Origin of the sequence: Acidicapsa acidisoli (assembly GCF_025685625.1) — a bacterium.
GTDB classification, from domain to species: domain Bacteria; phylum Acidobacteriota; class Terriglobia; order Terriglobales; family Acidobacteriaceae; genus Acidicapsa; species Acidicapsa acidisoli.
The window spans coordinates 1,730,146-1,787,816 of record NZ_JAGSYI010000002.1; the positions used below are offsets into that span (position 1 = coordinate 1,730,146).

At 57.0% G+C, this 57,671-nt stretch carries 45 protein-coding genes, 1 other RNA gene and 2 pseudogenes (1 of these 48 running past the window's edge); 24 read left to right on the forward strand and 24 right to left on the reverse strand.

Annotated features, from left to right (window positions below):
* Positions 1-710 precede the first annotated feature (710 nt).
* The 4 genes from OHL23_RS16925 to mtnB form a co-directional block, all read right to left on the reverse strand.
* Positions 711-1,403 (reverse strand): MarC family protein, encoded by a 693-nt coding sequence (locus tag OHL23_RS16925; RefSeq protein ID WP_263353089.1) that lies wholly within the window; start codon positions 1,401-1,403, stop codon positions 711-713.
* A gap of 210 nt (positions 1,404-1,613) precedes the next feature.
* Positions 1,614-2,333: an acireductone synthase gene (gene mtnC, locus OHL23_RS16930; protein ID WP_263353090.1), complete on the reverse strand. Its 720-nt coding sequence runs from the start codon at positions 2,331-2,333 to the stop codon at positions 1,614-1,616.
* On the reverse strand, positions 2,330-2,899 hold the full coding sequence (locus OHL23_RS16935) for a cupin domain-containing protein (RefSeq protein WP_263353091.1): 570 nt from the start codon (positions 2,897-2,899) through the stop codon (positions 2,330-2,332). Before OHL23_RS16935 ends, mtnC begins: the two co-directional genes overlap by 4 nt.
* 47 nt (positions 2,900-2,946) lie before the next feature.
* Positions 2,947-3,609 carry a methylthioribulose 1-phosphate dehydratase gene (gene mtnB / locus OHL23_RS16940; RefSeq protein WP_263353092.1) on the reverse strand — a complete coding sequence of 221 codons (663 nt, stop codon included), beginning with the start codon at positions 3,607-3,609 and terminating at the stop codon, positions 2,947-2,949.
* A gap of 200 nt (positions 3,610-3,809) precedes the next feature.
* On the opposite strand from mtnB, the gene bla reads away from it, so the two are divergent.
* The 4 genes from bla (at position 3,810) to OHL23_RS16960 (ending at position 7,735) form a co-directional block, all read left to right on the forward strand.
* Positions 3,810-4,682: a subclass B3 metallo-beta-lactamase gene (bla, locus tag OHL23_RS16945; RefSeq protein ID WP_449701816.1), complete on the forward strand. Its 873-nt coding sequence runs from the start codon at positions 3,810-3,812 to the stop codon at positions 4,680-4,682.
* A 45-nt stretch (positions 4,683-4,727) separates the two neighbouring features.
* Positions 4,728-5,498, forward strand: a complete 771-nt coding sequence (locus OHL23_RS16950; protein WP_263353094.1) for an RNA methyltransferase — start codon at positions 4,728-4,730, stop codon at positions 5,496-5,498.
* A 156-nt stretch (positions 5,499-5,654) separates the two neighbouring features.
* Positions 5,655-7,055: an energy transducer TonB gene (locus OHL23_RS16955; protein ID WP_263353095.1), complete on the forward strand. Its 1,401-nt coding sequence runs from the start codon at positions 5,655-5,657 to the stop codon at positions 7,053-7,055.
* On the forward strand, positions 7,052-7,735 hold the full coding sequence (locus OHL23_RS16960) for an ankyrin repeat domain-containing protein (RefSeq protein WP_263353096.1): 684 nt from the start codon (positions 7,052-7,054) through the stop codon (positions 7,733-7,735). The genes OHL23_RS16955 and OHL23_RS16960 overlap by 4 nt, the downstream gene beginning before the upstream one ends.
* A 42-nt stretch (positions 7,736-7,777) precedes the next feature.
* Here OHL23_RS16960 and OHL23_RS16965 read toward each other — a convergent pair whose 3' ends face one another.
* Together OHL23_RS16965 and OHL23_RS16970 are read right to left on the reverse strand one after the other, a co-directional pair.
* A complete protein-coding gene (locus OHL23_RS16965; protein WP_263353097.1) occupies positions 7,778-8,137 on the reverse strand; it encodes a VOC family protein in 360 nt (119 codons plus the stop codon).
* A 2-nt stretch (positions 8,138-8,139) separates the two neighbouring features.
* Positions 8,140-8,325 carry a hypothetical protein gene (locus OHL23_RS16970; RefSeq protein ID WP_263353098.1) on the reverse strand — a complete coding sequence of 62 codons (186 nt, stop codon included), beginning with the start codon at positions 8,323-8,325 and terminating at the stop codon, positions 8,140-8,142.
* Positions 8,326-8,380: 55 nt separating this feature from the next.
* On the opposite strand from OHL23_RS16970, the gene OHL23_RS16975 reads away from it, so the two are divergent.
* The 6 genes and pseudogenes from OHL23_RS16975 (at position 8,381) to OHL23_RS17000 (ending at position 14,321) form a co-directional block, all read left to right on the forward strand.
* Positions 8,381-8,656, forward strand: coding sequence for a hypothetical protein (locus OHL23_RS16975; protein ID WP_317891693.1), 276 nt, complete (start codon positions 8,381-8,383; stop codon positions 8,654-8,656).
* A 208-nt stretch (positions 8,657-8,864) separates the two neighbouring features.
* Entirely contained in the window at positions 8,865-9,143 is a 279-nt protein-coding gene (locus tag OHL23_RS16980) for a hypothetical protein (protein WP_263353099.1), read from the forward strand.
* A gap of 134 nt (positions 9,144-9,277) precedes the next feature.
* A complete protein-coding gene (gene moaA / locus OHL23_RS16985) occupies positions 9,278-10,327 on the forward strand; it encodes a GTP 3',8-cyclase MoaA (protein WP_263353100.1) in 1,050 nt (349 codons plus the stop codon).
* A 149-nt stretch (positions 10,328-10,476) separates the two neighbouring features.
* Complete coding sequence (locus tag OHL23_RS16990; RefSeq protein ID WP_263353101.1) at positions 10,477-11,499, forward strand: GGDEF domain-containing protein; 1,023 nt, start codon at positions 10,477-10,479, stop codon at positions 11,497-11,499.
* Positions 11,500-11,677: 178 nt separating this feature from the next.
* Positions 11,678-12,720, forward strand: a pseudogene (locus OHL23_RS16995) (NAD-dependent epimerase/dehydratase family protein).
* On the forward strand, positions 12,708-14,321 hold the full coding sequence (locus OHL23_RS17000) for a hypothetical protein (protein WP_263353102.1): 1,614 nt from the start codon (positions 12,708-12,710) through the stop codon (positions 14,319-14,321). The pseudogene OHL23_RS16995 and the gene OHL23_RS17000 overlap by 13 nt, the downstream one beginning before the upstream one ends.
* Positions 14,322-14,394: 73 nt before the next feature.
* On the opposite strand, the gene era is transcribed toward OHL23_RS17000, so the two are convergent.
* The 6 genes from era to OHL23_RS17030 form a co-directional block, all read right to left on the reverse strand.
* The gene (gene era, locus OHL23_RS17005; RefSeq protein ID WP_263353103.1) at positions 14,395-15,522 is read right to left on the reverse strand and encodes a GTPase Era; all 1,128 of its coding nucleotides are present in this window, start codon (positions 15,520-15,522) and stop codon (positions 14,395-14,397) included.
* Positions 15,523-15,527: 5 nt separating this feature from the next.
* Entirely contained in the window at positions 15,528-16,937 is a 1,410-nt protein-coding gene (locus tag OHL23_RS17010; protein WP_263353104.1) for a hemolysin family protein, read from the reverse strand.
* Positions 16,934-17,521 carry an rRNA maturation RNase YbeY gene (ybeY, locus tag OHL23_RS17015; protein WP_263353105.1) on the reverse strand — a complete coding sequence of 196 codons (588 nt, stop codon included), beginning with the start codon at positions 17,519-17,521 and terminating at the stop codon, positions 16,934-16,936. The genes OHL23_RS17010 and ybeY overlap by 4 nt, the downstream gene beginning before the upstream one ends.
* A 62-nt stretch (positions 17,522-17,583) precedes the next feature.
* Positions 17,584-18,633 carry a PhoH family protein gene (locus OHL23_RS17020; RefSeq protein WP_263353106.1) on the reverse strand — a complete coding sequence of 350 codons (1,050 nt, stop codon included), beginning with the start codon at positions 18,631-18,633 and terminating at the stop codon, positions 17,584-17,586.
* A gap of 295 nt (positions 18,634-18,928) precedes the next feature.
* Entirely contained in the window at positions 18,929-22,684 is a 3,756-nt protein-coding gene (locus tag OHL23_RS17025) for an alpha-amylase family glycosyl hydrolase (protein ID WP_263353107.1), read from the reverse strand.
* A 235-nt stretch (positions 22,685-22,919) separates the two neighbouring features.
* Positions 22,920-23,786 (reverse strand): ferritin-like domain-containing protein, encoded by an 867-nt coding sequence (locus OHL23_RS17030; protein ID WP_263353108.1) that lies wholly within the window; start codon positions 23,784-23,786, stop codon positions 22,920-22,922.
* Positions 23,787-24,191: 405 nt separating this feature from the next.
* Here OHL23_RS17030 and OHL23_RS17035 point away from each other — a divergent pair, with 405 nt between their 5' ends.
* Both OHL23_RS17035 and rpsT read left to right on the forward strand, forming a co-directional pair.
* A complete protein-coding gene (locus OHL23_RS17035; RefSeq protein ID WP_263353109.1) occupies positions 24,192-27,284 on the forward strand; it encodes a DUF3857 domain-containing protein in 3,093 nt (1,030 codons plus the stop codon).
* 204 nt (positions 27,285-27,488) lie between these two features.
* A complete protein-coding gene (rpsT, locus tag OHL23_RS17040; RefSeq protein WP_263353110.1) occupies positions 27,489-27,773 on the forward strand; it encodes a 30S ribosomal protein S20 in 285 nt (94 codons plus the stop codon).
* Positions 27,774-28,004: 231 nt separating this feature from the next.
* On the opposite strand, the gene OHL23_RS17045 is transcribed toward rpsT, so the two are convergent.
* The 5 genes from OHL23_RS17045 to OHL23_RS17065 form a co-directional block, all read right to left on the reverse strand.
* Complete coding sequence (locus tag OHL23_RS17045) at positions 28,005-29,189, reverse strand: thiolase family protein (RefSeq protein WP_263353111.1); 1,185 nt, start codon at positions 29,187-29,189, stop codon at positions 28,005-28,007.
* 49 nt (positions 29,190-29,238) lie between these two features.
* Entirely contained in the window at positions 29,239-29,889 is a 651-nt protein-coding gene (locus OHL23_RS17050) for a hypothetical protein (RefSeq protein WP_263353112.1), read from the reverse strand.
* A 2-nt stretch (positions 29,890-29,891) separates the two neighbouring features.
* Positions 29,892-32,381: a 3-hydroxyacyl-CoA dehydrogenase/enoyl-CoA hydratase family protein gene (locus OHL23_RS17055; RefSeq protein WP_263353113.1), complete on the reverse strand. Its 2,490-nt coding sequence runs from the start codon at positions 32,379-32,381 to the stop codon at positions 29,892-29,894.
* A 308-nt stretch (positions 32,382-32,689) separates the two neighbouring features.
* Complete coding sequence (locus tag OHL23_RS17060) at positions 32,690-33,184, reverse strand: DUF6265 family protein (protein ID WP_263353114.1); 495 nt, start codon at positions 33,182-33,184, stop codon at positions 32,690-32,692.
* Between the two features lie 242 nt (positions 33,185-33,426).
* Positions 33,427-34,710: an amidohydrolase family protein gene (locus tag OHL23_RS17065; protein ID WP_263353115.1), complete on the reverse strand. Its 1,284-nt coding sequence runs from the start codon at positions 34,708-34,710 to the stop codon at positions 33,427-33,429.
* A gap of 214 nt (positions 34,711-34,924) precedes the next feature.
* On the opposite strand from OHL23_RS17065, the gene glmU reads away from it, so the two are divergent.
* From glmU to OHL23_RS17080, 3 genes are all read left to right on the forward strand, one after another.
* A complete protein-coding gene (glmU, locus tag OHL23_RS17070) occupies positions 34,925-36,319 on the forward strand; it encodes a bifunctional UDP-N-acetylglucosamine diphosphorylase/glucosamine-1-phosphate N-acetyltransferase GlmU (RefSeq protein ID WP_263353116.1) in 1,395 nt (464 codons plus the stop codon).
* Positions 36,320-36,590: 271 nt separating this feature from the next.
* Positions 36,591-37,697: an HD domain-containing phosphohydrolase gene (locus OHL23_RS17075; protein WP_263353117.1), complete on the forward strand. Its 1,107-nt coding sequence runs from the start codon at positions 36,591-36,593 to the stop codon at positions 37,695-37,697.
* A gap of 41 nt (positions 37,698-37,738) precedes the next feature.
* The gene (locus OHL23_RS17080; protein ID WP_263353118.1) at positions 37,739-38,017 is read left to right on the forward strand and encodes a 4a-hydroxytetrahydrobiopterin dehydratase; all 279 of its coding nucleotides are present in this window, start codon (positions 37,739-37,741) and stop codon (positions 38,015-38,017) included.
* 5 nt (positions 38,018-38,022) lie between these two features.
* Here the strand turns inward: OHL23_RS17080 and OHL23_RS17085 are convergent, their stop codons facing one another.
* Positions 38,023-38,280 carry a hypothetical protein gene (locus tag OHL23_RS17085; protein WP_263353119.1) on the reverse strand — a complete coding sequence of 86 codons (258 nt, stop codon included), beginning with the start codon at positions 38,278-38,280 and terminating at the stop codon, positions 38,023-38,025.
* A 300-nt stretch (positions 38,281-38,580) separates the two neighbouring features.
* On the opposite strand from OHL23_RS17085, the gene OHL23_RS17090 reads away from it, so the two are divergent.
* The 4 genes from OHL23_RS17090 (at position 38,581) to OHL23_RS17105 (ending at position 43,267) form a co-directional block, all read left to right on the forward strand.
* Positions 38,581-39,033, forward strand: coding sequence for a PCYCGC domain-containing protein (locus tag OHL23_RS17090; RefSeq protein ID WP_263353120.1), 453 nt, complete (start codon positions 38,581-38,583; stop codon positions 39,031-39,033).
* Between the two features lie 103 nt (positions 39,034-39,136).
* Positions 39,137-39,486: a transfer-messenger RNA gene (gene ssrA / locus OHL23_RS17095) on the forward strand.
* 888 nt (positions 39,487-40,374) lie between these two features.
* Complete coding sequence (locus OHL23_RS17100) at positions 40,375-40,764, forward strand: hypothetical protein (protein ID WP_263353121.1); 390 nt, start codon at positions 40,375-40,377, stop codon at positions 40,762-40,764.
* Between the two features lies 1 nt (position 40,765).
* Positions 40,766-43,267 (forward strand): DUF4132 domain-containing protein, encoded by a 2,502-nt coding sequence (locus OHL23_RS17105; RefSeq protein WP_263353122.1) that lies wholly within the window; start codon positions 40,766-40,768, stop codon positions 43,265-43,267.
* A 607-nt stretch (positions 43,268-43,874) separates the two neighbouring features.
* On the opposite strand, the gene OHL23_RS17110 is transcribed toward OHL23_RS17105, so the two are convergent.
* Both OHL23_RS17110 and OHL23_RS17115 read right to left on the reverse strand, forming a co-directional pair.
* The gene (locus OHL23_RS17110) at positions 43,875-44,936 is read right to left on the reverse strand and encodes a glycoside hydrolase family 130 protein (RefSeq protein ID WP_263353123.1); all 1,062 of its coding nucleotides are present in this window, start codon (positions 44,934-44,936) and stop codon (positions 43,875-43,877) included.
* Positions 44,933-47,233: a glycosyltransferase family 4 protein gene (locus OHL23_RS17115; RefSeq protein WP_263353124.1), complete on the reverse strand. Its 2,301-nt coding sequence runs from the start codon at positions 47,231-47,233 to the stop codon at positions 44,933-44,935. The genes OHL23_RS17110 and OHL23_RS17115 overlap by 4 nt, the downstream gene beginning before the upstream one ends.
* Before the next feature lie 591 nt (positions 47,234-47,824).
* On the opposite strand from OHL23_RS17115, the gene OHL23_RS17120 reads away from it, so the two are divergent.
* From OHL23_RS17120 to OHL23_RS17130, 3 genes are all read left to right on the forward strand, one after another.
* Positions 47,825-48,298, forward strand: coding sequence for a hypothetical protein (locus tag OHL23_RS17120; RefSeq protein ID WP_263353125.1), 474 nt, complete (start codon positions 47,825-47,827; stop codon positions 48,296-48,298).
* Positions 48,299-48,586: 288 nt separating this feature from the next.
* Positions 48,587-49,288 (forward strand): DUF2306 domain-containing protein, encoded by a 702-nt coding sequence (locus OHL23_RS17125; RefSeq protein WP_263353126.1) that lies wholly within the window; start codon positions 48,587-48,589, stop codon positions 49,286-49,288.
* Positions 49,289-49,507: 219 nt separating this feature from the next.
* The gene (locus OHL23_RS17130; RefSeq protein WP_263353127.1) at positions 49,508-50,368 is read left to right on the forward strand and encodes a CPBP family intramembrane glutamic endopeptidase; all 861 of its coding nucleotides are present in this window, start codon (positions 49,508-49,510) and stop codon (positions 50,366-50,368) included.
* A 214-nt stretch (positions 50,369-50,582) separates the two neighbouring features.
* Here the strand turns inward: OHL23_RS17130 and OHL23_RS17135 are convergent.
* Together OHL23_RS17135 and OHL23_RS17140 are read right to left on the reverse strand one after the other, a co-directional pair.
* Positions 50,583-51,046 (reverse strand): annotated as a pseudogene (locus OHL23_RS17135) (IS91 family transposase); the annotation flags it as partial.
* A gap of 36 nt (positions 51,047-51,082) precedes the next feature.
* A complete protein-coding gene (locus tag OHL23_RS17140; RefSeq protein WP_263353129.1) occupies positions 51,083-53,038 on the reverse strand; it encodes a PP2C family protein-serine/threonine phosphatase in 1,956 nt (651 codons plus the stop codon).
* Between the two features lie 415 nt (positions 53,039-53,453).
* Here OHL23_RS17140 and OHL23_RS17145 point away from each other — a divergent pair, with 415 nt between their 5' ends.
* On the forward strand, positions 53,454-54,362 hold the full coding sequence (locus OHL23_RS17145; protein WP_263353130.1) for a hypothetical protein: 909 nt from the start codon (positions 53,454-53,456) through the stop codon (positions 54,360-54,362).
* Positions 54,363-55,030: 668 nt separating this feature from the next.
* Here the strand turns inward: OHL23_RS17145 and OHL23_RS17150 are convergent.
* Positions 55,031-56,476, reverse strand: a complete 1,446-nt coding sequence (locus tag OHL23_RS17150; RefSeq protein WP_263353131.1) for a DHA2 family efflux MFS transporter permease subunit — start codon at positions 56,474-56,476, stop codon at positions 55,031-55,033.
* Positions 56,469-57,038, reverse strand: a complete 570-nt coding sequence (locus OHL23_RS17155) for a hydrolase (RefSeq protein ID WP_263353132.1) — start codon at positions 57,036-57,038, stop codon at positions 56,469-56,471. The genes OHL23_RS17150 and OHL23_RS17155 overlap by 8 nt, the downstream gene beginning before the upstream one ends.
* 69 nt (positions 57,039-57,107) lie before the next feature.
* Between OHL23_RS17155 and OHL23_RS17160 the strand changes: the two genes are divergently transcribed.
* Positions 57,108-57,671 carry the 5' portion of a TetR/AcrR family transcriptional regulator gene (locus OHL23_RS17160; RefSeq protein ID WP_263353133.1) on the forward strand. It continues 66 nt past the right edge of the window, so the window shows 564 of its 630 coding nt (coding positions 1-564); the start codon lies at positions 57,108-57,110; the stop codon falls past the right edge of the window.

Here is a 57,671-nt window from a genome sequence, read left to right on the forward strand (position 1 = left end):
AGCGGTTGCAACTCGAACAAGTGAAATCCCAGAGGACCGATAAAGCCGGATTCCGTGAAATCGCTGCTGCGCAAAAATTTGAAAGATCAACCAGCATTTCGCCCAAGCCAATATTGGCTTGCGAGGCCCAAATACTCCCGGGTCCTCGGGTCTTGCAATGGTATGTTCTCTGCGGGATTCCCTACAGGGGTAGAGGGGCACTTGCCTCACCTCACCCAACGAACCGGCTTCTCGTCTCCCTTTCGGGCTGGCTTTTATGCCACTTGAGAAGCTCCACTGCTCTTAAGCAACTTTCTGAGAGTATCACTGCTCACTCTCATTTGCAAGCCCCAGTCCGAATCTTACTGAACTAAGTTGAAAACTGCTTGCTGCCGTTGCGGTCTAAATTTTGTTTACTGCCCGCTTCCGTCTGCCTCAGTACCGCTTGGCTTTCGGTTGCAACTTTCTGAGACTATCACTGCTTCGTCTCTCTTGCAAGTGCCTCGTTCAAGCTTTATTAATCCTTGCCAGATCACTCTGAACTCAGCCTGAAGTTGTCACTTGCCATTGCTTCCGTAGCCGCCGTGTTGCTTGGCTCCCGGTTGCAACTTTTCGAGAATAGCAACTGCCCAGCCGGAGCGCAAGGATGTTTCTGTTGAAAAACCGGGCAGTTCTGTGCAAATGTGCGAAATGCCCTGTATTGATGCGCCTTTCGCCACAAAACTCTCCACTCAAAAGCCGGCTTGGTGCGCAATCAGACCCAGGTCCGTGAGTCCATTGACGAAGAATTGCATGGCCAGAGCCACCAGCAGCAACCCCATGATGCGCACAAGGATGCGAATACCCGTCTCTCCCATGAAGGTACGCACACGGTCCGCTCCCGCGAGCACCCAGTAGCTGACCAGCGCTGTGAACGCGATGCATCCCACAATCGCGGCCATCTGCCAGGCCGTCGTAACTTGCCCTACCAGCACCATCACGGAAGAAATCGCTCCCGGCCCGGCGAGCATCGGAATCCCCAACGGCACAATCCCAGCGTCCTCCTTGTGCGTGGCTTCCTCGGTATCGCCGCTCGCTTCCTGGGTGGGCGAACGCTTGGCCTGCAGCATATCCAGCCCAATGAGCAGCAGGATCAGTCCGCCGGCAATCTCAAACGCCGGCAACGTAATGCCAAACATGCGGAAGATCACCCGCCCGGCAAACGCAAAGGTAGTCAGAACGATGAAGCAGGTGAGCGCTCCCTTGCGCGCCATACGCGAACGCCGTGCCGGATCGACGCCGTCCGTGATGGCCAGAAACGAAGGGATGGCGGCAAACGGATCGACCAAGAAGAAAATCGAACTGACCGCGAGAAGGGAAAAGCGAACATAAGGCGTCGTTTGCAGCTCATGCAACACGCCTACCGCTGGATTTTCAAATATCACTCTTCAGCCTACTCCCGCGAAGTTACAGTTCGCGCACGTTGCGCCGTGTCATCCACAGGCCTCATCGCTTAGAGCAAACGAAGGAAGGTGGCGGATGCAATGTTTTCCGTTCCTCACGATTGAGGCTTCCCGAAATTGCCCTATCCGGCCACCTGAACCAGCTCGACGAAGTCAGCAATGCTTTCGGAATACAGGAGATTGAGAGAAATCCTATTCAATTTCGGCAAACGAAGGGATGGCGGCGTGTCCGCGCAGATCCGGGACAGCCTGATTCCCTTCTCTCACCGAGAGCCGCGTCTCGCACCCAGCCTCTCGCGCAGGGTCCAGCTCCCGCAGCAAATCGGAAACAAAGAGTATCTCCTCCGTCTTAACCCCCATGGCATCAGCAATTGTCCGATAGCTTTCTGGCGCAGTCTTTGGCCCGGTGTGCGTGTCAAAGTAGGCGGAAATAAAAGGCGTGAGATCCCCGGCACTGGAATATCGAAAGAGCAGTTGCTGCGCCTCCACGGACCCCGAAGAGTAAATCGCAACCCGGGCCTCGCGGCTCCATCGGGCCAGAGCTTCCGGCACATCGGCAAAGACCGTCCCCACCAGTTCGCCCGCCAAAAATCCAGCTTTCCAAATCTTCCCTTGCAAACTCTTGAGCGCCGTTGATTTTCGATCCCGATCCATCAGCCACAGCAGATAAGCAGACGCCCGATCCACGCCATCCCCGCCAAGGAACCTCGGAACATCCAAACCAGCTTCGCCGCGGTTCTCCTCGGCCAGCAATGCCAAATCAGCCGCAACCTCCGGCTCATCGGCGTGTTCAGTCAGAAACTCCCGCAAATGCTTCCGCGCATAAGGAAAAAGCTGCTCTGAAACCAGCGAAACCGGCGAAGTCGTACCCTCGACATCGAGCAGATAAACACGCGGGCGGGCCGAAATCATGCGGTAATCGTCGTCTCGACGCGCTCGCCCAGGTAAGCCGGGCCAAAGCAAATCGGCTGATAGTTTTGGTCCACGCCAGAGCCGGTGTAATGCGGAGTCCAACCCGTCGTGTCCTGAAACCACCGAATCGCCCGAATGCGCCGGTCCTCGCACAAAGTGAACCAGTGCGTCGTACCCTTCGGCACTCGCAGCAGATCTCCCGGGCCGACCTCCACCGAAACCACCTGTTCGTACTGATGCAGAAAGAAAATCCCCCGCCCGGCAAGAATGAACCGCACCTCGTCCTCAGAGTGCGTATGCTCCTTGTCGAAGCGCGCCAGCATCGATTCAAGGCCCGGCGTATCGGAATTCACGTCAATCACATCGGCCGTCATATACCCGCCAAGCCGTTTCATCTCGTCGATCTCGGCAGCATAAGCCGCAAGCACAGCCTCCGCGGAAGCATCGTCGGTGACCCGGGAAAGATCCCAGCGCTCGTAATCCACTCCCAGCGTTGAAAGCTCTGCGCGTATCGATAACTCATCATGAAGCGTCTTTTCTTCCGAAAGAACTCGAACCACAGCCATAGACGTATCTCCCGGAGTTCGGCGAGAACGATTACCGCCCTCCAAAATCAAGATTCGCAGCTCAGCCTGCGCGATTCAACCTCGAAGAGGAATTCCAAAGCCTCCAGGTGCCGCCGCGTTCCCGCAATCGATTCCCCCCAAGTATAGAGGCCATGCCGCCGCAGCAACACCCCATGCGCAGCCGGATAATCGCGCAGAGCACCAGCCACTTCCAGTGCAAGCCCGGCATATTCCTGCGAATTTTCGAGAATCGGCACCAGCTCGCGATGCTCATGCGTGGTCACGTCAGAGAGCGCCTTGAGCAGTTCGTAATTCTCAAGCGGGACCGCACCATCCCGCGCGAACCGGTCGGAAAGCAGCGTATTCCAGATCGAATGCACATGAAAGATTGCCCCCGTGTCCGGGCGGTTACGATATATGACTCCGTGCAAGCTGGTCTCCGCCGAGGGCTTCCTCGATCCGGCGACCACATCGCAATTCAAGTCGATTTCCAGCAAGTCATCCGGCGTAACGGAGCCCTTGTCCAAACCGCTCGCGGTGATAAAGATCCGTCCCGAAGCCCTGTCGCGAAAGCTGAAGTTGCCCGCCGTCGCCGGAACCCACCCTCGCCGCGCACACTCATGAGCCGCTGCACACAGCGACTCCGCCTGCGAGATCAGTTCCTGATCCCAGGCAATCGTCTGCGTCGGCTCGTTCATTTCTTCCCACATCGCGTAACTCTCTTGATTCATTGTCGCAGAGGCAGTGCAAGGACGATATAAGGCATGAATTCGCACAGCTTACCGGACCCTATACTCAGCTCTGGAGCACTCTCATGCCGCCTCTAGCTCAATCTCTGGCCCAATTCAACCGCCGATCCGCGCTCGGTCTTTTCGGCGCATTTGCGGCCGATGCCGCACTCGCGCCAACGATGCTCCGTGCCGACGTCAACCCCGACTGGACCACCCCGATGCCGCCCTTCCGCATCGCCGGAAATCTCCACTACATCGGCAGCCGCGATCTGGCCAGCTACCTCATCACCACGCCCAAAGGGCACATCCTGATCAACAGCAATCTCGTCACCTCACCGGTGCAGATCCGGGCCAGCATCGAGAAGCTTGGCTTCCACCTCCGCGACGTGAAGGTACTGCTCATCAGCCACGCTCACTACGACCACTGCGCAGGCAGCGCGGAGATCAAGCGGCTCACCGGCGCAAAATACATGGTCATGGACGCCGACGTTTCTGTCGTCGAGTCAGGAGGGCGAACAGATTTCCAGTACGGCACCGACCCCACCATGCACTTCCCGGCGACGAAAGTCGACCGCGCCCTGCACGATGGCGAAACGATTCAATTCGGCGGCATCGAGCTGACAGCACACAAGACTCCGGGGCATACCAAAGGGTGCACGACGTGGTCCATGGATATCTCCAATGATTTTGAATTCCAAAAAGCGGCGGAATCGAAAGCAGCTGGCATGCAAGGTGGCAAAATACAATTTCACGTCGTCATCGTTGGCAGTCCCAACGTGAACCCCGGTTATCGCCTCGTCGACAATAAGAAATACCCTCAGATTGCCTCAGACTACGAACAGTGCTTCCACATCCTTCGACTCCTCAGAGACTGCGGTATCTTCCTGGGGGCACACGGCGGCTACTTCAACATGCTGGCAAAATACGCCCGCCTCAAAGCCGGCGACGCGGCGGCTTTCTTCGATCCCGCCGGATACAAGAGCTACATCGCCGAACGCCAGCAAGCCTTCGAAGCCGAGTTGGCCCGGCAGAAAAAGCCCCATCCCGGCTAGAATCAGTGTTTGCTTACCCCTGCCCAATGCGAGCGCGTAGACGTAGTGCTAGTCTCTCCGCGCAACCCCCTCAACATCGGCGCCGCAGCCCGCGCCATGGCCAACTTCGGCTTCCAGCGCCTCAGCATCGTCGCGCCCTTTGCCGTGAATTGGATGGAGGCCAAATCCGCCGTCGGAGCACCCGACCTGCTGCGCGACGCTAAAGTCTACGAAACGCTTGCCGAAGCGCTCGCTCATTGCACCCTGGTGCTCGGCACCGGTTCTCTCGATCGCAGACGTCCGGCGCAGGAAATCCTGAATCTGCCGGATGCAGCCGCACAAGTCCGCAGCGTCCTTGCCTTAAGGAGCGCCCCGAGCAGAGAATCCGGCCAAAGCCGCGTAGCCCTCGTCTTCGGCTCAGAAAAACACGGCCTCACCAGCGACGATCTCTCCTGGTGCCACGCGCTCATCGTCATCGAAACCTGCGAAGCCCAGCCCTCCATGAACCTCGGCCAGGCCGTAGCCGTCTGTCTTTACGAGATCTCCCGCAACGCCTCCGCCGAAAGCGCGGCGCGCCTACCCCTACCTCCACAACCCGATTCAGGCCAGCCCAACTCAGGACAACCCAACTCCGAACAACTTGATCGCCTCGCCGGACTCATCGAAGAAACCATGGAAGCGGTCAACTACTCGACCCGAGGCATGCGCTCGGCCAACGGAGAAGCCCTGCGCGTGCTTCTTCGTCGTCTGATGCCCAACGAAGCCGACCTCCGCCGCATGATGGGTCTTTTCCGCCGGATTCTCTGGCAGCTTGCAAAACGTAACGGCAAAGTTTAAGAAAGATTCTCCGGAAATTCCTCGAATCCTGCTAGAGTTTCGGGCAAGGCCACTATGAGATTTCTCCCCCATACCCCCATCGTTTTGAGGTCCAAATCCGTCTCCGCTCAAGCACTGCGGCGAGCGTTGCCGTTGAGACACCATCCCGGAGTCGCGTTGTCCTTGCTCCTGCTCATGGCAGCTTCAGTCCCGTTGCTCAGCCAAAATCCGAGCCAGAATCCAAGTCAGGACGCCCCCGCCCCGTCTCAACCAGCTGTTCAAGCACCCGCCACCAATCCGCCCGCATCCCCGGCGACACCCGTGGCCGCAACCCCGTTCTCGTCTCCGTCCGAATCCGCCCATCCGGGCGATGTCACCGAAGACGAATTGAAACAGTTGCTTGTCGGCAAACAGCTCTTTCTGCGCGGCGGCTACCTGGGCGATTCCCTCAGCTTCACCGAGCACGGCTCCCCAACCGGCCATCCGACCGCAGGCTCGTACACGCTCAGCGGCGTCGAAATCGAAAAAGTACACCTCACCAAACACAAAGTCGAACTTGTCGGCGCGCGTTACGCCCTGCATTTTCTGGGTGCGCTGCCCTACGAAGATGCCTCCAATGCCGTCGACCGGGTAAAGATCACCCCGAAGAAAAAGGTCCTCCGGATCACCATCGACCGCGAACAGGTGGTCAAGCCCAAGAAGGCCAAAGAGGCAAAGGAAAACAAAGCGGACCAAGGCAAGAATCCGTCCAAGACCGCACCAACATCAGGCGAAACACCAAAAGAGATCGTCGCGTCCTCGGAGACCGACGTCGCTGCGCCAACGCAATCCAGCCCGAGCCAATCCCAATCCAGTCCGGCACCGTCTGAATCCGCCCAACCTCAGGCCAAACCCGCGCCTGCAGCGAGCCAGCCCGCGGACCAGACTCCGGAAGAAGCCGCAGACCAAAGAGGAGATCAGGCCGGAGATCAGGCCGCAGACCAGTCCAGCGTCACCACCACCATCTCACCCGCCCACGCGGCAAAAGTGCTCCGCGACGCCCTCGACCGCATCTTTGCCGAGGGGTTGGACACCAAAGTCATGGCCCAGATGCCGCAGTTCTGGCAGCTCTACTATCAGGCCCAGGCTGCGGGAGCTGACTATCGACCGAAAGATCCAGCCGTGCTCCGCTCCAGCGCCGCCGACCAGCAGGCAAAAGTTCTCTCCTCCATCGCTCCGGACTCGAACGAGTTTGCCCAGGCCAACGGAATCGCAGGCCGTGCGCTTTATCGCGCCGTGATCGGAACCGATGGCAAGCCGGGCGAGATCGCCGTCGTGCGCCCCATCGGCTTTGGACTGGACGAAAACGCCGTCGCTGCAATTCGCAAAGCCACCTTCCAGCCTGCGGTGAAAAACGGACAGCCAGTCGCTGAGACCCTCGATCTGGCCGTTCTCTTCCGCATCTACTCCAAGCGCACCTCCGTTGCGGCCTCCGAAGTCAAGGCAGCCGAGCCGGTCAAGCCCGGCCCCTATACCGTGAAGGCCCAGCAGCAACCGCAACAAAATCAACCGCAACAGGATCAACAGCAGCCACAATGAGCCAGCAACTCCTGAAATTCATCCAACGCGGCGCGACTGCTGAAGTAGCCGACGCCGTCGCCGCCGATCCCGAATTACTAACTTGGCGCGATGCTCAGGGAGTCTCAGCCCTTCAATGGTCCATCTACAGCGGCCAGGCGCTGGTTCGCGACTTCTTCCGAACCGAAATGGCGCGTACGGGTATCGCCTTGGACATCTTTGAAGCGGCTTCGGCGGGCGATCTGGCGTCGCTTCGCAGGGCGCTCGACGCGTCCCCCGGCTCCATCAACGCGTTTTCATCGGACGGATGGACACCGCTGCATCTCGCCGCCGCTTTCGGAACGCCGGAAGCCGTCCAGCTCCTGCTCGAATCCGGCGCTTCAGTCAGCGCCGTCTCAAAGAACGCGCAAACCAATCAGCCGCTGCACGCAGCCCTGGCTCTCGGCCGAAACACAGAAACCATCCGGCTGCTCCTCGACGCAGGCGCCGACCCAAACGCCCGCCAGACCGCCGGCTTCACGGCAATTTTTTCCGCCGCCGCAGCCAATCGCCGCGATCTCTGCGAACTTCTGGTCGGCCACGGGGCCAGCCCCGGAATTCTCAACGATTTCGGCCAATCGGCAGCCGGATTTGCCCGTGAACGCGGGCACGCAGAACTAGCCGATTGGCTTGAAGCACTCAAGATCAACGGATCAAGCTAACCGGCCTACCTGCGAACCCGCTGACTCACCAGCCTGCCGCACTTACTTGGGTTCCCACAGCTCTACTCGATTCCCTTCAGGGTCCGAGAACCACGCAAACCGCCCGAATGGATAATCTTCCTGCTTCGGATCGACGCGCGCCCCGGCAGACGCAAGCCGTTCTAGCACCTCATCCAGCGAATCTACGCGGAAATTCACCATCGCCCGCTGCCTCTCCTCGCCAAAATAGCTCGTATTCTCCGCGAAAAATGAGAAGGTGGTTATGCCCTGAGCTTCCGGACCGTCGAAGCTGGTATAGCCATCCGTCAATGGAATGCCAAGATGCTGGTGATACCACGCCTGCAATCCCTTTGGATCCTTCGCTTTGAAGAAAACCCCGCCAACGCCGACCGCCTTGCCCATGGTCACTCTCCTGCCTCTTCTGAGGATTCGATCAAATCTACCAGACTCGGCTTGTGCTTGCTCTCCCGTCCGTCGCCTTTTGGCCGGTCTTCGACAATCCGGCTGGGCTTGGGTTGGCCCACCTGATCCCGCGCATTCGACTTCACCGCCTTGGTTACCGAGAACTTCTCAATTTTTCGCTTCGTCATGGCGCTCCCTAGTATGGAATACTTTGGAACGGGAAGATAGTTGGAGTTGACCCCGATGATGGAAGAGCGCGATTTTTTTACCGAAACAAACGAGATGAAGACCCACACGCTGGTTTGCCCGCACTGTGGACAGCCAAGTGAACACCAGATCAACTGGGTAGTTCGGCGCAAGCGGACGCAGTTGCCGCGTAACGCCGATGAGCGGGACCGCGCCCGATTCGCCAAGGCGCAACCCTACATGGTGCGGCGCGACGACCTCGTAGCCTGTGGAAACATCCGCTGCCGCAAGCGCTTTGAAATCACGCAACTGCAGACGCTCGCGTTCCTGTAAGCCACATTGCGGGACCGCCAGGCGGCTCGCAACGGCAATTTCATTCGGGCGCGCTGGATCGAAACTGGATCAATCGCAAGTGGGCCATGTTCTTCGCAGTCGGCATCCACGCGGGACGGTTGCGGACTGGTTGCGTTCTTGCCCCGGATGGGATTTACAATCTCTGGGTACAGAAAATCAAAATCGAATAACCCTGGAGAAAACCCTCATGGCAAACGCCCTGCTGCCCGTCGAAGAACGCAACCTGACCCCCGACCAGGTCGAAGCTCTGGACAAGCGCCGCCACTGGGGTCTGACCCTGCAGGTGATCGCCGGACAATTTGCCGTGATCTCAGTCGTCCTTTCCCTCTGGGTCGGTCAGGATCTCACGTACTCTCCCGGCTGGGCTCATCCCATGGCCTATTACATGGCCGTCGCGCTGAGCATCGTTTTCGTCTGCGGAGTCACCGGCACATTGATGCGCCGGGGCGTTCCCAGTCTGGATTAGTCTCTCCCGGGTTAGTCCGCCCGATTATCTGGCTGTTCGAAACTTCCGGCTATCGTACCGCATCAGAACAGTGTGGCCCTTTTGCGTATATCGTGGGGGAGCACAGCTTTTTGTTCTTCGCGATAGCCTAAAGAATGGCAACCCTTCCCCAAATCGACCAAATGCCAGTAGATTTATCCGCTCGCGTCCAAGGGCGCCTCTTTGACAGCCACGGGCGCGTGATCACGGATTTGCGCGTGTCGATCACCGACCGTTGCAATTACAAATGTGTCTATTGCCGGACCGGCCAGGTCGGCGCTCAGTACGCTGAGCTGACAACCGCCGAATACCTGCGCATGATTCGCGCTTTCGTCGAGCTTGGAATCGAAAAGGTGCGGCTCACCGGCGGCGAACCGCTGTTGCGCAAAGATTTGCTCCAGATGGTCCGCGAGCTTTCAAGCTGGCGCACAACTTCGGGCCAGCCGCTCGACCTCGCCATCACCACCAATGGACATCTGCTCGAAAGCCTTGCCAGGCCGCTCAAAGAAGCCGGCTTGACCCGCATCACGGTCAGTATGGACGCCGTCGATGAAGCGACCTTTGAGCGTGTCACTCGCATCCACGGAAGCTTTCATGCCGTCGTGCGAGGCATTCGGGCCGCGCAGCAAGCCGGCATGGGGCGCGTCAAGGTCAACTGCGTTCTGCTCCGCGGCTTCAACGACGATCAGATCGAGGGCTTTGCCGAATTCGCCCGGCGCGAAGACGTCATCGTCCGCTTCATCGAATTCATGCCTCTCGGAGAGGATCGTCTATGGTCTCCAGAGATAGTTGTCCCCCTGCGTGAGATCGTCAACCGCCTCAGCGCGGTATTTCCGCTCCTGCCACTGACACCGAATTCGGCGAGCGAAACTGCCCGCCGCTACGGCTTTTCGGACGGCGTCGGCGAAATCGGTATCATCGCTCCTGTCACACAAGCCTTCTGCGGCGCTTGCAGCCGCGTCCGTCTCACCTCCGACGGAAAGATCCGCACCTGCCTCTTCTCAAACTTCGAACACGACCTCTATCGCCAGATGCGAAACGGAGCAAGCGACGAAGGGCTTCAGGAGTACATCCTCCGCGCAGTAGACAAAAAAGAAGCCCGGCATCATATCGGCGAACCCGGCTTCCTCAAGCCTTCCCGCTCCATGGTGCATATCGGCGGCTGAGCCGTATCCGCGGTGCGTATGAATTAAAATTTTGTTTACCCTTATTTCTAATTGAGTATGATTGCGTGACAACACACTTGCTTATCTTTCGTACACACAGCAATTTCACACGGGTCCATCTGCAACTCCTATAGCCGTAAATCGCACAAATGCCCAGGAGCAGCGCAAATCGAGGGGCCCTGGATGACCTTCTGGTCTTCCATGAGTTGGCGCGTTCGCTCACGTCCACTTTGGACCTCAATTCGATCCTGCGCACCATTCTTGAGTACATGGAACGCTTCATCAACGCGGATCTATGGGCCTTGCTGATGGTCGACCCCCTGCGCCAGGAACTTTACTACGTCTCCCGGGAAGGCGCGGAAGACCCGAGGCTGGCTGACATCCGGGTCAAAGTCGGTGAGGGACTTGCCGGCTGGGTGGCCCACCACGGCGAAACCCTCATCATTCCTGAAGCAGCGACCGACCCGAGAATGGCCGATGCCGCCAGCAGCCAAAGCTTTGCTGTCCGCTCGGCAATCGGCCTGCCGATTCGCGGACGCAAAGGCACCCATGGCGTTCTGGAAATCTTCAACCCTCACATTGACGAACACTCGGACTACACCGTCGCGTTTCTGCATATGCTGGTCGACTATGCAGCCATCGCCATCGAAAACGCGCAGGACATTGCCCAGGTGCAGCAACTCACCATCACCGACGACGTAACCGGCCTCTATAACGCCCGACATCTTTACGCCGTCCTCGAAAGGGAATTGGAGAAAGCCCGCCACGAATCCAAATCGCTCAGCCTCGTCTTTCTTGACCTCGACCGCTTCAAGCTCGTCAACGACGCAAACGGGCACCTGATCGGAAGCCAACTCCTGGGCCTGGTCGGCAAGCGCATTCGAGAGCTTTGCCGCACAACCGACCTCTGCTTCCGCTATGGAGGAGACGAATTCGTGATCCTGATGCCGGTCACAACGCGAGAAGAGGCACTCCGCCTGACGCGCTCCATCCATTCCAATCTCACTCACAGCGTCTTTACAGTTGGAAAAGGCCTGGAACTGACCATAGGAGCAAGCGCCGGCATCGCCACCTACCCAGGCGACGGCCGTTCCGTACACGCAATCCTCGGAGCAGCGGACAAACGCATGTATTCCGTAAAAAGCACTGGCCGAGGCCGCGTAGAAGCCTGATCATCGTCCCACAAAGCACACCTACACCGGTTCTCGCGTCCAGGACGCAGGTTTTCGACGATGAGCGAGCATTTACTTCTCGCTCTAAAGAAAAGCGTTGCACCTTGCCGCGATCGTCTGCAACTTCAGCATCTGGCTGATCTGGATGGTCTGTGCTGCCTCGATATAATCGCTCAATATGCCACATGTTTTGGTTACCGGTGCCTCCGGGTTCTTTGGCGGAATTCTCAAGCGCAGGCTATTACGCGAGGGGCACACGGTAGTCAATCTCGATCTTGAGCACGACGATGATGTTGCAGAGGGACTCACCAGCATTCAGGGAGATCTGCGCAACCGGGAACTGGTAAAGGCACCTTTGCCGAGCATCGTTTCGACGCGGTCTACCACGCTGCGGCCCAGTTGGCGCACAGCATGAAAATGGACGAACATCTGATCTGGACGTCTAATGTCGACGCGACAAAGCTGCTGGCGGAGACTGCGCGTGAAGCCGGAGTGCGGCCATTCGTCTTCATTTCATCCAACTGTTTGTGGGCTGCAAATCTGGGCCATCCCGTGCACGAAGACCACGACGTCCCCAACCCGGTGGAGTTGTACGGCAAGTCCAAGCTTGCCGGTGAACAGCTTCTACTGCAACTCGCCAGCGATTTGGATGTAGTGATCCTGCGCTGTCCAACGATCATGGACGCGGGACGGCTGGGCCTGCTGGCAATTCTCTATGAATTCATCGACGACCACAAGACAGTGTGGGTTGTGGGCAAGGGCGACAACCGCTATCAATTCATCTACGCCGACGACCTCGCCACCGCCTGCATCCAGGCGGCCTCCTACGGAAAATCAGATCTATTCCACATTGGTTCTGACAATGTTCAGTCGATGCGGGCTGTTTACGAAGCAGTGATCCGAAACTCCGGCAGCCGCTCGAAGGTGCAGTCGCTACCCAAAGGTCCGACCATTGCAGCCATGACCTTGGCGCATAAACTGCGTGTCTCGCCGCTTGGTCCCTATCACTACAAGATGATCGCTGAGAGCTTTGTCTTCGATACAGCGCGCATCAAGGAGCGGCTTGTCTGGAGACCTACGCTCACCAACGAAGAGATGCTCCTCAAGGCCTATGACTATTACTCCACACATCGTTCGGAGATCACAGCCCGCACCGGTGTTTCAGCCCATCGCAAGCCTGCCTCCATGGGCATCATAAGGATGTTGAAATGGATTTCGTAAGAAGAGCTCGCCCGCATCGTTTCGCGGTGCCTGAGGCGATCTCCCTCACCTGTTACGCGGTGCTGGTTACATTCCTCACGTGGTTCCATCAACCGTGGGTGGATGAATCCCAGGCTTGGCTCCTCGCACGCGACAACAGTCTGGGCGACATATTTCTCAAGCGGCTTCACTATGAAGGGACACCGGGACTCTGGCATCTCTTACTTTGGATCGCATCCCGTCTCCATCTCAGCTTCACGGCGATGCACTGGTTCACCGCTCTGATCGGCGTAGCAACCGCCTGGGTAATTCTCCGCCATTCCCCGTTCCCTCGCATTGCCCGTATAGGCCTGCCTTTCATCTTCGGCTTTGTCTACCAGACCGCAATCATTGCGCGCAGCTACAGCCTGGTGCCGTTGCTGGCATTCACGCTTTGCATCCTCTTAACCGGCAAAAAGGATCGTCCGGTCGCATTCGCCGCAGTTGCAGGTCTTCTTGCGAACTGCGCCTTGGTGCCCGCGGTCATGTCTTCCGGCTTTGTGGCGCTCTACATCCTGCGACGGCTTTCTCAGCGATGCCAGCGCCCTGCGCAGACAGAACAATCGACTTTGCAGAAGGCAGCGCAGCCCCACCTCGCACTAGCTGGAGCAGTCTTGCTGCTTCTATGGGCCGGAGCAATTTATACCGCACTTCCGGCCCCGGATGTCACCTTTGGACGCGCAGGCCTCATCACCTCGCATCCGCAGTTTGCCCGTGCGCTCAGCTATCTCACCAACATTCCTCTTTCCCATGCAGCGGCAGTTACCCCGTTATCGAGCCCATTGGCGACTCCAGCACCACCGCCAGTGAGTAGGGCGAGATTCCTTCTGAATCACGCCATGTTTGTCTTTTATCCCATCTCTTCTTCCATCATTCTGGGAGTGGCCTTTTATTTACTCTTCTTTCTCTGGATATTTCGGCAACGTGCCCTTGCCGCGCTTCTGCCATTCCTTGTGACCCTCATTGCCTGCCCTGCCCTTGCCTTCTCGACGCATCACGCCTCGTTGCCGCTGACTGCCCTGGTCGCAACTCTTTGGATTGCCTGGGATGTTGCAGCAGCGCCCATCCGTTCCGACTGGAAAGACCGGGCCTTTGCCGCCGTTCTGTTGATCGTTATGGTCGAACAAATCGGCTGGACGGCCGCCGCCGTGCGCCTCGGAATGCGTGTCCCATTCGACGGCAGCCGGGACGCCGCTCAATTTATCGCAACCGAGGTCGGTTCGCAGAGAATTGCCGGCTTTGAGTACTATTCCGTCGCCGTTGAACCATACTCTGAAAGCCGAGTCTTCCCCAATCAAGACACAGCATACTGGCCATGGCGAAACGCGATCGACCCGGACAACCATCTGCCGCAAGTCGTCCAGGAAAGACCCGCCTACATACTCCTGGGCGAACGCTTCGAGGGAACAGTCAACCAGTACGGTCCGCCGCTACCGCAATCCGTCCGCGAAGCGCCAAGTGCGATGCACCAGTACATCCTCGAACACGGCTATCACATAACGCATCGCTTCTGTGGAACCCAGCCGGCACACTTCGGCAATTCCGAGGAAATATGCGAAGTCATCTTTCAGCCGGAAAGCTGACCGAAGTGGTGGTTGACTCAACGCCGCAATCGCAAAGATTGAACCATGCCGTTGAGGCCCCGACTCGCGTCGCCTATTCCTCTGAGGCCGTGTCTTCGGCCTCAACAGCCTGCCGAGCAGCCATATCTTCCAGTTGCTTGCGCCAGTCGAGCGTGTCGATAAATCCCCGCGACTCTCGCCAGCCCGGCTCCACAATCACATGCAGTTCCAGATAGACCCGCGTCCCTAGCAGCGATTCGATCTCCTTGCGCGCGCTCGTTCCAATCGCCTTCAGCTTTGCCCCGCCCTTGCCGATCAGAATCGCCTTCTGCCCATCGCGCTCGCAATAAATCACCGCCGAAATATTGGTCACCGGCAGCTTCTGCTCGGCAAACCCTCCGCCCTTCAGCGGCCGAGGCTTCTTCGGCTTGGCTGAATCGGGCTGCACCTGCGGTTCCTCGAATCTTTCAATCACCACCGCGGCGGCATACGGAACCTCCTCGCCAGTCTCCATCAAAATCCGTTCGCGAATGAGTTCCGCCACCAGAAACCGCTCCGGCTGGTCCGTAAACTGCTCCGGCGGAAAATACCGTTCTCCCTGCGGCAATCGATCCACCAGCTTTTCGATAAGCGTGTCGAGGCCGTCCCGTTTGCGCGCGCTGATCGGAATGACTTCCGCAAAAGTAACCTGCTTCCTCAGCGAATCAATCAACGGCAACAGCGCCTCCCGCCGGATGAGATCGATCTTGTTGATTACCAGAAAAACCGGGCAATCCAGCTTACGCACCAGATTCAAAACAAACTCATCTTCGCTCCTCCAACCGCCTCTTTCGGAGGAAGATTCAGCGGGTGCCCCAGGTCTCGATTCTGAGACCTGGGTTCCATCAGCGTCGCCAGAATCAGACGCACTCAACTGCATCTCCCGGCTCGCATCCACAAGCAGAATCACAATGTCGCGCGTCTCCAGCGCATCGTAGACCTCCTGCATCATCCGCCGGTCAAGCTGCGTTCCCGGCTTGTGCACCCCAGGAGTATCAACAAAAACAATCTGCGCCGCCGGCCTCTTGCTTTTCGCAGGCACTTCGAGCACGCCCGTAATGCGGTTCCGCGTCGTCTGCGGCTTGCTCGTGACAATAGCCACCTTTTCGCCCACCAGCGCATTCAGCAGCGTGCTTTTACCGGCGTTCGGCCGGCCAAGAATCGATACAAATCCAGAACGCAATCTCTTTACTCCACTTCTATTCCACTTGTCCCATTTGAACCATTTGTCCCGCTTGCCCCATTGCCACCACGTAAGCGCAACGCCCGCTCATCTCCGAAATCCTCCTGAGCCTCGTCCGCATTCGCCTCCAGCTCCACAGGACGGACAGCGCTGACCCTCACCTGCTCCACACGCCGATCCGAAGACGCAACAACTTCAATGCGCAGCGTCCCCACTTCCACCACTTCCCCGGCATGAGGAATGCGCCCCTCGGCCTCGCTCACCAGCCCCCCAACCGTCTGGGCTTCATAGCTCTCTTCTGGATGCCAGTCCTCGCCCGCCAGCTCCTCCAGCCGATCCACAGGAAATCCCCCTGGAACCAGCCAGACTCCCTCGCCTTCAGGCTGCGCATCCTCAACCCGCGCATCTTCCTCATCTTCATGCTCGTCGCCGATGTTGCCGACAATCTGCTCCAGCAGATCCTCAATCGTGACCAGCCCCGCAACTTCGCCATACTCATCGATCACGATGCGCATGTGCTGCTTCTCGCGCTGCATCTCGCGCAGCAGCTCATATCCCTTCTTGGTCTCCGGCACCAGCGCCACAAGCCGCTGAATCGTGGCAACCGTCCGCGTCCGAGCTTCCTCATCGGTAATCTGCAGCAGATCATGCGCAAAGGCGATTCCAGTAATTGCATCCAGAGTCCCCGCATAAACCGGAACGCGAGAGAAGTTGTTCTCCCGCAAAGCCTCCAGAAACGCCTCCAGCGACATCGACTCCGGCACCGCAAATATCTTCGGCCTCGGCGTCATCACATCCCGCACCAGCTTGTCGCCAAACTCCACTGCGGACCGCACCAGTTCGCGGTCACTCTTCTCCAAAATCCCTTCTTCTTCGCCCGCTTCGAGCAAAGCCTCCACATCTCCGGCAGCCTCTTCCTCCGCCGTCACCGGCTCCTCGGCAAGGGTAGCGATCGAGAGCAGAAAGCTGACAAACAGCGTGACCGGAAAAACCACCACGAACAAAACCCGGACAACCCAAAGCAATCGCACTACCCAAAGTCCGCGCGTTCGCTGAAAAAGCAGAAACGGCGCCACTTGCGTGCAAAAAACTACCGCCAGAATCACCGCCAGCACGGCCTGGAAAATCTCCTCCATCGTGGGCCGCGCAACCTGCGTCGCCCGGTCAAAGAGGAACGCCCCAATCTCCAGCGCCAGAAATCCCATGCCAAGGTGCATCAGCACCGAAGACGCCAGCGCAGCCTGCTCCCGCGGCATCCACAGATACGGCTCGACATGCTGCTCCCACGCATCCAGATTGTCCTGAACCTCGCGAGATAGAATCTTGCCGAACTCCGAGTACACCCGCGCCATGTAAGCCGCAAGCGTGACCACGCCAGCCAGAAACACGATCAGGCATAACGAATAAGGACTCATCGCGCGCCGCCCCGGAGTCGCTTCCCGGCTCGTTTCCCGGCGGGCTTGCGCGTCCGAACCGCTGCCGGTTTCTCCACCCGCTCGATTACCCGCTCGATCAAGCCCTGCGGCAACCGGAGCTTTGCGCGAAGACGTCGTTCTTTGCGCGCCATCTCTCCGTCATCGGCCTCATGGTCATAACCGGCCAAATGCAGCAAACCGTGCAGTATCAACACGCGCAGCTCCACCGAAAGCCTGTGCCCCTGCTCCTGCGCCTGACGCGCAGCCGTCTCGACCGAGATCGCGAGATCCCCCGCGTAGCCAAAGCTCGCATCCTCCACAGGAAACGAAAGCACATCGGTAGCCTTATTTTTCTTGCGAAAACGCCGATTGAGTCCACGGACACCGACGTCGGTTGTGAGCAGGACGGAAACCTCACCCTTCAGCCCCACAGCAGCCTTGGTCTCGCGCAAATAACGCATGAGAGTCGCTTTAGTTGGAAGCGCAGAACGTGCCGACGCGCCCGCAGGCAGCGAAGAGGAGTGAGCGGCGAACTGAGGAAAGCCCTCAGCCGCCACCGGTTGGTCTGGGTCAAATAAGATCATCGTGCTCCGGGGCAGCCATACAGGCTGCCCCGGATACCTTTGATGATACGGTAAAACCAAATTTACTGCGGTTTAGAGGACGGTTTCACCAGGATGCGCGGCCGTTGCGAAGTCTGGTTCTCCGGCCCGTCGCCCAGCCCCAACGGTAGTTCCCGCTGCTGCGACTTGCCCTCGTAAGCCCGGATAATCCGCTGCACCAGGCTGTGCCGCACCACATCGACATCCTCAAAGTGGCAGAATTTAATACCTTCCACCCCTTCCAGCAGATTAATCGCCTCCACCAGCCCAGATTTCTTCGGATTCGGCAGATCGATCTGTGTGATGTCGCCCGTAATCACCGCCTTGGAATTAGCCCCGAGGCGGGTCAGGAACATCTTCATCTGCTCGGTCGTCGTGTTCTGCGCCTCGTCCATGATGATGAAGGCATCGCTCAATGTCCGTCCGCGCATGAAGGCCAGCGGAGCGACCTCGATGATGTTTTTCTCAAGCATCTTGTCGACCTTTTCCGGATCGCAAAGATCGTACAGCGCGTCATACAACGGCCGCAGATACGGATCGACCTTTTCCTGCAAACTACCTGGCAAAAAGCCCAGCCGCTCGCCCGCTTCTACCGCCGGCCTCACCAGCACGATGCGGCTCACCTTCTTTGCGTTCATCGCCGCAACCGCCATGGCCACAGCCAGATACGTCTTGCCCGTACCCGCCGGTCCCACGCCGAAGACCATGTCGTTCTGTTCGATTGCTTCCAGATAGCGGCCCTGATTCACCGACCGCGGCTGCACCGTTCCCGACGTCCCTCGCTTCATTCCCGTCGATCGCTGCTTCGCCGCCTCCGCAAGCCCGCGCAGCGTAACCAGTGGATCGGCGACAACCAGCTTCAGCATCCCATGCAACTCGCCGTTGTGCGGATGCACCCCGGCCCGCCGCAACGACTCAAAGTCCGCGAAGATGCGCTTCACCCTGCCAACGCTCTCCTCCGAACCTTGTACGTGAACCGCGTCGGAGCGGAGATCAATCCGCACACCAAGCGCGTCTTCCATCAGTCTCAGGTTTTCGTCGCGGGTCCCGAACAGGGGCTCGAGGTTGGGCGTGATCTCCAGAGCGATCTTCAATGGAATAAATGGCCTCCGTGGCTGACTGCGCAGCAGTCAGCGGGTGATGTTAGGTGGTATATCGGTTGTTTTTGGGGGCTTCGTGAGGAGTGTACAGAATTCCAGTGGGCCAGAACGGCACAGGTCGCGCCGTGTGCGGCCAGACTGCTAAACGGGATGGCGTAGGCGGCCAAATCCTCTATCTGCGAAGAGAGTAGCGCGGTCAGCCCAGCGAGTCAATCCCACCTGTGTGAATTTGCACTACCCAGTTTGGTTCGCTCTTCGCCTGCAATCACGATTCGGACTCGCATCTCCTTCAAGTCAAATCCGCCGTAGAAGCAGTCGCCTTTTCGCTCTGCCCGACTGGCGGCTTCACGCCATGAACCTTACGCGGTATCTTCAGAAATTCATCCAAAACATACCCCGCAGCCCGCGCCGCCTTGCAAGCCGTCGCTACCGCCGCTTCTACCTCGCGAACGGACTGTGCCGCGCCCGGCTCCGCTCCGGCAGCCGCCAGCAAAGCAGGCAGTTGCAGCCAGCAAACCAGTTCCTCAAAATGCTCCTTATTCAGATAAGTCGTGCCCCCGTGCTCATTCACCCCAGCTAGCCACCGAACATCCGGATCGGCAAAGAACTCCTCCGATTCAATCGAGATAGCCGGCTTCTCCGCCAGCCGCAAAAGCAATCGCACCTGCGCCGCCGCTCGCCACGGCCTGTCGCCTTCCAATCCCATCGAAGAGAAGGCCTCGGCAAGCGACGACCTGAGCTGAAGCCGGTCAAATAGCGCCGTTCGCACTCCCGGCATAGGCACGCTGTGCAACACCGCCCACGCCAGCACCGGCGCCCAGGTCTGCTCCATCGGAGCACCCGGCTCATTGCTGGGCAGCGTATAGCGCACCGCCGGCGGCCACACCATCGAAAAACTCCTCTCCAGATGCGGCAGCCGAACCGCCGCCATCACCGCCGCCTCGCACGCTTCCCTATACCGCTGCTTCGAATCGGCATCCCCATCCTCAGGATGCTCCGACGCATCTCTCAAATCCGCAGGCAGATACTCCATGATCCGGTCGAAACACAACTGGCTCCTGTCGACAAACCCCCTCAACCTGAAATCGACCAACTCCGCAACAAGATCAGCAGTCTCCGCTTCGGTCTCAGGCTTGTGCTTCTCCGGCGTCTTCGCCCCAGCAGAGCCTTTGGCAAGATCCATCTTCGCCACTTCAACCGCGCCATGCGTCTTCTCGGCCTTGGCCTCGATCTTCTTCCTCGCCGGCTCCCCTGCAACCTCCGCAAACCGCCGCGCATTCGCCGTGCTGATCACCTCGCGCAGAGCCTCATGCAAAGGCCGCAGCCGCAAACTCAACAGCGCCTCATCCAGGCTATGCACACCGCGTCCCTCAAGCCCATCACAAAGCCTGTCCCATGGATACTCCGCCGTCGACCGCAGTTCGCGCCAGTTCAGCAGCACCACCGACTGATACCCGCGCAGATCAAGGCTCAGTCCGTGATAATGCAAATCCGTGGAGCGGCGCAGATACTCAAGCCCGCTCGCCACATCGCGATACGCAACAATCACCGCATCCTCGACCGGCAGCGCCAGCCCCTGCGTCAGACTCGTCTGCTTCAAATGCCCGCTGCCCTTGTCCATCGCCGCAACCGACACATGGATCGCCCCCTGCGTACTTCCATAACGATTGTTATAAACAACCACCGACCGCTGACCATGCAGCTGGTTCGAATACGCAAAGACGTTCTCATCCACCGTTCCGTGATGCGTCCAGAAGTCATACAGCACAAAGTTTGTGCTCTCCGCAAACATCCACCGATTCTTCAACAGCGGCGCAATATCATGCTGATGGCGCGCGATCAGGCCCTCATTCTCGTGCTCCTCCATCCGCGCCCGCTTGAACTCCATCCCATACCGCTCCGTGAACCCCTCAATCTGCCCATGCCCAAACATCGGCAACCCCGGCAGCGTAGCCATCAGCGTGCACACACCAAAAAACTTATCGCCCCAGCCAAACTGATCAATCGCCGTCCGTTCATCCGGATTGCTCATGAAGTTCACATACCGCTTCAAAATATCTGGATCGAACTCAATCGTCTTCTTGAGATAAGAACGGTACTTCGCATTCTCCTCATCGCGCAGCATATTCATGAACGCACTGTTGTACACGCGATGCATCCCCAGCGTGCGAACGAAGTACCCCTCCAGCATCCAGAAAGCCTCCGCCAGCAGCAGCGTTCCCGGAACCTCGACCGCCACGCGATCCACCACCTCGCGCCAGAACTCATGCGGCATCAGCGCATCGAATTCCTCCTGAGAAAGCGCACTCTCCGCCCGTGACGGAATCGACCCACCGGCCCCCGGCAGCGGAAACCACAGCCTCTGCACATGCCGCTTCGCCAGCACCATCGCCGCATCAAACCGAATAATCGGAAACTGCCGCGCCACATGCAGAATTGTCTGAATCACATGCTCCCGCACATGCGCCTTCGAGTAATCCAGTTGCGCCGTATCGTTCCACGCAAACGAAGTCCCATCGTTGCCGTGATAGATATAGCGCGTCGTTCCGTCATAGCGATGCCGCAGCCGAAAGACCACCGCCGCATCCGTCTGATCGTAGTAATGGTCCTCGATCTTGATCTCCGCCCGATGATCCGGCGAGATATCCGGCCCCGAAAAACTATACGAAGGATACGGACTATCAGGCCGCGAAATAAACCAGTCCGGATGCTCGATCACCCAATTCGAATCGATGCCCATATGGTTCGGCACCATGTCGCTCGCCAGCCTCAATCCATGCCACGCCGCCCGGTCGCGCAGATTCGCATACGCATGACCGCCGCCCAGATCCTCCGCAATGTTGTACTCCTTCAGCGAATACGCCGAAGCCACCGCATCGCTATGCCCGCGCAGCCGCTTAATCGTCCGCGAAGCCACACTCCGCTCCCACAACCCGATCAGCCACAACCCGGTGATTCCGCGATCCGCCAGCAGTTGCAGCTCCTCATCCGGAATATGATCCAGATGATGTATATGCCGCCCATACTTCTTCGATAACTGCTCCAGCCACACATACGTGCTCTTCGCAATCAGCACCACATTCGGCATCCACGCCTGATCCGCGCTGAAAGCCTCATACTCCACCAGCGGAGCCTGATACCCGGCCGCATACCGGCGCGTCCTCACCCCATCCGGCCCAACGATGTACTCATCGTCAAACCCGACATACTCATCCCCAACAAACCCCTCGCCGCCAAACCCCGGCGCAGCATGACGATGCCGATCCGGCCCCGGCGGATTAAACCGCATCCAGATCGCCAGATCCTCTTCCTTGATCACATCGATCGCCAGCAGAACCCGCCGCAGATCCTCACCCAGATACTTCGCCCAATGCTCGCGAATGAAATCCAGTTGCCCCGCAAGCGAATCCGGTGAAGCCAGCATCGGCGCGGAAAGCGCCTTGATCAGGCTACCCACCTCCGGCGAAAGCGGCGGACGCGTCTCAAAGTAAGCCGGCAGCGCCGCCGTCACGCTCTCATACTGCGTCCTGACCTTCAAATCCCGGTCATCGAACAACTCGCGAAACGTCCCAAACGCCGGATTGCGATTCGTCAGCCAGAGCAGCATCAACTCTTCCAGCGCCGCCTCGCGATTCGACAAACCATCGCTGGCCCCCGCCAGCCACTCCGCGCCAGTAACCTTCCCCCGGTAAACCTCGACATTCGGAAACTGGTCCACAAACGAGAGCAGCAACCGTTCCACATTCTCCGGCCCAACCTTCCCCTGAAACCACCGAATCGCCTCCGTAAGCGCCGCCGGATCGATCTCCCGGCGATACCGCGCCACCAGCGCATGATTCAGCTCATCAATCATGCCCATGGCAAACAAAGCACCAGCATTCACGGTCTTCGCCGGATCAGTCCCGGTTCCGCGCAACTCATTCAGCTCATTCGCCATCTTCCGGCTGGCAGCCACATTCGCAAAAATCACATTGCCGGTATAGCTGAACAGCAAACCGTCGATCTTGAGTCGTTCTCGAATTGCCCGGGAAATATGAAATTGCATCGCGCGTGGCTCCAATTCAGTTCAATCCGTCAAATCATAGCCTAAGAACTTCACCACGCGTCACTAGCCCGCATTTCCCCCTGTTCTTCTCGAAGGCAATCCGCCTTTGCATTTGCCTTTCTGTCTGTCATTCCCGAAGGGAAGCTGCTTCTGCTGGGATGATTAAGAGCAGTTCCGCTGCCCCCGAGTGCACACACTTCCACGTCGAAGTAAGAGCATCCGGGGGCAAAATGAGTCAGCAGCCGCGGAAGGAGATGAAGTCCCCGAGCGGGTTGGGCAGGGTTGGGTTAAAGGGTTCGAATGGGAAGGATTGCAAGGTGTCAAAGCCCGCGGCCTTGGCAGCGTTGAAGTTTACAAAAGGTGTGAGCGCGGCTAACGCCTGATCGATCGAAGTCCAGCACAACGTTCTTTCGTAGCCGTTGTTATTCGGAGGAGCGATACTCTCTGAGACTCCCTGAATGCCGGTGATCGAGCTGATCGGACCGCCAAACTGCGGAGTCACGTCGCCTCCTACAACTCGTGCCAGGGTTCGGTGGTCGCTCTCGATACCCATAATGCGAGCTGCGGTCACTCGCAGGTTGCGAGTGGAGAAGTTGCGCACGCCAACCAGATAGGCGGCGATAAATGCGTCCTCGAGCGTGACCAGAATGTTGAGGGTGGTCTGAGCGTCCGAGAACATCTTAGGGGGATAGAAGAACTGAGTGAACGGAGTGAACTGGTCGGTTACAGACTGTTCGAGAAGATAGTGGGACATCTCCTCCTGGCGAGCGCCGATCAGGTAGCCTTGGTCGTCCTCAGGGATGGTTTTGAAGAAGGGAGAGGAGTCGATGATGTTGGAGTAGGTGGTGACGGCGAGCGCTTCGGCGATCTGCGCAGCAACGAGGATCTCGCGATCGCCTCTCCTCAGATGATCGTGTTCGTACTGCATGCTCTCTGTCTCTTCTTGCTGTTCTTCTGCCGAGGCGACGGCGGAGAGTGCGCCAAGAGCGGCGAAGCTTGTGGCTCCGGTAAGCGCTGCGCCTTTGAGAAACGATCGTCGGGAGGAGCCTGACTGGCTTTGTTTTGATAAACGCACGGCTTCAACTTCGTTCGGTGTGTTCATTTCCGTAAATCTCCTTTCAATTCCCGGAAAGTTCACTATCCACTTCCTTTTTGGGGAGCCTTGGGCCTCGGAGAACTTCCAGGTTGCATGAGTAACGCACCGGGCAACCAACCGGATGTCACGGAATTGTCAAATTCGGGAAAGATATACCAGAGGAGATCCCGACAACCAATCTGGGTGTGGGTGCCCATCCTTGACGCGCTTTTGCGGCAAAGGTGGGATGCTACAAAAGTCACAGTTACGTGCCTTTTCGTCTGAATTACAGTAAAAATAAGTATGCCTCGCATAACGTTTCTTATAACTCTGATTTGTCTGCAAGTTTTGTCTGCACGGCTCGGACTTGCCAGTCAGGATGGATCAAAGAGAGTTAGCCCCGTCCCTGACTACTCCAAAGAATCGTTCATAGTGAACAAGACAGCCACCCATGTGCGCTTTTTGGCTGACGCCACCTCCGTCCGAACCCAGAGCAGCAGCGTGAAGATGCTTTCTGAAGCAGGCGTTAACGGCTGGGCAGTCCTGCAGTTCCCATACGCATCCGAGACCGAGCACATCGACGTCCATTATGTGAGGGTGAAGAAGGCAGATGGCAGCACAGTTGCAACCCCAGCGGCGAATGCTCTCGATCTGCCCTCCGATGTCACCCGCACAGCACCTATGTACAGCGACCTGAAACAGAAACAGATTCCAGTCAAAGCCCTTGGCATAGGAGACACACTGGAGTTTGAGGTTGTCTACATTGAGGACAAACCTCTTGTACCCGGACAATTCTGGTTCTCTTATAGTTTCGGCCGTTCCTTCGTCGTTCTCAACGAAACCCTCGAAGTCCGATTCCCGCGCGAAAAGCAACCCAAGGTAGCCAACGCCGATCTACAGCCCACAATTAGGGATGACGGCGCCGAATGTGTTTATACATGGACCACCGCAAACATCGAGCCCACCAAGCCTGATGGCACCGGCGAGAAAGTCGATGAAGCAGAAAAGCCTTCCGTCCAGATCAGCACATTCTCCAGTTGGCAGCAAGTGGGCGAGTGGTATAGTAAGCTGGCTCAGTCGCAAGTTAAAGTCACTCCCGAGATTCAGGCTAAAGCCGACGTCCTGGTAAAAGGCATCCCACCCGGCGCTGCACAGATCGAAGCGATCTATAACTTCGTTTCTACCCACATCCATTACATTGGCCTTTCTTTCGGCGTAGGCAGATACCAGCCCCACACCGCGACGGACGTGCTTGAAAACGAATACGGCGACTGCAAGGACAAACACACTTTGCTCGCCGCACTGCTCAAGGCCGAAGGCGTGGAAGCATGGCCCGTCCTCATCAATAGTTCAACAAAGCTGTATGAAGACGTTCCGTCTCCCGGCCAGTTCGATCACCTCATCACCATCCTTCCTCAAGGCAAACAATATCTCTGGCTAGACTCCACCCCGGAGATTGCACCCTACGGAATGCTGCTGAGCAACCTGCGAGACAAACAGGCCCTGGTCGTAGCTGGGACAGGCGCACCGTTTTTGCTGAAAACGCCAACCGACCCACCATTCCCCACAGAAGACCATCTCGTCATGCGCGGCGCCCTGGACGATGCGGGCACATTCAAAGGACACGGCGAGCTAGTAATGCGTGGCGACAGCGAAGTGATCTATCGCTCTATCTTCCATGCAAACGCCAAAGCCAAATGGCAAGACCTCATGCAGGCGATCTCCTATCGCCTCGGCTTTGGCGGCGAGGTAAGCAATGTTCAAGTGGACGACCCGGATATTACTCGACAGCCCTTCCACCTTGCTTGGGATTACCAACGAAAAAAATACGGCGACTGGGACAACCGGCAGATTACCCCTCCCACCGGAGGTATCCCGATCAACATCATCAGCGAAGACAAGAAGCCTGAGTTCCCCATCCAGGTCGGTTCGCGCGGAACCACGATTTACACCGCAGAGCTGACTCTTCCCCCGGGAGCAAGCATGGACCCGCCCGCCGATGTTGACCTCAAAACGGCGTTTGCTGAATATCACGCGAAGTACTCCGTCGCCAATGGAAAGTTCCTCACTGAGAGACGGCTCACCGTCTTCCAAAAAGAGGTTACCGTCTCCGACTGGCAAGGTTACATCGCATTTCAGAAAGAACTCACGACCGACTTTGGGCATATGAGCACCATCGCGACCTCCGGAGCAGCATTACCCACCGGCTCCAAAGACATCGGCGAAGCTGCCGATCTTATCCAATCCGCCATGCAATCCTGTCAGGCAGGGGAACGAACCCGCTGCGAAGATCAGCTAGACAAGGCCAAAAAGCTCAACCCCCACCAAACTAACCTCAACGCCTCCTACGGCAGCCTCTACATGATCCAGGGCAAGATGGACTTGGGGCTGGAAGCCTTCCGTACTGAACTCAAGGAGCATCCGGACAACCTCAGAGTTGCCCGCTGGTTCGCCCAGATGCTGAGCCGGATGAAACGCGACGACGACGCCATCGACATCTATCGCACCGTTCTCAAGTCAGTCCCCGACGATGTCGATGCTAACTCCGAACTAGCTCGCACTTTGGTCGCAAAGGAAGACTGGAAAGACGCCCAGCCCATTCTCGAAAAAACCATCCAACTCCGCCCCGACAATGCTCAGGTACAGATGTGGTACGGTCAATCCTGCCTCCAGAATGGTAAGGAAGCCGAAGGACTCGACGCACTCAAAACCGCAGCGGGACAAACTTCTGACCCCACTTCCCTCGCCTCCATCGCCTCGGCAATTGCCAGCTCTGGCAAGGATCTCGATTTGGCCGGAACACTTGCCAAGACTGCCGTCACGCTCGTCGAGCAGCAGACCGGAAGCCTCTCGCTCACCGACATCACAAATGCCCAGATAAAGAAGATGGTCGACCTCGCTCAAGCTTGGAACAGCATGAGCCTTACCGCCTTCAGATCAGGCAACCTCGCCATAGCAGAAAAGTATGCCCTTGCCGCATGGACCCTCGCCCAGGAACCCAGCGCAGGCGATCGCCTCGCGCAGATTTACGAGAAGCAAGGCAAGCTTGCACAGGCGCTGGACACATATAAACTGGCGAAAGCTCGCGCCTACCCGCCTGTGCCCGGAATCGACATCCGCATCAGTGCGCTCGAAAAACGCTTGGGCCATGTAAGCCCGATCGGTGATACCGGAGCCAGCCGCCTGCAGGACCTTCGCATGGTGCATCTGGCACGCGGAAAACCCTTGTCGGCTTCCGGGGATTTTCTCGTCATGTTCGCGGACGGCAAGCTCAGTGACGTGAAGATGCTTGGTGGCGATCCCAAGATCGAACCTTACGCAAACCTGCTCAAGGAGGCCAAGTTCAACATCGCATTTCCGGATGAAGGACCAGAACACGTCATTCGCCAAGGCATTCTCTCCTGCTCCGTATACGATCCGAACTGCATGTTCTTGATGATGCTTCCGGCAGATGCCAGCACTGAATCGCGAGGCTATGTTCCCATGCGGGCAGGGGAAACAAAGACGATCCAGCTAAAACCGTGACGACCGTTCGGCACTCATAGCACCCAATATAGACTTCAAATTGCAATATCTCCGACTCCCGAACCGAACTGGTCGACCGGATTCACATTGACCCGCCACCAGCCTTCGCGTAGACTAGGAAATTGCGAGGGATGCGGCTGAATCTGCATTCTGGCCAGCATTCCGCCCCGGAATCGGGGACAAAGATAAGGATCAGATTCAACAATGGCAAATCACGTTTCGTCGCTCAAGCGCGCCCGTCAGACCGTCGTCAAGACTGAAGTGAACCGCGCCAACCGTACCCGCGTTCGCGGCAGCCTGCGCCTGATGCGCGAAGCCCTCGTCAAGGGCGACGTCAAAGCCGCCCAGGCCCAGTTCCGCGAAACCGTCTCCGCACTCGACAAGAGCGTCCAGAAGGGCGTTCTGCACAAGAACACCGTTTCGCGTTACAAGAGCCGCCTGAATGCCCGTCTCAAGACGCTCGTTCTAGCCGCTCCCGCTAAGGCATAACCAAACCGACATTCGAAACACAAAAAGGCAGGATGCGTGTTTGCATCCTGCCTTTTTCACGCTCTGGACAGCCTACAAACCTGGCGACAGCTAAAACCGTCAAATCGTCTAACAATCAACGTTAAATATCCGCCACTCAATGCAACAAATCCCACAATCAACGTAAGAAATCTGGCAATTTATGTTGCCGATCCCGCCTGTCAGGCCCAGCTTTCGGAAGCACAAACGAGCCTAACTCAACCTCTCGAAAATCCCGGCCGCTCCCATTCCCCCGCCGACGCACATCGTGACCATCCCGTAACGCACCTGCCGCCGCCCCATCTCCGCCAAAATAGAAGCCGTCAGCTTCGACCCAGTACACCCGAGCGGATGCCCCAGAGCGATCGCCCCGCCATTCACATTCACCTTGGCCGGGTCGATTCCCAGCGTCCGAATCACAGCCAGCGCCTGCGCCGCAAATGCCTCATTCAATTCAATTAATCCGATGTCGTCAAGCGTCAGACCAGCTAGCTTTAGCACCTTCGGAACCGCAAAAATTGGCCCCGTGCCCATCTCCTCCGGCAGGCAGCCGACCGTAGCGTAAGCCACAAAACGGGCCAGCGGAGCAAGACCCAACTCCGCCGCGCGACCCGCAGACATGACAACAACAGCGGCAGCGCCATCTGAAGTTTGCGAAGAGTTCCCCGCCGTCACGCTTCCCTGCGCGTGGAAGGCTGGTTTCAGCTTCGCCAAAGCTGGCAAGGAAGTATCGGCACGCGGTCCTTCATCTTTGGAAACAACAACTTGCGAGATATTCGGCGACCCCGGCTTCCCGTTCGGAACCGCAAAATCAACCGCAACCGGCACAATCTCATCATCAAATCGTCCGGCAGCCTGAGCAGCGAGAGCCTTTTCATGGCTGGCCAGTGAAAAAGCGTCCTGATCCTCGCGCGAGACGTTGTAATGCCGCGCCACGCGTTCGGCGGTAAGTCCCATAGTTAGAAGCGCTTGCGGATAGTGTTCCGAAAGCCACGGATTGGGGCTGGGCTTGTTGCCGCTCATCGGAACCATGCTCATCGATTCCGCACCGCCAGCCACAGCCGCCGTAACCCTCCCGGAATGAACCTGATACGCCGCCTGAGCGATAGCCTCAAGGCCGGAAGCGCAAAGGCGATTCACCGTAACCCCGCCGATTTCGACCGGCAAGCCTGTGCGCAGCACAACATTCCGCGCCAGATTCCATCCCTGCTCGCCCTCAGGCATGGCGCAACCGAGGATCAAGTCTCCTATCTCCTTTGTTTCAAGCGCGGGGACGCGATCCAGCGCTGCTCGAACTACGACGGCGGCCAGATCGTCCGGGCGAGTTGTCGCAAATGCTCCTTTTCCGGAACGCCCAACCGGGGTGCGAACAGCGCTGACAATCACCGCATCATTCATAAAATCAATCTCCTCAATTTGGCGGGCTCGTCGTGGTTCTCCGGAGAGATCACTCCAGATCGAGCTTCTCCCACGCGCCATTACGATACAGATGATAGACGGTCTTGTGGTCGACAGTCGTATCGGCCAGACAGTCGTGGTCAGGCGCTGGCGGACGGTGAGCCATTCCTGCTTGAGCATCATGAATCCTGCTGGGGCTCGCGGGGTCGATCCCCCAGTTGAATCCCAACTCGCCGCTCGCATCATGAGCCTGAAGGCGATCGGTTTCGGCGGCAGCGCTAAGAATTGAAGGATTGGCCGGAGACGCGTTGGCAAAGAAGACCAGCAACGAAACTCTTCCCTGAGTCGAACACAAAACCGCCCAATCATTGGAGCCGGGGCCTTCGAGGCTTGCATGAATCACATTTTCCGGGTGCTTGGCTTCGTAGGTCTGCGGAATGAGGCAACCGCGTGTGGTGAGCGCATCCGCGACGTCCGATGGAAGCTCAGGAAAAGAACTGACCGGCAAATTGCGAATTCGGTAGGGCACTTCACGACCTGCGATGGAAAGATATCCGGTCTCTACGAGGGATGAGGGTTTCATCATCTGTCCCGCTTCTGGCGAAGCGCCCCCAGTGTGGGCGCACAACAGCAGCGTTGCTGCCATCGCGAGCTGAAACGAAATAGTACGCTGAACCGGCGTCTTGAATCTGCGAAGCATGGCTAATTCCTGAGCGGTTTGCCGGTTTTGAGCGTGTGGGCAATTCGCTCCTGGGTCTTGCGTTCGCCGCAGAGGGAGAGAAACGCCTCGCGTTCCAGATCGAGAAGGTATTGCTCGGAGACCGGGCTTCCGGGCGTCAGTCGGCCGCCGCAGAGAACATCCGCGGTTTTGCGAGCGACTTTCTGGTCGTGTTCGGAAGCAAAGCCAGCCTCGCCCATCAGGAATATGCCGGTTTCGAGCGTCGACAGAGCCGCCAAACCTGCGACTGGAATCTGCGACCTCGGAATGGGCGGCACGTACCCCTGCTCGGCTAGCAGGATAGCTTGCGCCTTCGCATCGAGCAACAGGCGCGCGCGGTTGCGAGTAACGGAATCCGAGGGAGCGAGGAGTCCGAGGCTGCGGGCTTCGGCTGCTGAGGTCGAGACTTTGGCCATGGCGATGGTTTCGAGCGCGCGTTTCAGGGCTGTCGCGTACTCGCCGGATTGGGCGAATTTGGCTGGAGGGTCGCGCGGCTCGGGTGGAACGAGCGCCACGGCGAGATCGTGGGCGCGCAGGGCCATCTCTTTAGTGCCACCGCCGCCGGGAATCAGCCCAACTCCAGCCTCGACCAGCCCCATGTAGAGCTCAGCGTGAACCTGGCGCGTGGTGGCGTGCATGCAGATTTCTGTGCCTCCGCCGAGACACATGCCAAACGGCGCGACCACGACAGGGCGCGGGCAGAACTTGATGGCTGCGGTCATCTGCTGGAAGTTGCGAATGGCGAGGTTCACATCGCTCCACTCGCCCTCCTGCATCGCCAGCAGAAGCTGCATGAGATTTGCGCCGACGGAGAAGTTCTCTTGGTCGCTGGAGATGACGAAGCCGCGAAAATCGCGGACTGCGTCGCTTGTGGGGTTAAGAACGGAACTGAGCAGCGAGACCACGTCGCCGCCGATGGCGCTTTTGACGGAATGCAGTTGCAGGCAGCCGATTCCGTCGCCTAGATCAACCAGGGACGCGCCGGTGTTCTTTCTGACGACGCCCTGACGTGTTCCGGCTGCGGAGCGGAAGTCTGCGATGGTGGCGTGGCCGGGGATTTTGGCTACTTGCTCCATCTGGCCAGTGATCGGCGAATAGCAGGATGATCCATCGGTGGAATACCAGCTTATGAAGCCGGAGGAAAGCAGCGCTTCGACTCTTGGGCTGACCGGCAGGCCCAATTCTTTCAGGCGCGCTACTGTGCCGGGCACGCCTGCTGCGTCCCACATGGCAAATGGGCCGAGTTCCCAGTTGAAACCGGCGCAGATGGCGCGATCGATGGACGGCGCATCGTCGGCTACTTCGCCGATGCGGTCGGCGGCGTAACTCCACAGGTTGGCCAGCAGAGGCAAGAGGTATGCGGCGGCCTTGTCCTTTTTCGGATCGTTCGCGAGCAACATGCGAAGGCGCTCGGGAAGGCTGGCTGCGTTTTTGGCCATCTCCAATGAGGGAATTTTGGCTTTGGCGAGCGGGCGATACTCCAAGGTGTTGAGGTCAAGAGCGAGGCGTTCTTCTTCGCCGCCAGCATTGCGAGCCTTTTTGTAGAAGCCCTGGCCGGTCTTGTCGCCGAGCCAGCGGCGCTCGACCATGGAGCCGATCAACTGTTGAGCGCTGTCATTTGTCGAGTCTTCTCGGAAATTGCTTGCCACATGGGCGAGGATGTCGATTCCGACCATGTCGGCGAGACGGAAGGTGCCTGTTCTAGGCCAGCCGATGGCTGTTCCTGTCAGTGCGTCCACTTCTTCGACAGTCAACCCTTGCTGCTGCATCAGGGTTAGCGCGGCGAACATGTTGGAAGTGCCGATGCGGTTGGCGATGAAGTTGGGGGTGTCGTGCGCGAGGACGACCTGCTTGCCGAGGATGCGGTCCGCGAAGGCACTCAATGCGGCTACGATTGCGGGGTCCGTGTCGGTTGTTGGGATCACTTCCAGCAGGCGCATGTAGCGCGGTGGATTGAAGAAGTGGGTTCCGAACCAGCGTTTGGAAAAGGACGGCGTGAAGGCATTGCCGAGGCTTTTGGCGATCTGCGCTATGGGCAGGCCTGAGGTGTTTGTGGTGAGGATTGCGCTGGGGCCGATGTGAGGCAGAACGCGGGTCAGGAGAGATTGCTTTACTTCGAGATTCTCGGTGACTGCTTCGATGACCCAGTCGCAGCTTGCCAGTTTGGGGAGATCGTCTTCGAAATTGCCCGGTGTAACGAGGCGGGCGAGATTTGGCTCGTAAAAGGCGGCTGGTTTGGCCTTGAGCAGCGCCTCGATTGCTGAAGTTGCCAGTTTGTTTCGGGAATCCGCTTCTGTGGCGGGAACGATGTCGAGCAGCAGGACGGGAATGCCGCAGTTGGCCAGGTGGGCGGCGATGCGCGAGCCCATTGTGCCTGCTCCGAGGACGGCGGCGCTGCGAATAAGCATGGGTTCGGCGTTCGGCATCGGTTTGAGGGCTTGCTCAGAGATTTCTGCCGTCGCTGCTGTGGTCATGAGTCTCCCATCTGGCTTGGATTTCTGGCCTGGATTTTGACAGAGTCAGACCGAGCCTGAACGATCCCGAGCATACGAGGATGTGCGGGTTGGGGTCAAGGCTTGGACTAGATGCCAATAGCAAATTGAGGCCTGGTCATTGAAGTTACATGAAATGCGACTTTGCAAGCGCTTTTCGAGTGCCTCTTCGCTCGTTTCTCAGCAAGCGCATTGGCTATTTGTCATAAACTGAGGCTTGCCCCAGACCATTTCCGGATTGCTGATCATCAAGGAAGATGGTTCGATCTCATGCTGTCCGAATCCGAGTATTATTCCTTGCTTCGGTGCAGACGAAAGGTATCTTCCCTTGTCCGCCCATCTTTGACTCGCCGCAGCGTACTCACCAACTCATCTCCACTCCGTTGATATCGAAGGGAAAGACTGCCATCTGGTTTTGAGAACAAAATATCTTGCAAACCGCTGACAGATAGGCTAAGACGAACCATATCGGATTTGTCCTCCCAGCCAAGTAAGCCGCGATCGAAATGCTTCATCTTGAAGACGGCCTTGCCATCCTCCACCTCAATGGCCCAGAATTCGTAGAAGACGGCATCGCCATCCTTCACCACGCGGAAGGTGCCTACCATACTTCGCCCTGTTGGTTGCGACCAGTACTCTTCTTCCTGTCCTTCTATGGGATCACTGGTCCATCGACCTGACAAAAAAGCCAAAGGCTGCAATGCTGAATCTGCCTTCTGTGAGAAGGCCGCTAAGGGATTCATGTGCAGTACGAGAATCAACGCCAGGAAGAAAAGTCGCCTCATACAGACCCCCTGAGAACATGATGCTATGAATCTATACCGAGAAGGAGAAGTTCCGCTCCGTTCCAATCACGATAATGCAGGGTGATTTTTCAGACTCCCGAATCACGCGCAAACCGGGAACGATCGTCGAAGTGCCCACATTATTCTCAGTTGTTGCAACAAGCCGATGCGCTCACCCAGGTATGCCTCGACGACGGCTGCGGTTTTGAGCGCGGACCACAGCGACAGGGATGCAGCAAGGGTCAGCGTTGATAGATCACACGGCCGGAGCGGATGGTCATTCGGACTTTGGAAAAGGACAGTGGGTCTTGCGCGGGATCTCCGTCGAGGATGGTCAGGTCGGCTAGTTTGCCGGGAGTTACGGTGCCCTTGGCGTTTGAAACGCCGAAACGGCTGGCGGGGTTGGTGGTGAGCATGGCCAGTGTGTCCATTGGCGAGAGGCCGCACTTGCCCAGCGCTTCGAACTCATCCTGCGTGGAGTAGTCGGTCATGTAGCCGACGTCGGTGCCGAAGATGAGTTGGCCGCCGAGCGCGTGGAACTGGCGGACTTCGGCGTAGATGGGGTCCAGATAGGCGGGATCTTTTGTCACTGTGGTTGCGAACATCTTGAGCGTGGGAATCATGGCCATGTTCTGGTGAACCATGGTGGTGAAGAGGGCGCGGTCGATGCCTTCAGGACTGTCGGGAGCGTGGGCGAGGACATCCACGCCGGATTGAATTGCGATCTGGGTTCCGGCGAGGTTTGAGGGATGGCTGAAGACCAGGCGTCCGTTCAGGTGGGTACGTTCGACGGCGGCTTTGGCGATGTCGAACGGCATGGGGAGGACTTTGCCGTGCGCTATCCAGGAGCCGGTGAAGAGTTTGGTGATGTCTGCGCCCTTGTTCAGGTTGCGTTGAACGTCGTCGACGGCTGCGCGGGGCGTGTTTGGCTGCGAGAAGAAGAGCTTCAGCCAGCTCGGCGCGGCGATGTAATAGGGGATTCCGTGGGGCGGATAGAGCGGGCCGCCGGCGGTGTAGATGAATGGGCCGGCGAGTTCTCCGCTCTCGATGCGGCGGCGGATGGGCAAGGTGTCGATTAGGTTGGAGCCGGTGTCGACGACGGTGGTAAAACCGCGGCTGGTCAGCATGTCGGCTAGCTGGGCGTTCAGTTCGCCGGTCAGTTTCCATTCGGCGAGGCTCCACTTTGGCTCGGTGAAGTGGACGTGGGCGTTCCAGAAGCCTGCGGTGACGGTACAGTGATCGCATGGGAGGATCGTCGCACCGGGCGGTACGGCTGCGCCCGGCGCTGCGTCAGGCCCGACGGCGGCGATGCGTCCGTCGACGATGACTACTGTGCCGTCCGGGATTGGCGGATCGGTGGGAGAGATGTAGATGCGCGCGTGTTGGATGGCCAGAGTTCCGTGCGCCAACTGCAATGGCGGATGCGCTACGCGGCGCGGCCAGTAGGTGAGCATCCAGATTGCGATGGCGGCCACCACAATGGCAACTGCGAGAATACGAACCAGCCGGATACCCCATCGACGCATTGGAAACTCCCGTTCAGGGACTATACGAGATGGGCTGGGGTTCGGTTCGATCGGGACTATGAATCTTCGAGGAATCTTTGGGGAATCTTTGCGGAAGCTCGACGATTGCCTCCGTTTTGGCTCCCGCATAGTTTCAAATGTGGAGAGGCGGACGAGGTCAAGCTGATCCGCCGACGTTGGGAGATTGTATGCAGAGCAGGATGAGGTGGGTTCGGTGAGTCTGGCGGTTGTCATCATGGCGGCGGGTAAAGGAACGCGGCTGAAGTCGCGCCGGCCGAAGGTGCTGCACGAGATCGGAGGCAAGCCGCTGCTGGCGCATGTGATCGCGGCGGCGAGCAAGATCGTGCCAGCGGCGGATATTCATGTCGTTGTCGGGCATGAGGCTGAACGGGTGCAGACGGCGGTTGCTGGCACTAACGTCAATTTTGTATTGCAGGCAGAGCAGCTGGGTACCGGTCATGCGATTCAGTGTGCGCGTGAGGCGATTGCGGGTTATAACGACGTGCTGGTGCTTTCGGGGGATGTGCCGTTGATTCGGCCTGAGACTCTGGAAATGCTGTTGGAGTACCACCGGCTGGGATCGGCAATGACGATTCTTACGGCGCTGCCTAAAGATCCGTTTGGATATGGCCGAATCGTGCGCCGCGAAAGTGAAAATGCCCTTGAAGTTGAAGCAATCGTGGAACAGAAGTTCCTGAGGTCGGAGCAGTTGAGAATTCCCGAGATCAACACTGGGATATATGTATTTCAGACAAAGCCTCTTATCTCTCACTTGAAATGGCTAATCTCGAACGATGAGAACGGCGAATATTATCTGACTGATCTGGCTCGGATATTCGTTCGAGAAGGGGAACTTGTGACGGCCGTTGAGGCCGCAGATGCGGATGAGGTGCTGGGCGCGAATACGATTCCGGAGTTGGTTGCGCTGGATGCAAGTCTGCGCGCCAAAACGGCGCTGCGGCTGATGCTGCAGGGAGTCACGATTTTTCGCCCTGAAACTTGCGTGATCGACGCGGAGGTTGAGGTCGGGCCGGATACGGTGATTGAGCCGTACGTGCAACTGTTGGGGCGAACGAAAATCGGCTCCGATTGCATGATTCGTTCGAGCACGGTCATCGAAAACTCGGTTCTCGCCGATAACGTACTTATTCGCCAGAGTTGCATCATTGCGGACTCTGAGATCGGCGGCGGGGCCAAGATCGGGCCGTTTGCCCATCTTCGGCCGGGAAGCGAGATTGGCGAGGACGTGCATATCGGCAATTTCGTCGAGACGAAGAAAGCTAAACTCGGCAAAGGAGCCAAGGCCAGCCATTTGACGTATCTCGGAGATGCCGTGGTTGGAGCCGGTTCGAATATCGGCGCGGGTGTGATCACGTGCAACTATGACGGGGTGAATAAGCACACGACGACCATCGGCGAGGGAGTCTTTGTGGGCAGCGACTCGACGCTGGTGGCTCCCATTCTGATCGGCGACGGAGCCTATATCGGAGCTGGGTCCTGCATCACGCGGGAGGTGCCTGCGGATGCGCTGGCTGTGGGCAGAAGCCGGCAGGTCACCAAAGACGGATGGGCTGCTGCAAGACGGGAACAGCGAGGAAAGCAGAGCTGAGGAGCCGCGATTCCGGTACAGATGCATTCGCCCAGGGAACGAAAAATGGTATGGTTCCGTTAGTAATGGGATGCGGGGGTTGAGAAATTTGATTTCGCCTCGTCATTTGCCTTTGAATATGGAATATGCAGGAAAGATCTGGGGATTGTCCGAACGTGCCAGTTACCGAAAGTGCCGAAGGTCACCCCAATGGGCCAAAGTGCAGTTTCTACGGTGCGTATCTGCGTAATAATGGCAAACAGACGCTGGGATGCGGGTACGGGAGGAGCGTATGGGGTCACCTGCAAGAATTCTGATCGTTGACGATGAGCCCCATGTGCGCGCCATGCTGGGCGCGACTCTGGAGCGGCAGAATTACGTCACTGTTCTGGCCGGCAGTAATTCAGAGGCTTTTGAACTGATCGATCGGCAGCACTTCGACCTCGTCCTGACGGACATGGTGATGCGGGACGGCAACGGAATCGGTCTGCTGGAGCGCCTTCACATCGATCAACCACAGACGCCGGTGGTCATGGTCACGGCGATCCAAGACATCAGCGTAGCCATCACGGCGATGCGCAAAGGCGCTTACGACTACCTTCTTAAACCCTTCGAACGCGACCAGTTACTGACCACCGTGCGGCGCGCGCTGGACCATCGCAAGACGCTGCGCGAAAACGAAAGCTATCAGCAGAATCTCGAACAGATTGTGCAGGCCCGCACCGAGTTGCTGCACCAGGCTATCGTGGATCTGGAACGGTCTTACGACATTACGCTGGAGGCTTTGGGTGACGCGCTGGATTTGAAGGACTCCGAAACGGAGGGTCACTCGAAGCGGGTGACTGCGTACACCATCGCCCTCGCTCGTGCGATGGGAATTGGTTCGGACGCAATCAAGGTGATCGCGCGCGGAGCCTTTTTGCATGACATTGGCAAGATGGCCATCCCGGACGCGATTTTGCGCAAGCCCGGCAAACTCACGCTCGCGGAGCAGACGCTGATGCGGGAGCATTGTGAGCGCGGATATAACATCCTGCACAAGATTCCGTTTTTGAACGAGGCTGCGGAAATCGTTTACGCCCATCAGGAGCATTACGACGGCAGCGGCTATCCCCGGGGTCTGCGCGGCAATGCCATTCCGATCGGAGCGAGGATCTTTGCGATCGCGGACACCCTGGATGCGATTACCAGCGACCGGCCCTACCGTGGAGCAAAGAGTTTTGACGTCGCGCGGTTGGAGATTCTGCGGTGCTCCGGAACTCAGTTTGATCCGTCGGTGGTTGAGGTTTTCCTCAAGATTCCAAATGAGCTTTGGGTTGAACTCAGGACGGAGATTACAGGAACAACCCCCGCATTTGCCGACCTGAATGCCGCCCAGGTCACTGCGCCTTCCCGGTAGATTCCGGCCAAGCGGGAATTCTCTAGAGACAGGAGCCAGTCATGCCAGCATTCTCCTCGGCGGAAATTGAGCAGGGCCTCGCGACACTTCCGGATTGGAAGCTGAACGATGGCAACCTGGTGAGGAATTTTTCGTTTACGGATTTTCGGGAAGCAATGAGCTTCGTCAACTCGGTTGCTGCGCTTGCGGAGCGGGCTGGACATCACCCGGATATCGACATCCGTTACAACAAGGTCAATCTGGCGTTGTCGAGCCACGATGCCGGTGGTATCACTGAGCGGGACTTCTCGCTCGCCGCTGGGATCGACAAAATCCTTTAGGTACCTCAATCCTGCGATTCGAGCGGGGCGGTTTCGCGCTCAGCAGATTCACGGTCGGATTTCTCGAATTCGGGTTGCGGGTGATTTACAGAAACTATGGGATTCTGGAGTTTGGTGAGCGTTTTGCGATACCACCAAGCAACGGCCAATCCTCCTGCAATTGCCGAGGCTGCGGAGACGAACCCCAGGCCGAGAACCTTGGATACCTTCCTGGCGGAAGATATGTCCTGACGGTAAATCTCATCATTACTATCGTTTGCCAATGTTCGTCTCCAAGGGCAAATACTGCCGGCGTTACCCTGTCAAGAAAGATTGTACGCGGCTGGAGCATCCAAAAACTTGCCTGCTTTTGACCTCACTCCTGCAAATATTTTGATTTTGGTATTTGCTTTCTTTCAAATCTATAGTAAGGTGTAGATATTGCAGTTGGAGATGGCACTGAGTCTCCCATCTTCAGCGGCAAGTAAGTTGCGTCACTGGCCTCCCGGCACGAACAGAGAACCGTTCGTGCCGTCTTTTTTTGTCTACCGTATGGCGCTAGAATGATGAGGCGAGGTTCGACGATGAAAAGTTGGGGTTTTTCGCGCCTGGCTTTGGCGCTCCTGCTGGCTGGCGCGACGGCTATCAGTTACGCACAATGGATGAATCCAGCCGACGATATTCCTGCATATCACCCGTCGGCGCCTCTCAAGGTTAGTTCGTTACCTCCAATTTTGAGCGGAGCCAAACTCACGGGCGAGAGTTTCCGGTATCCGTGGCAAGTACACGTTTACCAGGATGCCGCGAAGGTCTCAGCTGTGCTGTATCAGTTACCTTGCAATTGCCGATGTGACCGCTCCCTTGGCCATACCAGCCTGCGCAGCTGCTTCGAAGGACTGCACGGCACGGAGTGCTCAACCTGTGCGAAAGAGGGCTTCTTTGCGTATCAGCAGACCAAGCTCGGCAAGACGCCGGTCGAGATACGCGCCGCGATTGAACGCCATGAATACGAAAAGATCCCGCTTGAAAGTCAGTAAGCGACGGCAAGAGTTTGCCCAGGCGGCCGCAATCCGGGGGGAAAGAGCGTACAATTACGTATGCAGCGCGCGCCTTAGGGCCCGGCTGATGTCCTGCCCAAGTGGGGGCGTCACGGTTTCGACGGGATTGCAAGCAGCAGAGAGGCATGCCGGGGTGTGGGCACCCGTAATCGCTTACAAAAACACAATTGCCAACGACAATCTGGCACTTGCTGCTTAATTAAATAGGCAGCCGTCCTCCTCATCTTTGCCTGTGGGCTGAGAGCGGGCGTCGCACAGCAGGCTGGTTGTTGCCGCTCGGTCCGTGTGGCAACAATAAGATCATCGGACTAGTTTCCGGCGTTTCTTGTCCGTTCTGAGCGCTGGAAGCGAATTTTCTGAACTGGACTAAGCATGGAGTCTCTCGGCTGACTACGATTTCGGACGCGGGTTCGACTCCCGCCGCCTCCACCATTAAATTGTTTATTTTCAATAATTTACGCATAAATTCATTAAGACCTATCACGAACCGACGTCACCATCGCTAGTCGCTGTAATTTCATATACTTAGAGAAACAATAGAAAACAGTGCTGGTCCTTGTGATCAAATTTGTGACCGTTTTGTGACCAAACGGCTCATGGTACCAAAAGCCTCCCGAAAATTTTGCCCCATTTCAGCCTTCCGGACACGTCCCACTGCCTTGTGAACTCGTTCGCCTTTACCCGCCACACTTCCGATTGCAAATACAAACACGACCGCCAGTACCGTCAGTGCAACTGCCCTAAGTGGGTCGAGGCTCGTGTAAACGGAGAACGCATCCGCAAGAGCGTTTCGAGCCGCATCTGGGATGAGGCGGAGTTGTTCCGGCAAGGCTCGAAGATTTCGTCGCCCAGGGCCGCCAATTGCCTCCAGAACAGCCCGATCGTCTCGTCAAACTCTGACCAGCACCTCCCCGGAACCGGTTCCGGCTATGGCAGCACAAGTCGTTTTACCTCGGAAACACTAGGCTGTCGGGTACGACACGTCTTCCAGGCGCTCAATGAGCACATTGGAGACAACGCGCTCATCGAGAGAGCCGAAACGGTTGAATCTGCGTTATTCATTTGTCCGGGTTGCCGGTTTTTCGACCACCTGCCCAGAACACTGATCGACTTGAATAGATCAATGAGAGCGTTGCCTTGTTGGCAACCATGGAGAGCCTAATCATTCCTGCGTAATGGCCGACTCATCCCTATCGATTTCGCGACATGTCTTTGCGATAAACTGGATTCCAATTCCAGACGAACTTCGGGCCTGCCAATGCTCGGTCGATCCGCGGCCCTGTCTTTCGCATCGGTTTTGTGCTGAAGTGGGAGAAGCTCATGGCGATCTTGATCTTCGACGCACCCCTTCAAGGCGAGCGGAAACCTGCCGATGGAATTCGGCTGGGCGCAGGTTTAGTGACGCTGCGGGATTTGATCCGTGCCCGCCTCCAACAAGAGGTGGAACGCTATAACCAGGCACTTCCGGATGCGTTTCAGGGGTTGGTACAGCCGGAAGAATCGGAGCAGATTCTGAACGGATTCCGGCTAAAGACTAAGCGGCCGCTCAATTGGGAAGTGCAATGCCGACGCGCTTGGTCGAGTTTCGAGAAGAACGGTTTTCTTGTGCTTGTCGATGGAAGGCAAGTTACGGAATTGGACGAGCGGCTAGATCTTAAAGAGAATTCGGAGATCGACTTCATCAAGCTGGTCCCGCTCGTCGGAGGATGAAATGGCGGTTGATCCTGAAGCGCTGCAGCGGGCCTTGCGTTCCCAATTTCCCGCGCCCGAAGTCTCCCCGAACTCAAGCGATTGGATGTTCGAACTGGTCAGCATCTTCGGATCCAATCCGTTCGTCAACCGGGAGCGAGATGTACTCAGGTTGGCGGAAGCGCCCGTGAGCCGGCTGAAAGCCGAGCCGTCGGAGGTGCGCGTAGGCGTCGTCTTTGAGGCGCTCAACGAGATCATCCATAGCCAGGCGTTTCATTTCAAGATCGTTTTGAAGATTGTTGCGGCTACTCTTCTGCGGAGCGGCGTGGAACTGAACTCTCTCGAGGCGGTGCGGTTGGTGGAGCTTGTCTCGAAGCCGCAGCTGCCGTTTCCTTTCAAAGCAATCCTATCGGCAATCGATTGTGTTCCCAGGACCCCAGCCCTGGTTACGGCGCTGTATCGGTTGCGCGGCTGCGTCACCCGATATCACGGCGAGCCTGAGATGAAGGAGATCCACGAGCGAATCGACGTTCTTATCGGCGGGCCCAAGGAAAAACCTGTTACGCCCGCCGGCGCATGGAGTCGAATCGTTTTCGAGGAGGTCGCCACATTTGAAAAGAAGTTCGATTGGCATGCGCTTCTGCTTCATGCGCGATCACTCACGCAGAGCACAGCTTCGAAGAAATGGCAGAGCAAAGCCGTGAATCTGGCCTCGCGAATCGGACCGGCAGAGGTTCTGGACGCGGCTCGGCGTTGGCTGGCGTTGGGGCCTACCCCAGGCGAAAAGATGATCCAGACTTCCGAGGCGGAGGCGGATTACCAGAAGGGATTCATTTGGGTGCTTGGCACGCTCGGCGACGTTTCCATCGCGCCGGATATCGCGGACTTCGCATTCGGCTGTTTTCGGAAGATACCGATGATCGGCGCCGTTTCGCATCGCGTGGGCAATGCGTGCGTGAATGCGCTGGCCGCCATGCCGGGTCTCGCGGGTGTGTCGCAATTGAGCCGCCTGGCAGGGAGGGTCAAATATGACGTGGCCCGCAGACTCATCGAAAAGGCGATGAACGAGGCTGCCGAGCGCAATCAGGTATCCCGCGACGATCTAGAGGCAATGGCGGTTCCGACATTCGGACTGGATGCGGCGGGCGGCCGAATTGAGCAGGCTGGGGATTGCGAAGCGAGGCTCGCAATTGGCCGCGATGGGGCATCGCTAACCTGGAGCCGCGAAGGCAAAACCTTGAAGAGCGTGCCGGCGAGCGTCAAAGAGGAGCACGCCGAACTGCTCAAGGACTTGAACCGTAGCGTCAAGGAGCTCGACGGACAGATCGCGGCGCAGCGGTTCCGGCTTGAGCGCCAGTTGATTTCGCATGGCACTTGTTCTTACGAGCGGTGGAAGCAGTGGTATCTCGATCATCCGCTGGTCTCGCACTTCGCGGCTCGCCTTATCTGGGAGTTCGAGGACGGCGGTGAAACGCGAACCGCCATTCTCTGGCAAGGCGGTCTCGTGGATTGGTCGAGCCATGCTATCCAGCCATCTCTTGAGGCACGCGTGCGGCTGTGGCATCCGATCCGGTCCGACGTCCAGACGATCCTGAACTGGCGTTGCTGGCTGGAGGATCATCAGGTGCGCCAGCCGTTCAAGCAGGCGCATCGCGAGGTCTACTTGCTGACCGACGCCGAACGCAAAACGGAGACCTACTCCAATCGTTTCGCGTCGCACGTCATTCGCCAGCACCAGTTCGTTTCTCTTTGCCGTGAGCGAGGCTGGAAGTTCAAGGCGATGGGTAGCTGGGACTCGCACAATACACCGTCGCTCGAGCTCAGCCAGTACAACCTAGTCGCGAAGTTCGATGTGGAGTTTCCTGAGGCGGAGGATGGAGACGACGAATCCACCACCGCGCACGGCGTGTATCTGGCCATTGGCACGGGCCGCGTTGAATTCGTTCCGCTCAAGGTTGCCGAGCCGAATAACGCGGAAAACGGACCCTTCGGAATACGGTTGCCGAGAAAGTTTCTTGGTCTTCGTCGAGCCGCGGCCCTTCGCCTCGAGGAGATCCCTGTGCTGGTCTTCTCCGAGGTGATGCGTGACTGCGACCTGTTCGTTGGTGTGACAAGCATCGGTGCAGACCCAGCCTGGAATCGTGATCACGCGGACGATCCGCATTCACCCTACTGGCAGCAATTCGCATTTGGCGATTTGAACACTGCGTCAGAGAACCGGAGAACGGTTCTTGAAAGTCTGCTGCCGAAACTGGCCATTCGAGACCGGTGCCGGCTGGATGGCCGATTCCTCGTGGTTCGCGGGGACCTCCACGAGTACCGCATCCACATCGGCAGCGCCAATGTCCTCATTGAGCCGGGCAGCCGCTATCTGTGCATCGTGCACGGTCCAGGCGATACGGCGGCGAATCTGCCCCTGCCGTTTGAGGGCGACCGCATCCTTGGCTTGGTTCTCAGCAAGGCGCTTCTGCTGATGAGCGATACGAAAATCAAGGACCCCACCATCGCGCGTCAGTTGTCTTAGTTAGCCAGGCTCCGCCCCTTCTCCGGCATGGCGAGTTCGCGCAAAAATGGTGTACCTGGACGGCTGGCTGCAGTATCTGACTGTACTGAGTTGGCCGTAAATCGCCAACTCACCCATCAATAAATGAGATCAAGCCAGTTTGCCGAATAGTCGGCAAGTCGGCTTTGCGTCCAGTTGGTTTTGCGGGAAAAGCCCGGGCCTAATCGCCGCTAAGCCGGTTATACGGCAACTTGCCGAAGACACAGATCGATCTGAATAGGTCAATCAGCGCGTCGTCGTGTTGTCGCCATTCAAGCTTTTGCAATACGAGATGATTGCAGAGTTTGATTGGCAGCTGATTTTTGATTCAAGATCGATTCATTTAGGCAAACCCACTATGGTCTTGCAGGTATTCATTCAGCGAGTGCAGCGTGCATTGAAATCCAGTAATATCGCCGCCAACAAAAGACACAGCGGACTGGACGAAGGGCAAACATGCTAAGAAGACCATCGAACGGCCGCAACTCAGCCTGTTTGAATGAGACGGAGTTGCAACGAGGACATTCTCGTCGTCGCCAAAGTAATTGCGGTGCCGAGTTCAGCCTTTGCCTGATAGTTTCATTCACGCTCATTCACTCCGGGTTTCGTGTTGATTTGAAAAGTGGCTGGTGCTTGAGGATTCAGGGTCTGAGTTCGATTCCAACCACGAGAGCAAGCGACGAATACTGCCGGTGGCCAGAGCTACAGAAGAATCCGCTGCTCCGTAGTACAGGTAGATCGTGTCTCCATCTACACCGATGGTTTGTCCGCAAGGGAAGACAACATCGTTCACGTCTCCGCTTCGCTCATAAGGGGCTTCCGGTCCAAAGATCCAGGAATCTCCGCGTTGCAGGCAGATATCGGGGCGTTCCAGATCAAAAAGCGCTAGCCCGAGACGATAGATACTTCCGGAAGCCGTTTGCCTCACGCCGTGATAGATGGTGAGCCATCCCTTGGATGTTTCGATCGGTGGAGAGCACAGTCCAATCTTGTTTGCATCCCACCATCCGCCCCGCCGCGCTTCGAGGATGATCTTGTGGCTCCCCCAATGCCTCAAATCCCGCGAGTAGGAGATCCACATATGAGCGCCCAGGGTCGTAACTGGGCGATGAATCAGCGCCCAGCTGCCGTTAATTCTTCTCGGCAAAAGCGCTGCGTCCTTGTCCTCCGGCGGCATGATCACACCGTAGCGATTAAATGTCTTGAAGTCCTTTGTCAGAGCCAGGGATACCCCGGGACCACCGCGCGCGAACGATGTATAGGCGACCGCATACTGATCGAGCTCCGGGACAAAAGTGATGCGGGGGTCTTCAATGCCCCATAGCTCTTCCGGGTACCCCTGAGGACTTGCTGGAAGTGTCGGCTCAGGATCGATGCGCCACCCATCAATTCCATTGCTGGAGCGGGCAGCGCATAGATGGGAAAGTCCACGCCGGTCTTCCACGCGGCAAAGAAGTAGAGTGTCTCCATCCGCCAGGCGAACGGCGGCCGCGTTGAACACGCTATTGATCTGGTAAGGCCAATCTTCCCGGCTGAGGATAGGGTTTCCGGGATGCCGCTCAAAAAGTGGAGCCTCGACTGAGGCTTTCCGTACCAGCTGTTCGGGAACGGATGAATCGGGCAGTAATGTTGCTGAAGAATCCCTATTCAAGAAGACACACTCATTTCCTGGTGCAATTCATTCATGTTTGCAGCTTCCGCAGCCTGCATATCGAGTAGAGCCATCAGGAACGAAATGGTAGACTCCGCGCCCTGGTTTTCATTCACCCGGTCAGGGTGAAGGCCATCACGGCACCCACCTGTAATCGGGTCATACAACGGCGCAAGCAGATCATTCTTGCCAAGGAACCAGCGGAAGGCCCGTCGTGCTTCCGTTTGCCAATGGCTGTCTCTGGTGAGACGGTAGACTTCCTGGCAAGCGGAAACCGTGGCGCATGCTTCCACGGGCTGCTGATCGAAACGAGCTTTTTCTGCTCCCTGTGCAAAAAATCCATTGGAGCCGATGGGAACGAAGGTCTCTCCGTCTCCCCCGTGCTGTGCGGCCACCAGCCATTCCAGCGACTCAATGCCAGCCTCGACCATTCGCTTGTTGTTGCTGCGCCATCCAGTCAAAATGAGCGCCTGTGGCAGCCTGGCGTTCGAATACGACAAGCTCTCTTCGAACCAATGCCAGCTATCGGAGCGGCAGCGGTCGTATATGTCCAGCAGTCGATTGGCAAGCGTGTTGCGAATACCCTGCATCAGGCGGTCGCCTGGAAACCAGTCGAGGTATGCCTGCAATCCTAGAATACTGAAAGCCCATGCACGCGGACTGCTGAAGGTGAGTGCCGCCGGTACCGCAGCTTCAAACAGCCTGCCCGCTGCACCGCGCAACCCTGCATCCTGCGAACGCCCAAGTACGGAGCCCAGGGCCCACAATGCACGTCCATGACTGTCTTCCGAACCAATATTCTCCAGCCATTGCCTGTCATAGCCGAGAAAGTTGCGAAACCGTCCACTCTCGGAATGAAAGGCCAGCCAAAGGAAGGCCAGGTAGCGGCGTGAGAGATTCGGATGCTCCCCATTGCCTCCATATATGAAGTTCTCATCAAGCTGGGTGGACACCATGAGAGCACGTGCGTTGTCATCGGTCGTGTATCCCTCGCGTGTGTTCGGCACCGAGAAGATCGCATGCTGCAGGATGCCTGTGTCGTCCGTCAGGGCCAGTAGATGGCCCGTATTCAAAGCAGGCAGACAATCCGTTCCATCCATCAGGCCTGTGGCCGCATCCAGCGATTGCGCCGGCCTTGGCTGCAGGGATCGCTCGAAGCGCGCGCGCTGAAAGCTCTCCATGTACGCATGCGCCGTCTTTGGCCAGGTCGTTCCGCGAGAGTGCAGATAGGCGCGCTTGCGCATGGCATGACGTTCTGCATCGTTCTCAAGCAGCGCGAGAATTGCTTCTGCAATAGAATCTGAACGCTCAAAGGGAACAATCACACCGCGCTTCTCCGCAAGCAGTTCCTTGGCATGCCAATACGGCGTCGAGATAATGGCCTTTCCTGCGCCAAAGGCAATCGCGAGCGTTCCGGAAACCACCTGCGCCTCCTGCTGGTAAGGCGTAATGTATATGTCTGCTGCGCCTACATGCTCCACAAGCTCTTCGTTGCTGATGAACCGATTGTTGAAGATCAGGTGATCGGAAACTCCCAGCCGCGCAGCTAATGATTGCAATTCTTCGCGGTATCGTTCGCCGTCCCTCTTCCGGATATGAGGGTGCGTTACACCCGAGACGATATACACCACATTCGGATGCCGGGCCAGCACTGCGGGCAAAGCGCGAATCACGTTCTCTATGCCTTTGTTTGGAGACAACAAGCCAAAGGTCAAAAGAACCGACTTGCCTTCCGTGCCAAACTTGTCCTTGAAGTAATTCGGATCCATAAACGGCAAATCGGGCACGCCATGTGGAATGACGTCGATCTTGCCGCTGGGAATTGCATACACTTCGCGAAGCAGTCGAGCCGCCAGCTCACTCATCACAACCAGACGATCCGAAAGTTGCGCGATCTCTTCGAGGACTGCGCGTTGATTGGCATTGGGCTCGCGTAACACGGTATGCAGTGTCGTGACAATCGGCATCTTCAATCTGCGCAGCATGGTCAGAATATGAAGCCCGGCGACCCCTCCGTAGATGCCGTACTCATGCTGCAAGCACACGAGGTCGTTCCCGTTGAAGTTGAGAAAATCAGCAGCTCGTTCATAAGACGCCAAATCATCCTGCGTAATCTCCAGGCGTACCTGCTCCGGGTATTCATAACTCGAATCGGGATCATTCACCGGAATCGCAAACAACCGCGCTGAACCATATTCAACCGCAAGAGCATTACACAGATCTGTCGTGAATGTGGCGATGCCGCACTCCCGAGGTAGATAATTTCCGACGAATGCGATGCGTGTTGGCAAAGACAAGTTACTCTCCTTCACATGACAGGCTGACGGATAACGCGTCGATCCCAACCGCCATTCGGAGGCTCGGAATGGGATACCATGCGGCATCGAGTCTCCAGATTGGAGACTGATTGCAAACTAATCTCTTCGGTTGTGTACTTTGGAGGACGCTCGTCTGAAGCGATGCCTGGTGTGCCGGAGGCGAGGAAGGAAAAGCGGACTACTATTCCTTGAGGATACACCCACTTGAGATCTTTTGCAGGCAACGATTGGGAAACGTCCCGCAGCAAGGCGATGAGTAGCTGCTTTTACGTTGTGATCACTTGTATGACGGTCGATCGGCTTTGACAGATCGCGAAAGTATTGGCAGCCAAGCTCAGGAGGATTTCTCTGGACTATCAATTGACGCTAGATCGCCAATGCGCTCACTGACAATGAAATGCGAGCCACATGGCCGATTAGTCGCCTTCTCGTCAACTTGAACTTGAGTTGGCTGCCTTCGCTGGTAAAGCGGTCAAATCTACGCGAAGCCGGTTATACGCCCACATGGATACTTTCTGTATTGCCCGTGACTCGGAGTAATCGAGGTAATAATGGTGCAAGAGGACGAGAATGGGACGGCGGCATTTCCCTGCAAATGGTGAAATCGAGATGGTTTTGCTCGCTCTCCAAGTACTTCAGGTTCTCTTTCTCTGGGTTCACGACTGGATTCCCCTTGGACGTCTCAACGATGTCGCAGCGGTACGCAGCCAGGATACGACACGCCGTCTCGTCACTGTAACTCTCATTCAAGGCGTACCGCGGACCATCGGGCTGTGCTTTAGCCTGTTGCACTTTAGACAACCTTATCCGGACTGGCTTTACGACTGGCTCGTGATTAGCTATGGCCTGCTCTTGATTGGGCAAATCCGCGCCTGGTGGATACCTTATCTTTTCCGACCGGAACCGAAGCGAGCTGCTCGCTATCAAATCATGTTCGGCAAAACGCATTCCTTCTTGCCGGTGCGCAATGGAATGGTCCCAAACACTGCGCATATCCTGCTTCATCTGGCGACCGCCGCCACCTTGATCGTTCTTCTGAGGTGAGGAGACGGCAATCAGTCCACGATCGAAGCTCCCGATGTCGCGGTCCAAAGCAAATACGGTGGAACCACCATGTTGCGCGTGGGACTTCCCTATATTGCCGTTGTTTGAGCGGCGGAAAGCCACTTGTACGAGTCCCTTGTATCGATTAGCTTTCGCCGACAAGAGCCATCCAACTCGCCAAGTGATTCGAAAATACAGAGGTGTATCGAAAGAGACAGCTTTCTCTAAAGGCAGATGCAACGGTTAGTTGCGCACCCGCGCTGCAGCGATCCTTCATTGAAGCGGTCAATGCTGAAACGACGTGGAAGCATGCGGCCCCTGCTCTTGATTCTCCACATTCTCGCTGGCACCGTCGGCTTGCTGTCCGGCACATTCGCGATTGCTGTCCGCAAAGGCAGCCGCCTCCATCGCGCCTCAGGAAACATCTTCACCGTCGCTATGATTACCCTGGCCTCAAGCGCCCTCTGTCTCGCCATCATGAAGTCGCAACACGGCAACATCATCGGCAGCATCATCACCTTCTACATGGTCAGCACGGCGTGGCTCGCTGGTCGCGGCCGAGGCATAGGCCGGCTTGACCTCGCCGCACTTCTCGTCGGCACCTGCGGGGCCGCCGCCATCATCATGCTCGGCGTCTGGACCATCCACCACCCAGACAAGAACGCCCCCGCTGCTATGTGCTTTTTCATGGCGGCCGTCCTCCTGGTCGCCGCCGCAGGAGACATCCGCATGCTTGCCTGCGGTGGCATCTCCGACAGAGGGCGAACTACGCGTCATTTATGGCGGATGTGCTTTGGACTCTTCATTGCAACAGGATCTTTCTTCCTTGGCCAGCAACAGGTCTTTCCCGCTTTCCTGCGCGGCTCCATCTTCCTTACGATCCTCGCCGTTCTCCCATTCCCCTTGATGATCTATTGGCTCTTTCGCGTCCGCTTCGGCAAGGCTTATAGAATCCAATCACAGGCCCATCCCACTCCAATTTTTCCTTGAAGTCGTTCGCTCGCGTTCCTTTCGAATTGAAGGGGAAATTGATCAAAGCGATTGTCACCGCTCGATGCGAGGGACCGGAGGAATTTGCGGGAGAATCATTGATTGGGGCGTGACCTGAATCGCTTCCGCTATGCCGACTTATGAGCATCCATCAGGCGTATGCTGTGTGTAGTGCGGCGGAATTAGTGGCCTTCGCGATTCGCTTCCGAGGAGGCAAGGGTGCCAGAAACTCCGTTGCATGGTTCCTTTAACGATGAGCGTGGCTCCTCTTCCGAATGGGGCCCGATCCTGGCCTTCATCGTTCTCGTCAACGCCGTCGGATGGTGGGCCTGCTTACTTTTACGCCCGACGTTTGCAGCAGGGCATCTGTGGGCATTCTTTACATTCGTGTTCGTCACGGTATGGTCGCCAACTGTGATTGCATTGGCCCTGTCCTTCTCTTTTGAGGGCACTTCGGGGATCCGTAACCTACTCGGTCTTCTGTTTCGACGATTTCCGAAGAACAAGTTGTGGTACCTGATCGGCATCCTGATTCCAGTCGCAACCGTAGTTTGTGCGGTTATCATCGCGAGGCACTTGCACTCCGGAGCCGCTTTTCTTCCGGTTGCGGCTCTGCCCCTTACCCTTGGGCTGCAAGTGTTTACTGGCGCAATGGGCGAGGAACTGGGATGGAGAGGCTTCCTTCTTTCCCACCTTGAACGCAAGCTTAGCCCTCGGGTCGCGGCACTCGTAATGGCGATCACGTGGGCACTCTGGCACATTCCAGCTTTCTTTTTTCCCGGTATGGCGCAACAGCACATGCCTCCCATAGCGTTCCTCCTTATAGTTGCTGCGTTCGGCATTTTCTTAGCGTTGCTCTTCAACCACACGAGAGGCCATCTCGTGAGCACAATGCTGGCACACTTCTCATTCAATATGAGCCTTGCCGCCGGAGGAGCAATCCTCGGTTCAGTCTTCATCTGGACTCTGGCGTTCATCTTCTCGATCGTTGCGATCTTTAGCCTCGCCAAGCTCCCGGCATCGCCCATCCGCGTAGCCCGAACGGGTGAGGTCTTTGATCCTCTCGGGACGGACATTTAGTTGTGATTTGGACGATCCGCATTCGCGGACAAGAGTTTACTATCGAAAACGCTGTTGTCGTAAGAAGCAATGTCTACAGACAAGCCGACTTATGAGGACGGGCTACCAGCCGCTTAGGCTGTGAATCTTTTCCATTCTCCCTCGGATACTAGTTCAACAGAATCGCCGATCACCTTGATGGCGGTCTGATCATCAATTGCGTATACAGGGACGGGTAGACGACCCAGTCGTGGTGGAACAGCACGACTGCCATGCGTTGAAGGCTCGCGGTTGGGCAAGAGAAACGAGCTTACCGTGGAACTGGACTTCACCTCGACGGAAGGCGGCGCGGAGTCCAGTGACGAACTTGCCGCGGAAGACACGGCTGAGCACGCCGATGGGCAGGAAGAAAGATCGTCGCGAGGAGATCCATCTGGAGCGATCCGGAGCGAGGCCGCCGGCTGCAACGACGCAGTGGATGTGAGGATGAAACTGCAGGCGTTGATTCCACGAGTGGAGCACGCTGAAGAAACCAATCTCGGCTCCCAGGTGACGAGGATCGCGGGCGATCTCAAGCAGCGTCTCGGCGCTGGCGTGAAAGAGCAGGTTGTAAATCAGCCGCTTGTTCTGCAATGGGAGCGGGGCCAGTTCCCGCGGCAGAGTGAATACTGCCGGGACATAGCGGGTGGGCAGCAGTTCCGGAGAACCGACTCAATCCTAGTTGATCCCGATAACTTAAGCGACTTCATTAAGACGAGTGACGGTGAGGACGGTAATGTCATCTTCCTGGCCGAAGTTTTGAGCTGCGGTTGCGAGACCGGCTGCGTTCGTGGACTGGCGAAGATGTTCAATAATGCGGTCGAAGCCGAAGAGTTCACCGTTTGGTTTTTGCGCTTCAAGTATGCCGTCAGAGATCAACGTCAGCGTGTCGCCGGGTGCGATTTTGAATTTAAGGACCGGGAAGTCAATGTTCGGTATTGTACCCAGCGGGAGAGCGCCTTCCATGGGAAGTTCTATCCCGTTGAGGTAAGGCGGGAGGTGGCCTGCATTCACCAATGTCGCGGCACCGTCAGATCCAACACGAAGAGCTAGGCACGTGGCATTGCCTTTGCCGTTGAGTCGATTGTTCAGCGTTGACAGGATGGTGATAGGATCGCGGGTGAAAGTAGCGGCGGTGCGCATGGCTCCCACCAACAATGTGGCAAGCATCCCTGCTTGCATACCCTTGCCCGCTACATCGCCTATTAGGATCAAGGTGCTCCCGTCACTCGTGTCCGGAATTACTTGGAAGAAATCGCCACCTACTTCGCGGGCGGGGCGATAATCGCTTTCAATGGTCAAGCCGGGGATTTCGGGTAGGTCCTCGGGAATAAGGAATTGCTGGACGGAACGTGCGCCTTCGACTTCGGTCGCGTAGCGTTCCTCTTCGCTGCGCGTGCGGGTGAAACGAAGGATTAGGACCGCGAAGATACTAAGCAATGAAAGCAAGTCAATTACATGGCCGAGCTCTATGTGCATTGGTTGGTTGCTAAGGGTAATAGCTGGCCAAGTGATCACAGATTGCCAGCCGATCAAGGCGGTGATGTTGGCGGCCTGGAAGAAAATCGTAGTCGAGATACTTAGTAATACCGGTACAAGCAGCAAGCGTGCGTCAAGCGAATTGCGAACCGCAGCTTTGACCAATACATAGACGATCCAGACAAATGCGGGAAGCATGAGGAGAGACGAGATCAAAGCCGCAAGAGAAGGGCTTAAAATTCGAGGGGTTAAATAAGCTATTGGACCAAAAGGCAACGAAACGACAATTAAACCCACTAACAGTGTGAGCAATGGGCTGTGATGAAGCCTGAGCAGTGCACGATAAAAAGCAATCGAAGCAAGGATCGTGGCGGCGGAGAGGCCATTTGCCACGATGTCATATATGATCGAGGGCCAAGGTATGAAGAACGCGGTCATCTGAGCGCATTTTGAAGCAGCCTGAAAAATCAGCGCGAGCCCGTACCACAAGTATTCTGTTTCCTTTCGCCTCAGGGCATAAAGAGCCAATACGCCGAATCCGGCTAGAAGCTCGACGAATCCGACGGTTTGTTCGCCAGCCAGATACCAGTGCCAACGAGATAAAATTCCTATTCCAATAAATCTAACCCAACGTGAATCCCCTAGAAGAGACCCTCCCCCCTGGTCAATTCCACCATCCTGCGTCAATTCCTCGATTGGCGAATACCATACTCGTATCGATATTTCCACCAATCCCCGAAACTTCTGGCCCGGTGGAACGGTGAAGATGCGGATGTTTCCGCCGGTATTAGGCTCTTCATTCGGAGGCATCTTGCCCTGTGCCCCGATAAGCTGTCCGTTGGCGTAGACCTCGTAGGAAGTAAAAATCCGTGGCAGGAGAAGAGAGACCCGCTCCATCTTGGCGGGGATGTTTATGCGAAAGCGATACCATGCCATACCGGACATGCCACGATAACCCTGAGATGACCAACCCTCGGTCGACTTGAGGAGAGACCAATCTGAGTCGTCGAAATTGGGGTCTGTCCAAGCTGGGTTATCGCCGGCGTGAAACCGCCACAATCCGTCGAGGGAGACAAGTGGGGGGTGATTGGCATCGAGATTGTAAGTCTGGGCGGCTGCAGACGTGCTGATGCTCAGCACGAAAGGAGCCAAAAGTATGAGTAGTTTTCTCATCTTCGATCCGGATCATAGTAATTCGAGCGTGAGTTTCCAGCCAGAAAATGTTCGCCGTAGCGTCGCGAGAGGTAGCTGGTTTATTTCGCTCTGCATGGAAGACCTGTTTAATGAATGTAAGGATGGGGCAAAAATCCCTTGCAGGTTGAACATAGCTCCTTATAATCCGCCAGGTTGCAACCCAAATAATGGAAGAAAATATGGCTCAAGCGCAGAGAAACGAGGCAGCAAATGACGAACAATGAGGCTCATCGCGTCCCGTGAAGTCATTCAGGCAAGGCGGCGCGCCTCTGATTCTACCCTCACTATGAGCCAGTGGACCAACCACCAACTAGTTCTTCACATATTCTCACTCTGCCGGGTACTCAACGGGGCGTCGCGGTGCTATCCTTCTCCCCTAAATCCGAGGTGACTCTTGAGCCAACTCCAACTTCGCATTTTTGATGGGACGCGTCAGCTGTTTCCTTTGCCTGCGAGCTTCCTTGTAACGATTACCGATGGAGAACAAACCCAGCATTTTCGGGATTTCATCGAAGTCAATGATTGCGTTTTTGATCTGCCTTTTTTCGACAATGCATTTGACAACTATTCGATAGTGGTCTTTCTCGACAGGCACAAACAGGCAGGATTCGTTCCTGTTAAGCTTTCGGATGATAATCCAGTCACTTTGGACATCATGCTGATTTCTGACGATTCCGGCTTCAACTTTGCGGATGCATCATGGGAGGCCGCCAAGGCGAAGTATCCCATGCTGGGGAGTGATGTTGACGATGCCACCGGAGCGACCCGATATGGAGCTTTGGAAGAAAGTCAGAAGCCACTCGCATGCTTCTTTAATATCGCCGAGGCGATGAGCCAGATCTCCTTTCCTGATGGGACAGGTCCATTGGATTACATCAAGCAGCTTCGCTGGGATGGCTTATACGTGCCGGCGCAGGACCGTTTCTTCGCTTGGTGCGATAGACGTCTCATCGGCGCAGTAAAAGCGGCCGCAGATGTCAAGCAGTTTGCCGTTGAGCTGAATCCCGGCCTACTGCATCCGGGCGCAACGTCCAGCTGGAAGCAGATCGAGTTCGGAGAAGCAAATGTGCAACTGACTTTCCATGAGGGGGAGTCGAAAGCCATTGACGGAATTGAGTGCACAACGGTCGAGCCGGACATCGACTATTACAAGGACCTCGGCGCGCATATTTTGCTTGAAGTGATTCCGAACAAAGTCACCAATACCCTAACGGAGCCGGCCGAGGTCTACGTGCTTCGCTGGATTGCCGCGCGAGCTGCGGGTGCCCCGGAGTTTGCTCCGCTGTATACAATCACATCCTAGGAACGCCCCAGCTCTGCCATCCACGGAGCATAGCGTCCCCAGTCCTGAAGTCAGCGGAGGATGGGTGTGGTGGATACGTAGGTGCGGACATCTCAAGATTTCGCGGCATTGGACTTACAGGCAGCTAATTTGTCGCACAAAAACGTCGCGTATCCAACAAGAAGCGTGAAGCCACACTGATGTAGAAAGGACTCAAGTGACAATCCCCGCAACACAACACCGAGGCCGAGCATGATAACAACAGCATCCAAAATGGCAGTAACATCTGAAAAGTAAAACACGATCCTCAGTATCCAGCTCAGGATAACCAGGCAAGCAACACCGCGAGGTCGATATAACAGAAGAACCTTGCGCCATTGTGCAAAATCGCCAAGTCACTCGTTGGCGGCGCGAATTTCACATGGCTGAATAGTCGGCATGTCGTACACCTGCCAAACAGAGCCATCCTGAGATCCACTTTTCAGGTTTGCCGGTTTTGCGTCCAAGTGAATAACTTCCGGTTTGCCCGTAATCCGCCCGCAAGCCGGAAGCTTAGGTTGATCGGGGCAACTGAGGCGTTTGGTGATTGAATCAGCGGTTTACAACAACCGAGCCGTCCTCGGTATTTTGATTGACACATCGACGTTGCCTAGACCCGTCCAATGAGTGAATGGCTTCCAGAAGTTCAATTAATCAGACATCATCTCCAATAAGGCAGGCGATTCTTCTGGAAGATGTCCTTCCGTCCCCTTGTCCAGAGAAAGAGGTAGTCTCAGGGCGGTGGCAAACAGGAAAGCGTGTAATCCGCAGAGGAGACGAAACGCATCGGTAAATGCGTTGGAGGGGCTGACGCTGGATTCTGCCAGCCCCAACCTCCATCCCAGGAAGGTTGCGCAGAGCGTGGTCAGGGTCGGGCCGCCGAGACGCTGCACGATGTTGAGTGAGGTTGTTGCCATCGGCAGGTCCTGCTTTCTGACGGAAGCGTATGCAGCCGAGATGGAGGGAATGCCGACCGCGCTGAGGCCTATCCCACGCACAAAGAGAGCACACGCGAGCACGGTGAGTACAAGTCCGTGACTGGCCAGCCAGATAAATGGCAGGGTGGCAGCGAAGGCCAGAAGCGCGCCTCCAGCCGATACCCTTCGTATCCCGAACCGCTGCGTCAGGGCTCCTATCCATGGATAGGAACAGATCATCCCCACTCCAAGGGGAGCCAGCAACCAGCCCGTCGCACTCGGTGATTGTCCACAGGCGCGGATTAGATAGATCGGAATCAGCATTTGGCCCGCGAACGAGATTCCGTTCGACATGAACTGCGTGGTGGCGGACGCAGAGAAGGTTTTTCTCTTGAATAGCTTAAGATCGATGAGCGCCTTGTCCCCTTTTCGAATGGCCATCCTGAAGAAGGCCGCAAACAGAACGATCGAAATCAGAAGAGTCGTAAGACCGGTGCGCTTGCCCAGATGATCCGATCCGTACAGGAAGAGCACGAGTCCAGGAGAGAGCAGGGCGAAGCCAGGAAGATCGAGTTCTCTTGACCTGGTCTCTTCGCGATCATTGGGCAGAAAGAGAACCGCCAGGACGATTGCCAATACACCGACCGGCAGGTTGACCAGGAAAAGCCAGCGCCAAGAGGCGTGTTGCAGAATGGCACCAGCGATGACCGGGCCAAGGATCGGCCCCATCAGGATTGGCACAGCCGCGTAGCCCATGAGGCGCGCCATATGCTTTCCGGCAACACGCGCCATCATCATCTGCGTCATCGGAGCCATCAGTCCGCCGCTCATGCCCTGGAGGATGCGAAACGCGATCAGGGAGTTCGCCGACCAGGCCAGCCCGCATAAAGCTGAGGAGAGCGTGAAGACTGAGAAGCACCAGAGGTAGAGAGATTTCGCTCCAATGCGCTCCACCAGCCAGCCGTTGAGCGGGAGCATAAGAGCGAGTGCCAGAAGATAGCCGCTGGTGACCCATTGAATCGCCGTGAGGCTGCTGTGCAGATCCACGGCGAGACTGGAGAGCGATACGTTGACGACGGTTGCATCGAGCTGCGCGAGAAAAGAGCCGAGCACCGCGACGGCCGTGATCTTCCAGACCAATGGGTCGAGCCCGCCGGATTCGTTGGAGGCCTTAGGCAAGGGAGGCCAGGACTTCACTGGTGGTGCGAACGCGGGCCAGACGCGGGAAGATGTTTTCAAAGGCGAAGCGATGGTGTTCGGCGCTTTGGGCGGAGCAAGCATCTTCGACGAGCACAATGGCAAAGCCGAGGCCAGTACCCTGACGCGCGGTGGACTCGACGCCTACATTGGTGGAGATGCCTGTGAGGACGACCGTGTCGATGCCGCGGGATTTAAGCTGCTGCTCGAGGTCGGTTCCGGCGAAGGCGCCCCAGTGGCGCTTAGTGACGAGGATGTCGCCGGTCTGGAAACCAGCGGAAGGAGTGATCTCCGATGCCGCGGCGGGCAGTGGCTTCTCGCCCAGGTTGTGCGGCTGGTCGACGGGAAGATTCATGAAGTCGTTGAGATCGACGCGGACGTAGACGACAGGAGCGCCGTGAGCGCGGAGGGCGTCGGCAAGTTTTTTGGAGTTTTCTACAACCTGTGCGGCCGTATGCGGCATCGGGTTCATGCCCACGATGGCATTCTGCAGGTCGATGAGAACGAGTGAGGTCTTTTTGGGGTCGAGCTGGAGTTCTGCCATGGTTCCTCTTTGTTGAAAATATTTGAAAATCGAGGATTTCCTCGATTTTTCTGAATTTAGAATATGAGGATGCCCTCGATTTCGTCAAATCCCGTTCGCGTCGCACCGCAGCAGGAGCGCTCGACGCGCCGGTTGGCAGGTTTTCTGGACGCAGCTGCGGAACTCTTTGTCGAAGTCGGCTACGAAGCAGCGACTATGACGGCGGTAGCGGAGCGAAGCGGGTCTTCGATCGGCGCGCTCTACAACTACTTTCCGGATAAACAGTCCATCGCATTCACGCTGGTAAATCAATATTCCCAAGAGATTGAGGCGCATTGGAAGCCGTTGATGGAGCAGGCGGAGATACTGACCCATGCGGAGTTCGCCGATCTGTTCATCGAGCGCATCACCCAATTCGTTCGGGAGCGTCCCGCTTATCTGAGTCTGCTTGTCGCGCCAATCCGTTTTCGCCGCGACCCTGCTGCCCGAAAGGCTACCCGCATCGCAATCGCAAATGCCTTTCAGGCCAAGAATCCTTCGCTTTCGAGGGAACAGTCTCTGCTCGCTGCAAACGTCTCTCTCCAGATAGTCCGGGGCATGATGACACTGTATGGGGAAGCAGATTCCAAAGGCAAAGTCCTCGTTGTGTCTGAG

Bases quoted from the DNA above. Each gene is read 5' to 3' on its own strand.
- OHL23_RS17125 (WP_263353126.1), top strand. From the start codon at position 48,587: ATGCTGAAACGACGTGGAAGCATGCGGCCCCTGCTCTTGATTCTCCAC.
- OHL23_RS17090 (WP_263353120.1), top strand. From the start codon at position 38,581: ATGAAAAGTTGGGGTTTTTCGCGCCTGGCTTTGGCGCTCCTGCTGGCT.
- OHL23_RS16970 (WP_263353098.1), bottom strand. From the start codon at position 8,325: ATGACGAAGCGAAAAATTGAGAAGTTCTCGGTAACCAAGGCGGTGAAG.
- mtnB (WP_263353092.1), bottom strand. From the start codon at position 3,609: ATGTGGGAAGAAATGAACGAGCCGACGCAGACGATTGCCTGGGATCAG.
- OHL23_RS16990 (WP_263353101.1), top strand. From the start codon at position 10,477: ATGCCCAGGAGCAGCGCAAATCGAGGGGCCCTGGATGACCTTCTGGTC.
- OHL23_RS16960 (WP_263353096.1), top strand. From the start codon at position 7,052: ATGAGCCAGCAACTCCTGAAATTCATCCAACGCGGCGCGACTGCTGAA.
- OHL23_RS17065 (WP_263353115.1), bottom strand. From the start codon at position 34,710: ATGCGTCGATGGGGTATCCGGCTGGTTCGTATTCTCGCAGTTGCCATT.
- OHL23_RS17105 (WP_263353122.1), top strand. From the start codon at position 40,766: ATGGCGGTTGATCCTGAAGCGCTGCAGCGGGCCTTGCGTTCCCAATTT.
- OHL23_RS17000 (WP_263353102.1), top strand. From the start codon at position 12,708: ATGGATTTCGTAAGAAGAGCTCGCCCGCATCGTTTCGCGGTGCCTGAG.
- OHL23_RS17025 (WP_263353107.1), bottom strand. From the start codon at position 22,684: ATGCAATTTCATATTTCCCGGGCAATTCGAGAACGACTCAAGATCGAC.
- moaA (WP_263353100.1), top strand. From the start codon at position 9,278: ATGGCAACCCTTCCCCAAATCGACCAAATGCCAGTAGATTTATCCGCT.
- OHL23_RS17045 (WP_263353111.1), bottom strand. From the start codon at position 29,189: ATGAATGATGCGGTGATTGTCAGCGCTGTTCGCACCCCGGTTGGGCGT.
- OHL23_RS17010 (WP_263353104.1), bottom strand. From the start codon at position 16,937: ATGAGTCCTTATTCGTTATGCCTGATCGTGTTTCTGGCTGGCGTGGTC.
- OHL23_RS17055 (WP_263353113.1), bottom strand. From the start codon at position 32,381: ATGACCACAGCAGCGACGGCAGAAATCTCTGAGCAAGCCCTCAAACCG.
- OHL23_RS16935 (WP_263353091.1), bottom strand. From the start codon at position 2,899: ATGGCTGTGGTTCGAGTTCTTTCGGAAGAAAAGACGCTTCATGATGAG.
- OHL23_RS17100 (WP_263353121.1), top strand. From the start codon at position 40,375: ATGGCGATCTTGATCTTCGACGCACCCCTTCAAGGCGAGCGGAAACCT.
- OHL23_RS17075 (WP_263353117.1), top strand. From the start codon at position 36,591: ATGGGGTCACCTGCAAGAATTCTGATCGTTGACGATGAGCCCCATGTG.
- OHL23_RS17060 (WP_263353114.1), bottom strand. From the start codon at position 33,184: ATGAGGCGACTTTTCTTCCTGGCGTTGATTCTCGTACTGCACATGAAT.
- OHL23_RS16975 (WP_317891693.1), top strand. From the start codon at position 8,381: ATGATGGAAGAGCGCGATTTTTTTACCGAAACAAACGAGATGAAGACC.
- OHL23_RS17030 (WP_263353108.1), bottom strand. From the start codon at position 23,786: ATGAACACACCGAACGAAGTTGAAGCCGTGCGTTTATCAAAACAAAGC.
- bla (WP_449701816.1), top strand. From the start codon at position 3,810: ATGCTCCGTGCCGACGTCAACCCCGACTGGACCACCCCGATGCCGCCC.
- OHL23_RS17155 (WP_263353132.1), bottom strand. From the start codon at position 57,038: ATGGCAGAACTCCAGCTCGACCCCAAAAAGACCTCACTCGTTCTCATC.
- rpsT (WP_263353110.1), top strand. From the start codon at position 27,489: ATGGCAAATCACGTTTCGTCGCTCAAGCGCGCCCGTCAGACCGTCGTC.
- OHL23_RS17140 (WP_263353129.1), bottom strand. From the start codon at position 53,038: ATGAGAAAACTACTCATACTTTTGGCTCCTTTCGTGCTGAGCATCAGC.
- mtnC (WP_263353090.1), bottom strand. From the start codon at position 2,333: ATGATTTCGGCCCGCCCGCGTGTTTATCTGCTCGATGTCGAGGGTACG.
- OHL23_RS17120 (WP_263353125.1), top strand. From the start codon at position 47,825: ATGGGACGGCGGCATTTCCCTGCAAATGGTGAAATCGAGATGGTTTTG.
- OHL23_RS16980 (WP_263353099.1), top strand. From the start codon at position 8,865: ATGGCAAACGCCCTGCTGCCCGTCGAAGAACGCAACCTGACCCCCGAC.
- OHL23_RS17080 (WP_263353118.1), top strand. From the start codon at position 37,739: ATGCCAGCATTCTCCTCGGCGGAAATTGAGCAGGGCCTCGCGACACTT.
- OHL23_RS17050 (WP_263353112.1), bottom strand. From the start codon at position 29,889: ATGCTTCGCAGATTCAAGACGCCGGTTCAGCGTACTATTTCGTTTCAG.
- OHL23_RS16965 (WP_263353097.1), bottom strand. From the start codon at position 8,137: ATGGGCAAGGCGGTCGGCGTTGGCGGGGTTTTCTTCAAAGCGAAGGAT.
- ybeY (WP_263353105.1), bottom strand. From the start codon at position 17,521: ATGATCTTATTTGACCCAGACCAACCGGTGGCGGCTGAGGGCTTTCCT.